The following is a 57671-nucleotide window of genomic DNA, read 5'->3' as shown; positions in this document are numbered from 1 at the left end:
AAACCAACCCAGATCTACGCAGTTCATTAGCTGAAAAAGATAAAGCTTACTCAGCAATTTCAGGTTCTCGTGCAAGCTTACTTCCGCAAGTTGGCCTTAGTGCTTCTTATGGTGTAGCACATGGACGTCGAGACGATAGCGGTGTTAAATCTAAAAGCGGTAGCTTATACCAAGTTGGTGTATCACAAAGTATCTTTAATTTTTCTAATTGGAAAGCGTTAGATATCACCAAAAAACAAGCCACTATTGCGGATATCTCTTATCAATACCAAGGCCAAACATTAATTTTAAACACCTCGGTAGCCTATTTTAACGTATTAAAAGCCCTTGATGCATTAAGCTTTATCGATGCACAGAAAAAAGCAATTGGTCGTCAATTAGAACAAACTCGCCAACAACATCAAGTTGGGCTAGTTGCTATTACCGACGTACAAAATGCTCAAGCAAATTACGACTTAACTGTTGCACAACAAGTTAATGCATTAAATGATTTAAATAATGCGCTTGAAGCATTACGCCAAGTAAGTGGACGCTTCTATTCTCAACTTGCCAGCGTTGACACTAAAACCTTTAGAACTGAGCAACCAACTCAAATCAACACATTGTTAAAACAATCTGAAACCACTAATCTCAATTTATTAACAATGAAGTTAAACCAAGAGATTGCTCGCGACCAAATCAAAATGGCTCAATCCGGTTTTATGCCTACTGCTAGCTTAGAAGCATCAACCAACCTAAATAAAAGCGAGAGTTATGGTGATACCAATTACAAGCGTCATACTGCCGGTAAAAAATATGCAGGTGATAACAGAATTGGGGTTAGCGTTAGCTTACCACTATTCTCTGGTGGCGCAACAGTATCACAAGTACAACAAGCACAACACAGCTTCGTAAGCTCAAGTGAAAAACTTGAAAGTACTAATCGTAGTGTGATTAACCAAATCCGCTCATCTTACAACAACATCTCATCATCGATCAGTGCGATTAAAGCTTATCAACAAGCGGTTGTTTCAGCACAAAGCTCATTAGAAGCAACCTCTTCTGGATACCAAGTGGGAACACGTACTATCGTTGACGTACTTAACGCAACAACACAACTGTATAGCTCAAAACGAAATCTTTCTGATGCTAAATACAACTATTTAACAAGTTTATTACAGTTAAAATATGCAGTTGGAACCTTAACGGCAAGTGATCTAGATTACCTAAACAATATGTTAGGTAAAGAAGTAAGCACACTTGCAACAATAAAATAATTCAATAAAAATTAATAAAAAAGCGATCATCAGATCGCTTTTTTTATTTATCCTGATTAAGTCATCGCATTAATAATAAAATCGATAAAAATATTGAGCTTAGGCAACCTTTGCTTATCGGCGGTATACAACAAATGGACTTCCCTCGCCGGCGGTAAAAAATTTTGTAAAACTGGGATTAATTTATTTTGTTTAATTGACTCTTTCAACGTCGACTCAGGTAACATCGTAATACCTAACCCTTCAAGGGCTGCCACAGCTAGTGCTGCCGTATTATTACTTTGAAATGATCCTGTAATTGGAACATTAATCAATTCACCATTTATCTTAAACGGCCACAAATTATCTTTTTTGTTTGAATTAACATATTGATAGATCAAACATTGATGCTTTTTCAAATCATCGGGTACTGCTGGCACACCATAACGAGCCAAATAACTTGGCGATGCAGCAAAAATAAGTTGCAAATCACTAAGCTTTCTCGCAATCAATCCCGAATCACTTAAAGAACCGATTCGAAACACCACATCAAAATCATCTTTAACTAAATCAACATAACGATCGTTTAACTGAATATCAATATTCACCTTCGGATAACATTTCATAAAATGGCTGATAACCGGAACCAAATTAAATTGACCATAACTCACCGGTGCACTAATTCTTAAACGACCTTTCGGCTCCTTACTATATGTTTGTGCTAATGTCTTAGTATTCTTAATCTCACTTAAAATAAATAGACATCGCTCATAATACTGCTTGCCAAACTCGGTCAAATTTTGCGATCGCGTCGTTCTATTTAACAACTTTAAGCCCAAATAATTTTCTAAAAACAAAATATACTTTGCGACCATTTGTGGAGAGGTATTTAAAGAGATTGAAGTTGCAGCAAACGATCCGGTCTTAACCGTTATCACAAAAGCTTCCATACACTTAACTAAATCCATATTATCAACCACCAGTTGTTAATAAATAAATTTTGACACTATTTATAGTCATTTTATATATAAATATAATACACATCCTTAATTAAAAAAAGAAAATACTCTAAACAAAAAATTGTTATCATATGTGCGAACTTTAATGTTCGCTAAACAATTTTAATGCGAGCGACTAAAATTGATTAATTAGAACATAGATACGGATATAAAAAGGATACGAAATGGAAATGGAAATTGAAATAGAAATTGATATCGAAACAGAAACAGAAACTATTAACGCTGAAAAAAGATATACAGTCATCACCGGAGCCAGCTCAGGCATAGGTTACGCAACAGCAATCGCTTTTGCAAAAAGAAACAAAGACCTTATTATAATAGCAAGAAGAATAGAAAATTTAGAATCATTAAAAAACCAAATAGAAACAATCAACCCCGACATAGAAGTCATTATTAAAGTTTGTGATCTCACCGATATACAATCCATCTACACATTATTTAATGAACTAAGAAATTACTTTATCGAAACGTGGATCAACAATGCTGGTTTTGGACATTATGGTAGTGTAAGTACACAAGAGTTAACTAAAATTGAGTCAATGCTCCACCTAAACATAGAAGCATTAACCATCCTATCAACCCTTTATGTACGTAAATACCATAATCACACCAACACACAGCTGATTAACATCTCATCACGAGGTGGTTATACCATTGTACCTAACGCGGTAACCTATTGCGCCACCAAATTTTACGTCAGTGCCTTTACAGAAGGGCTTGCTCAAGAATTAATACAGACTAACGCAAAACTAAGAGCCAAAGTACTCGCCCCAGCGGCAACGCAAACTGAATTTGGCAAAAAAGCCAACAATGTCAGTGAATATAATTATGACAAAAGTTTTGCCAAATATCATTCTGCCGACCAAATGGCTGAATTCTTACTAGCGCTCTATGACAGTGATAAAACCGTTGGGGAAGTTGATACTAAAGATTTCTCATTCCAACTAAAAGACAGCCATTTTCCATATTCAGGCAACCCAGCAGAAAATCAAAAATAAAAAGTTGAATATGGAAGGAACAATAAAAGGATTTTGGGGTTCAAAAACCCCGTTCCTCAACTTTTTTTTACCGTATCATTTTAATAAATCCGCCCCAATTGAGGCGGATAGCTTAAACTTCGACACCACAAAATCGCTTTTTAATTGCCTGTACATCAACGATTCCCTAACCGAAGAAAAACAACTAAAAGCTAATCTGTCACACACATGCCAAATGGTGGAAGATTAGGATCATTCCAAAATATATTGCCATAATGTGAATTCACTACAAACTGACCACTAGCATGGCGATCACTAGTCCAATACCAAGCGCCTCTAAAGCTACCTCCAGAGTGTTGGTACAAATAGCCCCACTCAGTAAAAAACCCGGCACCAATACTACGCTGATAAAAATTACTCGGTGACGCAGGTGTTGCACCAACTGAACCTTGACAGTGAGAACCGGAATTAGTCCCTCGACAAGAAGCATTAGTTAAATCTTTAACCGCAGGCAGACGATAACCTATATCATCACACCAAGCTATTTGATTACTTAGAATCTTATTCACGTGCCCACGGTTAACGAACCATTGCTTTAACACAAAACCATACTTAACAACATCATTACCTTCACTATCCCGCCCGACTAACTCAAAAGTCTGAGGTAAAGCTGGTCTAGGCACACTTCCCGGATTATCTGAACTCCATTGAGACGATGTTGCAACGGGACCAGATAATGTAACACGGACACTTGTAGGTGATGAATCTGTCATCGTAGCAGTGATACCGCTATGAGAAACAGGAGCCCAAAACAATGCTTGATTACTACCACCAATATCTAAATCAAAATACAAACCATCAGCCCCGGTTGTCGGAAAATTCAAATTATAAGATGATGGTGTAGCTGATTGAGTAAGAAACCCTTTATCAGGGTCCCAAATCAAAGCTGAACCACGGAAGTCGTGAGATTTACCATCTTCATTAAGATTACCAACGTGCAAGTTAGGCTTAGCAAAACAAATAACCGGCGATGCCTTAGGATTGACAAAGTAAGTCACATCACTTGCATTAAAATGACTACTGCGAGGAAGACCATAACGTGTCATTAATGTACCTTCAGTACTGGTTAATTTAATCTGATAAGGCGCATTACACATCGTTAACACAGTCTCACGTGATACCGACTGATTGTCCCTATCAACGATAGACAAACTTAAACTACCAGTCGCAGAAATATCACCATCGCCATCATCATCTCCCCAAAAATTATAAGGTGAACCGATAAGTGTACTCAGCAAGGCTGAATTAGTATCAACTGGCAGCATCATACCAATATCAGCAAAACTTTGACCAACTGCGGGTAACTCGATTGGCGTAATTGATGAAATGTTCGTTGAAGGCGTGTATTGAATACCATTAGATAACGTGATCCCAAGCAAACCATCAGTATTAACTGCACGGGTTTGCCCCCCGTCGAACGTCAAATACGGAACACTACCATAAATAACATTACTAGTTTTCGATGTTAATGCATGACTAAAAAAAGGGATAGACAGTAAAAGAACCAGAAAGATCTGCCGAAATAAATTGGATCGATAAAAAGATCCCACGAAGATCCGTAAAAGTCTAATGAACCTCGTGAAATAATGAATTTTAGAGAAAAATAAAAGTTGGAAGCTTAACTTTGACGAATTTAAATTATAGGTTGGCCAAGTTGCCTGTTGCCTGTTGCCTGTTGAAAATTATAATACATAGCCGACAATCCTGTCAAGTAAATTTATGATTTATTTAAGATTTTACGTTTTTTTAACGGAATTTCATTCATTTGTATAAAATGACACAAGAAGTATAATGACTAGAAAAATATGATGCAATCTTGTTTTAAATTTTAATTGCTAACTTTCGTAAAGACGATCACTAAAAGATCTAAAATGAATTGACTGACTATTGTTTTCATTAAAATTCTCATCTTTACAAAGCCTAAAAAAATCACAATTATTAACCATAAAAAAATTCAATATTAGAATTTAAAAATTAGCGTTTTTAATAATTTTATAGAACAAGACGTTACCCCAAAAACCCCGCTCCTCAACTTTTTTGCGATAAAACACCTCAAAAATAAACCCGCCGAGGCGGGTAATTGAAGCGTCGCTAAGCCACAAAATCGCTTTTTTTATAGCTAAACGTCGTTGACTCCTTGAGTCAGCTTACTTTTAATGACTCAACACTATTTTTTATCACCCCCACCCCGCCCTAAGGATTAAGGAGGAAGGAATAAGAACTAAGGATAGGTGCAAAGATCGTAGAAGGCGGTGTCGTACCTAACCACATAACCCTTGTATGTGCACACGCTAAAATGGGAACTACCGGTCGGGTCACTAGTCCAGTAACAATCGGTGGTGAAGCCAAGGTCAGTGTAATAATTATACATACGACCCCACTCAGTTAAAAATCCTGAACCTATATGACGCATATAAAACTTAGTAGGTGAGGAAGGGCTGGCGCCGACTGAACCCTGACACTCAGAATCGTTGTTTGGACAAGATGCGTTGGTTAAATCTCTTACGCGAGGCAGACGATAACCAATACTATTACACCAAGATAAGGCAGGAGAACGCCCCCCCTTATTACCACGGTTGACGAACCACTGCTTCAAAGTAAAACCATATTTGACGACAGGTGTACCATTAGTATCACGACCGACCAACTCGAATGTCTGAGGCAAAGATGGAGTGGAAACACGACCAGGATTGGATGAATTAATCTGGGATTTGGTAGCGTAAGGACCACTTAAAGTAACGCGTACGCTTGTAGCAGTAGGATTAGACATAGTAGCAGTGATACCTCCATGAGAAACAGGAGACCAAGACAATGGCTGACTACTACCACCAATATCTAAATCAAAGTACAATCCATTAGCACCAGTTGTAGGAAAGTTTCTACCGTAAAGTGACGGAGAAGTTGATTGAGGAATAAAACCATTAGCAGAGTCCCACATTGAAGACGGGCCAGCAAAATCACCTGTACCAGGAATCAAATTAGGTCTGGCAAAACAAACCACAGCCCCAGCCTTAGGATTGACGTAATAAGTCACATTACTAGCACTGAAAGTACTACGATTAGGAAAACCATAACGAGTAGATAATGTACCGTTAGTACTGGATAACTTAACCTTATAAGGTGCCTTACAAATTGTTGGAACGGTACTACGTGATACAGATTCATTGTTTTTATCGACGATAGATAAACTTAAATAACCTGTAGCGGTAACGCCAGAATCACCATCATCATCACCCCAATAATTATTAGGAGGACCGATAAGAGAACTCAAAGCGACTGAAGTAGTATCAGTAGGAACGAACATACGAATATCAGCAAAACTCTGACCCTCAACCGGCAAGACGATTGGGGTTGTAGATGATAAATTGGTAGAAGGCGTGTAATTAGTTCCGTTAGATAGCGTAATCCCAAGCAGACCGTCAGCATCAACCGCACGAGTACGACCACCGTCGAAAGTCAGATAAGGTGCACTACCCTGTATCGCATTCCTAGTTGTCTGTGATGTCAATGCGTGACCAGAAAAAGGAAGGAAAAAGACCACAAAAAAAACAATCTGCCGGGATAATTGGGAAAAAGATCGAAAACCGGATCTGAAACAGGATCCGGAAAACGATCGGAAAAAGGATCGGAAAAAAGATCGAGAAGAGGATCGCGGAAGCGATCGCGCGAAAATTCGCAGAATTTCACTTGATTGCGTGGAAAAATAAGTTTCAGTGAAAAATTTAAACTGGGTGCTGGACTTAGACGAATTTAAAAGATAGGTTGGCCAGGTTGCCTGTTGCCTGTTGCCTGTTGAAAATTATAATGCATATGTGACAATCCTGTCAAGTAATTTTTTGATTAATTTACAATTTTATACGTTTCTGTTAAATTTTAGCCTAGTAGCTAAAACCGTGTAAAAAGTATAGTGATTGGAAAAACACGATGCAACACTTTTTTTCGCTCATTTATATTAATTTTTGTAAAGAGGATCTAAAAAGGATCTAAATTATAATTTGTTAGCTATTATTTTAATTAAATATATTACAATTACAAATCTTTAAAATTAGAGCGATTGATCCTCAAAAATTTTATTTTAGGGCTTTGAAATAGAAATTTAGTGATTTGGATCATTTAATAATTTTTAAGTGAAATTTAAAACTTAAAAAACCCCACTCCTCAACTTTTTTTGGTGAAAAAAACGGCTACTAAAAAGCGCCACAGTTTAAAGCGGAATTATTTATTAGAGGCAATATTTCAAAGCAGAATTTTAAACCCCAAAAACCCCGCTCCTCAACTTTTTTTGAGATAAAATACCTAAAAAATAAACCCGCCTAGGCGGGTAATTCAAACGTCGCTTAGCCGCAAAATCGCTTTTTATGGCTAAACGACGTTGACTCCTTGAGTCAGCTTACTTTTAATCACCTAACACTATTTTTTATCACCCCCACCCCCGCCCTAAGGATTAAGGACGAAGAAATAAAAACTAAGGATGGGAGCAAAGGCCGTAGCCGTCGCGGTAGGTGTAGTGCCAAGTCACGCCACCGTTGTATGTGTTCACGATAAACCGGTTACTACCATTCGGGTCACTAGTCCAGTACCAATAGTTGCCGAAGCCAACGCCTGAATAATCATTCATATCACCCCACTCAGTGAAAAAACCTGAACCAATTCTACGTTGGTAATAATTACCAGATGAGGAAGGGGTGGCGCCGATGGATATAGGGTTACCATTCCAATCACGAGATGCATTAGTTAAATCCTTTACGCGAGGCACTTGATAACCAAGACTATTACACCAAGATAATGTATTAGAATAAGTGTCATTCTTAAAACCTCGGTTGACGAACCACTGCTTCAAAGTAAAACCATATTTGACGACTGGAGCACCATTACTATCACGACCGACCAACTCGAAGGTCTGAGGCAAAGTAGGTTTAGAAATAGGAATAGGACTGGATGAATTAATCTGGGATTCGGTAGCGTAAGGACCCGTTAAAGTAACACGAACGCTTGTAGCAGTAGAATTAGACATTGTAGCTGTGATACCACTCCGAGAAACTGGAGACCAAGACAATGGCTGACTACTACCGGTAATGAGTAAATCAAAGTACAGTTTGTTAGCACCAGTTGTAGGAAAGTTTTGACCGTAATAGCGAGGGTCTGTTTTTTGTGTGAGAAAACCTTTATTAGGGTCCCACATTGAAGATGGACCGCGGAAATCGTGAGAAATACCATTCTCATTAAGCTTACCATACTTTAAATTAGGCCGAGCAAAACAAACCACCGGCCCAGCCTTAGGATTGACGTAATAAGTCTCACTACGAGCACTGAAAGTACTACGATTAGGAACGCCATAACGAGTAGATAATGTACCGTTAGTACTGGATAACTTAATCCTATAAGGTGCGTTACAAATAGTTAGCACGGAATTACGTGATACTGACTGATTGTTTTTATCGACGATAGATAAACTTAAACGACCTGTAGCACTAACGTCAGCATCACCATCATCATCCCCCCAATAATTATTAGGAGGACCGATAAGTGTACTTAAATCGACCGAAGTAGAATTAGTAGGAACCAACATACGAATATCAGTAAAACTCTGACCCTCAACGGGCAAGACGATTGGAGCTGAAGAAGATGAAGTATTGGTTGAAGGTGTATACCTAGTTCCGTCAGATAGAGTAATCCCAAGCAGACCGTTAGCATCAACCGCACGTGTACGACCACCGTCGAAAGTCAGATAAGGTGCACTACCCTGTATCGCATTCCTAGTTGTCTGTGATGTCAATGCGTGACCCGAAAAAGGAAGAAAAAAAGCCACGAAAAAAACAATCTGCCGGGATAATTTGGAAAAGGATCGAAAACAGCATCCGAAAAAGGATCGCGGAAGCGATCGCGCGAAAATTCGCAGAATTTCACTTGATTGCGTGGAAAAACAAGTTTCAGTGAAAAATTTAAACTGGGTGCTGGACTTAGACGAATTTAAAAGATAGGTTGGCCAGGTTGCCTGTTGCCTGTTGCCTGTTGAAAATTATAATGCATTTTGGACTATCCTGTCAAGTAATTTTTTGATTTATTTGTAATTTTATACTTTTATATCAAATTTTAGCCTTGTAGCTAAAACCGTGTAAAAAGTATAGTGATTGGAAAAACACGATGCAACACTTTTTTTCACTCATTTACGTTAACTTTTGTAAATAGGATCTAAAAAGGATCTAAATTATAATTGGTTATCTATTGTTTTAATTGAATATATTGCAATTACGAATCTTTAAAATTAGAGCAATTGATCCTAGGAAATTTTATTTTAGGGCTTCGGATTACAAATTTAGTTATTTTGACCATTTAAAAGTTTTTAAGTGAAATTTAAAACCTCAAAAACCCCACTCCTCAACTTTTTTTTGATATAAAACACCACAAAAGCCTTTTAAGTTGAGAGTTGGGTTGTTTATGCTGGGAGCCAATTTTACAATGCCAATATTATCCTAAATACATCTTAACAAGCATTTAACTTGTTAAGATGTCAATAATTTAGAGGATTACGAAATTCGCATTCCCGGTTTTGCCCCGCTATCTGGTGATAATAGGTAAACACCTTCACTATCATCTTTACCGCTTGCACAAAGTACCATGCCTTCTGAGATACCAAAGCGCATTTTACGCGGCGCTAAGTTAGCGATCATTATGGTTAGTTTACCAACTAAAACCGCAGGATCAGGATAGAACTGTTTGATGCCGGAAAATACGTTGCGAGTTTCATCACCAATATCCAGTGTTAACTGCAATAATTTATCCGACCCTTCAACCACCGTGGCATTTTTAATTAACGCAACACGCATATCAACTTTGGCAAAGTCATCAAAATTGATAGTATCAGCAATAGGTTCTGCCACTTTTTCTTTGGCAGGTGTTGCTAAAGCAGTTTTGGTTTCTTCAATCATAGCAGTAATTTTATCCATATCTATACGGTTAAACAGGGCTTTAAATTGGTTAATCGTGTGCCCAGTTAATGGTTTATCAATCGTGTCCCAGATTAATTGGCTGTTTAAAAACGCCTCACTGCGCTCCGCTAATGACGGCACGACTGGTTTTAAATAGGTCATTAAAATGCGGAATAGATGAATACCCATAGAACAAATATCTTGTAATGCTTGATCTTGTCCCTCTTGTTTAGCCACCACCCATGGCGCTTTTTCATCAATATAACGATTTGCTTCATCAGCCAATGCCATAATTTCACGAATCGCTTTACCGGATTCACGTTGTTCAAAATAATCAGCGATGACTTTTGATTTTTCAACGAATAAAGCATAAAGTTCCGGCTCTGCAAGATTGTCGGATAATTTACCGCCAAAACGTTTACTGATAAAACCAGCCGAACGGGATGCAATATTCACCACTTTATTAACTAAATCACTATTCACCCGTTGCACAAAATCTTCTAAATTTAAATCGATATCATCGATATGTGGCGAGAGTTTGGCTGCATAATAGTAACGCAAACAATCCGGATCTAAATGTTTCAAATAGGTACTTGCTTGAATAAAGGTACCACGTGATTTCGACATCTTCGCCCCGTCGACAGTGACATAGCCATGCACAAAAATATTAGAAGGTTTTCGATGTTCGCTACCGTCTAACATTGCCGGCCAAAACAGGCTATGGAAGTAGACAATATCTTTACCAATAAAATGATAAAGTTCAGTGGTTGAATCTTTATTCCAAAACTGATCAAAAATCGGTTTATTGTGTTTATTACAGTAATTGAGGAAAGACCCCATATAACCGATTGGCGCATCTAACCAAACATAAAAATATTTGCCGGGTGCATCGGGAATTTCAAAACCAAAATATGGCGCATCACGACTGATATCCCATGGTTGTAGGCCTGCTTCAAACCACTCTTGCATTTTGTTAGCCACTTGATCTTGCAATGTTCCTGAGCGGATCCACGCTTGTAACATATCTGAAAACGCTGGCAAGTCAAAAAAGAAGTGCTCTGAATCTTTCATGATCGGCGTTGCACCCGATACCACTGATTGCGGATTAATTAAATCAATCGGATTATAAGTTGCACCACAAACTTCACAGTTATCGCCATATTGGTCTGGTGATTTACAGCGAGGGCAAGTCCCTTTAACAAAACGATCCGGTAAAAACATCTTTTTTTCGGGATCGAATAGTTGTGATATTACTTTGGTTTTAATATAGCCATTAGCCTTTAATCGTTTATAGATCTTTTCAGATATTTCCCGATTTTCAGGGCTATGGGTTGAGTGGTAATTATCGTAACTAATATTGAAACCGGCAAAATCACGTTGATGCTCAATTTTAACTTCATCTATCATTTGTTCTGGGGTGATGCCTAATTGCTGTGCTTTAAGCATAATTGGCGTACCATGAGCATCATCAGCGCAAATAAAATAGATCTCATTGCCACGCATACGTTGATAGCGTACCCATACATCTGCTTGAATATGTTCGAGCATATGACCTAAGTGAATTGCACCATTTGCATAAGGAAGCGCACAAGTTACCAATATTTTGCGTTGAGTTGTCATATTGAATTAATACCTTTTATTACATAATGGCGGAAATAGTACATCAATCGTGGGATTATCGCCAGATTTATGCCATAATTTGATAAAAATTCTTTATATACTTTGAGCGATATTGTGCAGGGAATGGTTATCATTCTATCAGAAAGAGTGATCACTCTTATCAAGTTAAAACAATATCGATAATCATATCTATTTGAAGCAATATGAGTATAAAACTTGTTGATAACAGTTAAGGCTAATAACCATGGAAGCAAAAAAAATTCTAGAGAATTTTACTCATCCCACTTTATCCAAAAATTTGATTGAGCTTGGCGCAATTACTCAATGTGAACAGGCTAACCAAGAACTGCTAATTAGCTTAGTGATGCCTTTTGCTTGGCAAACTGGCTTTGAAGACCTGAAAACAACCGTGACACCTCAGTTACTTAAGTTGGATGGGGTTGAAAATGTTAATTGGAAGATTAACTATAATATTGCGACGTTAAAGCGGGCGAATAATAATCATCCTATCAATAATGTTAAAAATATTATTGCGGTAAGTTCGGGCAAAGGTGGAGTTGGTAAATCATCAACCGCGGTTAATTTAGCTTTAGCATTACAAAAGCAAGGGGCTAAAGTGGGGATTTTAGATGCGGATATTTATGGTCCTTCTATTCCTACCATGCTCGGCACCGAAAAAGAGCAACCAGTAACACCGGATAATAAACATATGTCACCAATTATGGCCTATGGTCTTGCGAGTAATTCTATTGGTTATTTGGTTGAGCCTGATAATGCTATGGTGTGGCGTGGACCGATGGCAAGTAAAGCATTGTGTCAGATTTTGGAAGATACGCTTTGGCCTGAACTTGATTATTTGATTATGGATATGCCACCTGGGACAGGAGATATTCAATTAACTCTAGCCCAAAATATTCCGGTTACTGCTGCTGTGATTGTGACGACGCCACAAGATATTGCTTTAATTGATGCCCAAAAAGGGATTGTGATGTTTAATAAGGTTAACATCCCTACCCTTGGTATTATCGAAAATATGAGTTATCACATCTGTGAAAATTGTGGGCATCACGAAGCGATTTTTGGTGAGGAGGGGGCTAAGCATTTGGCTGAAAAATATCATACAAAATTACTGGGTCAGATTCCTCTTCACCGTTTATTACGTCAAGATTTAGATTCCGGCAAGCCGACGGTTATTAGTCATCCTGATAGTGAGTTTACCCAGCTATATTGTCATATTGCCGCACAAGTTGCTAGTCAACTTTATTGGCAAGGTGAAACCATTTTACCGGATATTTCATTTAAGGCGTTATAGTCGAAATGATATTGGTTGTTAGGCGTTAACAACCAATATCATCATGCGTGCTGTAGATTGGTTTTATGCTAAAATTTTATCTTTAAACATAAAAAAAACTGCACCAAGTAGACATAGCCCCGCCCAGATGTAATCAGTTTTGAATGGTTCTTTTAATATGTAAATTGAAAACGGAATAAATACAGATAGGCTAATCACTTCTTGAATAATTTTCAATTGCCCCGCACTGGCGACTTGAAAGCCGATACGGTTTGCAGGTACTTGTAGCAAATACTCAAATAATGCTATCCCCCAACTAACCAATACAGCCACAATCCAAGCTTGATTATGCAAAAAGCGTAAATGCCCATACCAAGCAAAAGTCATAAAAATATTACTACAGGTTAATAGACAAACTGTGATAAGAATTTGATTCATGATAGTTAATCGAAGAATGATTTAGGTGGTAATATTATAATCCATTAAAGCAGTACTGTGGTTAAATGATTTAATTTGATCTTATTATTTATTTGCTTTCTCTGTTTAATCGTAAAACATATTCAGCTATAATTACACTATTAAATATCAATCCCTTCTTAAAACTAATCATGAGAAAAGTTAACCACCGGTCTCGAATCTGGTCATCGATCTTTTGCCTTGCTTTTGCTGCATTTATATTTAATACAACAGAATTTGTACCGGTTGGGTTGCTACCCAATATTGCCGAAAGTTTTTCGATGGATGTTGCTCATGCTGGGTTGTTATTAACGATTTATGCTTGGGCTGTATCGTTGTTGTCTTTGCCGTTAACGGTTTTAACGTCAAGAATGGATCGCCGAAAACTTTTGATTTTTCTGTTTTGTTTGTTTATTGGTAGCCATATCCTTGCTGGCTTTGCTTGGAGTTTTTACAGTTTAATGGTTGCGAGGATTGGTATTGCCTGCGCTCATGCTGTGTTTTGGGCTATTACTACACCTTTAGCGGTTCGGTTAGCGCCAAATGGTAAAAAAGCTAAAGCCATGGGCTTTATTGTGGTTGGTACTTCAATGGCAACTGTTTTAGGTATTCCAATTGGAACCATGATTGGGCAACTGGTTGGCTGGCGTGTAACTTTTTTATGTATCGGTTTTATTGCTTTTTGTGTCATGTTATCGCTGCTCTACTTGTTACCTTCTGTACCAAGTTTGAACAAGATTTTAGTCAAAGATATTCCTAAAGTTCTTAAACGCCCTGTATTGCTAAATATTTATTTGTTAACGGCAATTATGATTACTGGTCATTTTACGGCTTATACTTATATTACGCCGTTTATGATTAATGTTGGCGGTTTTGATGAGCACGTGATAGTTAACTTGTTATTAGCCGTTGGTTTTTCAGGGATGATTGGTAGCGTTATTTTTGCTAGGTATGCTGATGCTCACCCTGTTGCGATATTTGTTGTTCCCGCACTACTATTAATAATCTGTCTATTATCGCTTTATGTTTGTTCGTTCAGCCTTATTACCGCAATATTACAAGGGATGGTCTGGGGGCTTTCGATTACCGTTATTAGTATGGTGATGCAAAGTAAAGTGATTGATGCAGCACCTGATGCTGCCGATATTGCAACTTCGGTTTATTCCGGTATTTATAATATCGGTATTGGTGGAGGCGCTTTTGTGGGTAGCCAAGTATTAGTCTATTTGTCTACCCATTACATTGGCTTTGTCGGTGCTATTTTTGTGATTTTGACACTTCTGCTTTTTTACTTTATTTCAAGAAAGACTTGGTAAATTAGCGCTCATAGTGAGCGCTTATTGTGTTAATGCTTCTAATTGTTCCCAACGTTCGAACACGGCTTCAAGTTCCGCTTCTTTATCGGCTAAAGATTGTAATATTGGGCTGGTGACTTCATGTGGTTGATTGAAGAAGTCACTATGGCCAATTTGTGCTTGTAAATCAGCAATCGCTGTTTCAAGTTCTTCAATTTTATTGGGTAACTGTGCCAATTCTCGTTGTTCGTTATAGCTTAATTTTACCTTCTTTTTTTCCGTTTTTGCTGGGTCATTTTTAACCGATTCATGACTTTTACTGTTAGTAACTTGTGCACTCATTGATTGTGCTTGCTGTTGTAATGCGTCAGTGTAACCACCAGCATATATTCCAATTCGCCCTTGTTCTTCAAAAAACCAACATTGAGTCACCACGTTATCAACAAATTGTCTGTCGTGGCTAACGAGTAAAACCGTTCCTTGATAATCATTAACCAGTTCTTCTAATAACTCTAACGTTTCAATATCGAGATCATTGGTTGGTTCGTCAAGTACTAATAAGTTACTTGGTTTCAAAAAGAGTTTTGCGAGTAATAGACGGTTGCGCTCTCCACCAGATAGTGCTCGTACTGGGGTTCTAGCGCGTTTTGGCGGAAAGAGGAAATCTTGTAAATAGCCAAGCACATGTCTTAAACGACCATTTACCATCACTTCTTGCTTACCTTCTGCAAGGTTATCCATCACAGTTTTTTCGGGATCAAGTTCTAGTCGATACTGGTCAAAGTAAGCAACTTCGAGTTTGGTTCCACAGTGCACACTTCCTGATGTTGGTGCTAGGCTGCCTAACATTAGTTTTAATAATGTCGTTTTACCAATACCGTTCGGTCCAATTAAAGCGATCTTATCGCCTCGTAATACTTGCACGGAAAAGTCATTAACCAGTCGTTTATCTTCAATTTGATAAGTGACATTTTCCAGCTCGAATACAATTTTTCCTGAACGTAATGCTTCTTCGATTTGCATTTTAGCGCTACCCATAACTTGGCGACGCTGTGAGTATTCTTGCCTCATGGCTTTTAGTGCTCGAACGCGTCCTTCATTACGTGTTCGACGGGCCTTGATTCCTTGGCGGATCCAGACTTCTTCTTGTGCTAATTTTTTATCAAATTCCGCATTTTGCAGCTCTTCGACGCGTAATGCCTCTTCTTTACCAAGTAAATAACTATCATAATTGCCACCCCAAGAGGCGACTTTACCGCGATCCAAATCGATAATCCGAGTCGCCATCTGCCGAATAAAAGATCGGTCATGCGATATAAACACAATGCTACCATTAAAGCTTTTTAAGAACTCTTCGAGCCATTTAATGGTTTCGATATCTAAATGGTTGGTTGGCTCGTCTAGTAATAGAACTGAAGGTTGGCAAACGAGTGCTTTTGCCAACGCCGCTTTACGTAGCCAACCACCTGATAATGATGATAATAAGGCGTCGCCATCTAACGATAGTGAAGAAATAACATTACGAATACGATTATCCAGTTGCCAACCGTTTTGGTGATCAAGCTGTTCTTGCATTTTAGCTAACTTAGATAGATTACTTTCACTTGGATCCGTTTCAACCAAATGTGATAATGCATAATAATCTTTCAATAATTGAGCTTGCTCTTTTAATCCTTCAGCTACAAAGTCAAAAACATTACCTTGAATATCTCGAGGCGGATCTTGTTGTAATCGAGAGACAACAACGTTACTTTCATAAACGATCTGCCCCTCATCCAATGGGATTTCTTTGTTAAGTACTTTTAGCAGTGTTGATTTACCTGCACCGTTACGACCAACAAGACAGACTCGTTCATTGATTTCAATCGACATATCAATATGGTCAAGTAGTGGTGCATCACTAAATGACAGATAAGCATTGGTAAGATTTATTAATGACATATTTTTTATTTGGATATTAAATAATAAGGCGTTATTCTATCATAAAGTTGCAATTGGCAATCAATTATCAAAGATATATTACAGCTCTTAAATATGAGCATTCCTTTTCTCTTCTAAAAATAAATACTGCTATACTTATTAATAAATTGAATAAATTAATAATATTTCAGTATGGAGGTGATTATGAGTCATACTTGGACATTTCAGCGTGTTGGTGGTTTAGATCAAGTCGTTTTAAAAAATGCCAATGACATTATCAATTTGCCCAATTTAGATCCAAAATTATGGGTCGCACTAAGTTGCCCGACTACTGGTTTAGATTTTGATCAAAGAACATTAGAGTTATTAGATTCTGATAAAGATGGACGCATCCGTATTCCTGATATTTTAGATGCGATTAGTTGGGTAAAAGATAAAATCGTCTCTTTCGATACTATTATTCAATCATCCGAAACTTTGTCGTTATCACAAATTGATGATTCAACCGAGCAAGGTAAAAAATTATTAGTTACAGCGCATAGTATTTTGGCCAATTTAAATAAAAGCCAAGCCGATTATTTGACTCAAGATGATGTCCAACAATCACTAAAAATTAATGCCAGCAAGCTCTACAATGGTGATTTGATTTTTCCACCTTCTGCTGAGTTATCGCCTGAAATGCAAAGCTTTATCCAAACAGCCATTAAGACTACTGGCGGGCAAAAAGATATGAGTGGGCAAGATGGGATAAATCTGGAAATAGCCCAAACCTTTGTTAAAAATCTAAAAAGTTGGCAAGCGTGGCAAACTAATATCAGCAATACCCAAACACCTTTTGGGGAAAATCGCTCAGAAATATGGAAATTAGTCCAAGAGCTCAAACCCAAAATTGATGATTATTTTCTTCGTGTTGAATTAGCTCAATATGCGCCTCAAGCACAAACGGCATTAAATGTTGATGAGAAATATATTGTCCCTTCTCAAAATGGATTACTTTCAGATGAAGCGCTTTCTGAACTGCCTTTATCTAAGATTGATACTAATAATTCATTGGATCTCGTTAATGGACTTAATCCACTTTGGAAAAGTAAAATCACTCGATTTAGGGCTTTAGTGGCTTCTCACTTATCCGATCCAAATCATTTAACACAACAAGAGTGGCAAAATATTCAAACTAGTCTTGATGCATACGCGACATTAATTAGTTCTAAACCCGATATAGAGCAGTTAAGTGTTGCAACTAAACCAACGGCGAGTATTGAGGATATTCCTGCCGATCAGATCACTCATTTTATCAATGATAATTTATTAGATGAATTTGAGAAAATGGTCGAACAAGATAATAAAACGCCTATTTCAGCTTCGGATGTTTTTGTGTTAGAAAAGTTAGTACTTTTTCAAAAACATCTTTATCGTTTATTGATTAACTTTGCTTCATTTGCCGAGTTCTTCTCACTTGACCATTATGCCGCTTTTCAATTAGGCAAGCTTTATATTGATGGTCGCTGTGCTACGCTTTGTGTTGCCGTTGAAAACATCGCTAAACATTCAACAATGGCAAATTATTCAGAGCTATGTTTGCTGTATTGTGAATGTACAAGGCTAGGTCAAAAACAGACGATTGTCGCTGCCATAACCGCCGGACAAGGTGATTTATTAATGGAAGGCCGTAATGGGGTGTTTATTGATAATGCTGGTAATGATTGGGATGCTAATGTGGTCAAAATGATTAGTAAGCCAATTAGTATTCAACAAGCAATTTGGGCACCTTATCAACGTATTGGTCGATTAATCACGGAACAGATTAATAAATGGGCAAGCAATAAAGACGCAGATATTGAAAAGACCAGTACCCAAGCTGTGCAAAATCCAGAAAATAAATTTGATATTGGTAAGAGTGTTGGCATATTTGCTGCGATTGGCTTAGCAATAGGCGCGATTGGTACTGCACTTGCTACTATTTTTCAGGCTATTTTTTCTCTTTCTTGGTGGCAATTTCCATTGGTGATTTTAGGTTTATTCTTAATTATATCTGGGCCATCAGTCATTTTAGCTTGGTTAAAATTAAGAAGAAGAACACTAGGTCCATTGCTCGAAGCTTCAGGTTGGGCAATCAATGGGCAAGTAAAAATCAATTTACTCCTTGGTGGGCTACTGACCAGTAAGGCCGAATTACCAGCCAATGCTAAACGAAACTTAAGTGATCCTTTAAGAAAACGTAATAAAAAAGCACGGATAATATTTTGGTCAGCTATCTTAGTTGGTGTATTACTTGTTGGCAGTGCAGTATGGTTTAAAGATGATATTGCCAATTATGTTAAGCAGCAGCAACAAATGACTCAAAAAACAACTCAAAACTAATATTTTATAATAATTTCGCCGACATAACGTCGGCGAGAATATTAATGTTGATAAACAGGTAATCGATGACAAATTGCCAAAACTTTTTGTTTAACTGCTTGAATCGCTTGTTCATCATCAATGTTATCTAATACATCACAAATCCAGTTGGCTAATTCACGAGATTCTTCTTCTTTAAAACCTCGACGAGTTATGGCTGGTGTACCAATTCGAACGCCAGATGTCACAAATGGACTTTGTGGATCATTAGGTACGCTATTTTTATTGACGGTGATATTAGCACTACCTAAAGCGGCATCAGCCTCTTTACCGGTTATCTTTTTATCAACCAAATCAATTAAGAATAAGTGATTTTTTGTTTCGCCAGACACGACTTTGTAGCCACGTTTGATAATTACATCAACCATCGCCTGAGCATTTTTAACAACTTGTTTTTGATATTCTTGATATGCTGGTTCCATCGCCTCTTTTAATGCAACTGCTTTGGCAGCAATGACATGCATTAATGGACCACCCTGTGCGCCAGGGAATACAGCTGAATTTAATTTTTTATAAAGTTCTTCACTGCCACCTTTGGCCAAAATAAGTCCACCACGAGGTCCGCCAAGCGTTTTGTGCGTTGTGGTTGTCACTACATGTGCAAATGGGACAGGATTTGGATAAACCCCTGCTGCTACTAAGCCGGCCACGTGTGCCATGTCTACAAATAAGAAAGCGCCTACACTATCAGCAATCTCACGCATACGCTTCCAATCAACCACGCCTGAGTAAGCTGAAAAACCACCGATGATCATTTTCGGTTTTGACTCTAAGGCCGTTTTCGCTAATTGGTCATAATCAATATGTCCAGTTTCGTCAACGCCATAAGCAACCACATTATAGAGTTTACCGGAAAAACTAACTGGTGAACCATGAGTTAAATGACCACCTTGCGACAAATTCATACCTAACACAGTATCGCCTGGTTTTAACAATGCCATATAAACGGCAAAATTCGCTTGCGATCCTGAATGTGGTTGTACATTGGCATAATCTGCACCAAATAACGCTTTGGCTCGTTCAATCGCTAATTGCTCAACAATATCAACATATTCACAACCGCCATAATAACGCTTACCTGGGTAGCCTTCCGCATATTTGTTAGTTAATTGAGTACCCTGTGCCTGCATCACTCTTGGACTGGTATAGTTTTCGGAGGCAATTAATTCGAGATGATCTTCTTGACGTTGCTCTTCACCCTTAATGGCGTCCCATAATTCCTTATCATAATCGGCAATAGTCATTTCTTTACTAAACATATTGACTCCTTGTTTTTGGATTACATTGACTTTTTGACTTAATTATTGTTTTCAAGTATGGAAAACAGCATAACGAATATCCTTACTTAATCAGCCAACGATTTCAATCCTTTTTTTGAATTATAAAAAATATTTATAGTAAAGCAGAAGATCGCAATTATTGTTTTTTAGCCAGTTAATAAAAAATCAAACGACTTGTAAAAGTATCAGGACTAGACAAAAAAACGCTTTTTTTTTAATTAAATTTTTTGAATAATATTGGAAATTTGTCTTACCGAGTCTATTAACGCTATGAAAACGATTTGCCGCATAATAAGTTTTATTATTTGTATTTTATTCAGTCAGATAGCTACTGCCTCTTTCCAAAATCTCTGTTTGCTAACCGGGACATTATTAGAAGATCCACAACACGGTATTTTTTCTATTGGCGAAGGCGAACAGGAACATGAAAAAAGTGTATTTGATATCAAGGTGTTAATTACCAAATCGGAAAAGAGGGGGCGCGCAGATCATGGTTGTTTTTTACCCAATGATAAACCTTACGAGTTAGAAGTAGGATTAGAAAAAGCCTTTCAATTACGCAATTATAAAAAAGGTGATCAGGTCGAATTAATACAATATGAAAGAGATATCCAAGATTGGAAAGATGATAGTAAGGTAGAAACTGAAACATCTTATTTTCTAGGTACAGAAAAATAAAAAGATTAGATTACTCGTATAATTTTCTCAGTATTAAGCTTTGAAAATATTGCGATTCTAAAAATCATCAATAAAACTTATTACGGCATAATATGTTACACCATAGTGTTCGTTTCAAAACATCTTAAAGAAAAGCCGACTAAAGTTACGTCAATTGTATATAAAAATTTATCATCGGTTGAATTTAACTCATTCGCTTCGTAAAATAGGCAAAATTTTATTTTTGGCTGATTATGCAACTTCATTTAGTGGTCAATACGTTTGGTGCTGACCTGCAACGCCGTTATGGCGAAAAAATCTATAAACTCACCTTACATGGCGGTTTTAGCTGTCCTAATCGGGACGGAACTATCGGTGTAGGCGGTTGCACCTTTTGTAATGTCGCATCGATTATCGATGAGTCGATTCAAGTCAAAACCATTTCACAGCAACTTGCCCAACAGGCGCATCAGATGAAAAAATCTAAGCGCTATCTTGCTTATTTTCAGGCTTATACCAGTACTTATGCCGAAGTCGAAATACTCAAAAATATGTATGAAGAAGCACTTAATAATGCCGATATTGTTGGACTTTGTGTTGGTACTCGCCCTGATTGTGTGCCGGATGAAGCGCTCGATTTACTTGCCAGTTATCATGCTAAAGGCTTTGAAGTTTGGCTGGAGCTTGGCTTACAAACCGCTCATGATAAAACCTTACACAGTATTAATCGTGGACATACGTTCAATGTTTATCACCAAACCGTTCAAAAGGCGCGTAGACTTGGTATAAAAGTTTGTACTCACTTAATTATTGGTCTACCTAAAGAAACTAAGCAAGATAATTTAATTACGCTAGATAGTGTTTTAAATAGCGGTGTTGATGGTTTAAAACTACATCCACTACATATTGTAGAAGGTAGTATTATGGCTAAAGCATGGCGTGCGGGTCGGCTTGATGTATTGTCCTTAGAGCAGTATGTCGATATTGCTGGTGATATTATTCGGCAAACCCCTGCCAATATTTTATACCACCGTATCTCCGCCAATGCCCGCAAACCCACCCTACTTGCCCCTGATTGGTGCGAAAACCATTGGCAATCGATGAATGCGGTTGATAATAATTTACGCCAATTTGGTGCGCAAGGTAGTGCAATTAATGAAACTTATCGCTTTGAGTTATAATATTGCTATAGCTTAACTTTGCTATCAATCATTTAGTTGCAACTTGCTATAATTTTAATTATCTAAAAAGTGTAGATAAAACAGGATTCAATCATAGTAGATAAGGATTGACTTTGATAAGTGTTAAAACCATTCAAAGTCAATCGATGTCTGAATCAAAAAATCAAGTTAACCTTTTGTTGAAGTAACGATTTATTGATTGCCTCTATTTTTGTCGCTCTTTATCCACTTTTTAAAAACATTGACAGGTAATTTTGTTATAGCAAACCCACACAACATAATGATTGTACAAATGATGAAGTTAGTTGAAATGATTTTATGCTCATAAATCGATGAAATAAAAATAGCAACGACCGGGAAAATAATAAAAATAAATGACAATACTACTGGGCTCATTCGTTTTAATAAAAAGAAATAAGCAATAAAGCCAAATACGGATGCAAAAATACCGAGATAAATTAATGCTAACCAGCTATTTAACGAGATAGTTTGAAAATTATTTTCTTCAAAAGTAAAACTCAACAAACAAAGTGCGATACCCGCAACGCCTATCGGTAGAGTATTGAAGGTAAATACATTTATACCTTCGCCAGCTTTTTTGGAGTAAACATATAAAAAACCATGCATCAATGCCGCTAACAGTATGGATATTACGCCCCAAAAATCGCTATAGGAAAGAATAAAACCTTCAGAGATTAAAATGTACATCAAACATAAAAATCCCACTGTAATACCTATTACCTGATTTATATATATTTTATCTTTTAAGATTATCTTAGCGAAAATAATTGAAAAAATCGGCATGGTGCTAAATAACAATGAGGTTAAACCTGACGATACATATTGTTCACCAAAACTAATTAAATAATAAGGAATGGTAAAATAAAATAACGTTAATAGTAGAAAAAAATGGAATGATTTTCGAGGAAACAGTATTGGTGATTTAGCAATAATTGTAATTAATACTAAAAAAGGAAATGCGATAACAAAGCGCAGACCTGCGGCTAACAAAGGGTTAACAGTTTCAACGGCAATTTTTATTCCAATCCATGTCGTTCCCCATGTGAAGCACACAACGAGAAAGAGAAATAAAATAACATATTTGTTATTAAAAAAAATGTCCTTATTCATACTAATCTTCTCTTATCCATTAATAAAAACTAAGTTTGCTAATATAATATAAAATATAGGTTTTTGTAAGCTTATAAAAAATATTGTTAGATTCTCTTCAGAAAAATAGTTTTAGCTATGAATTTACTTTGATATAAAGTGCTTTGAACATGTCTAAAACAATCATTTATTTTTTAGTTCTTTTAATATTGTTAATAAGAAATGAAAAGATAATTATTTGCGATTCTAACCGTTAAAATCGCTTTTAGATTCTATTTAGTTTTTACTATTTCACTCTTAAATACTGGAATTTATAAATAGTCTTAACAATCCTTGTAGGCAAAATCAAGCTTTGCGCATCAATCAAGAGTGAGTATATAATATTCCTTTCTGACTTGAGGCAATCTAGATGCAACTAGCTTTTTGTATTTATAAATATTACCCTTTTGGCGGGTTACAACGTGATTTCTTGCAAATTGCTACCGCTTGCCAAGCTCGTGGACATCAGATCCGTGTTTATGTATTGGACTGGCAAGGTGATAAGCCAGCTGGGATTGATATTATTATCGTGCCCCAAAAAGGATTCTCTAACCATAGCCGAAATCAAGCCTATTATCATTGGGTGAAGGCTCACATACAAGCTAATCCAGTAAACTGTGTGGTGGGTTTTAATAAAATGCCTGATTTGGATGTCTATTTTGCTGGAGATACTTGTTTTGCTGAAAAAGTCGCTCATAAAGGCTTTTTTTATAGATTATCGAAACGTTGCAAGCACTATTTAGCATTTGAAAATTCAGTATTTTCGCGAAGTTCACAAACTAAAATCATGGTGCTAACTAAGCAACAAATTCAAGATTTTAAGAATCACTATCATACCCAAGATGAGCGATTTTTTTTATTACCGCCAGGGATTGCTTTAGATCGAAAATATTGTGCTGATAGCCCCAAAAAACGTGAACAATTTCGACAAGCTAATCAAATTAGCTTAGATGATTTTGTAATTGTGCAAATTGGGTCAGATTTTAAACGTAAGGGGGTTGACCGTTCTTTGAGAGCTATTGCAGCTTTACCCGATGCGCTTAGGCAGAAAGTTAGCTATCTGGTCGTAGGACAGGATAATCCTGAACCTTATCAGAAGTTAGCCGATGACTTAGGCATTAGTAAACAAGTGCGTTTTTTCTCCGGTCGTAATGATATTCCTGATTTTCTATTTTCAGCTGATCTCTTGTTACATCCGGCAAGGCAAGAAGCCGCAGGCATGGTATTGATTGAAGCTTTAGCGGCTGGGGTACCGGTGATTGTGTCGGGTATTTCTGGGTATGCTTATCATATCAGCCAAGCTAATGCCGGCATTGTGCTGCCAGAACCTTATGATCAAAGCACATTGAATCAAGCGTTAGAACGGTCTATTAGTGATAAGGAGCAATGGGGTAATTGGCATAATCATGCGATTGCTTATGGTGATAGTGAAGATTTATATCATCTAGCACAACGCGCAGCAGACATTATTTTAGGATGTCGTTATGAATGAAATCAAACTAAAATCACCCTTTAAAGAGTTATGGTTAGGTAAAGATCCATTCACTGAAGTTGAATTAATTTCAGGTAAAGTTTATCGTGCGGTTAAACAAAGAAAAACCCTTAATTTTGAGTTGGATGGTGAATCTTATTTTATTAAAATTCATCGTGGCAGCACGGTTAAAGAGATTGTAAAAAACCTTATTTCTTTACGTTTGCCAGTTCTAGATGCTAAACAAGAGTGGGATGCAATTCATCGTTTAGAGCAAGTTGGTGTTAATACGATGGATGGGCGCGCTTTTGGGCGCAAGGGATTAAATCCGCTTACTCGGCATTCGTTTATTATTACTAAAGATCTTAATCCAACCATTAGTTTAGAGGATTTTACTCGACCATGGTTAAACAATCCACCTAGCTATCATTTAAAACGTTCGTTAACTATTTATTTAGCTAATATGACCGCTAAAATGCACGGCGCGGGTGTCAATCACCGTGATTGTTATTTGTGTCATTTTTTGTTGGATTTACCGTTATATGAAAATAGTGAAGAAATAAAACTTTCTGTAATTGATCTTCATCGAGCACAAACACGTGATAAAGTCCCGACGCGTTGGCGTGATAAAGATTTAATTGGACTTTATTTTTCATCAATTAATATTGGGCTAACTCAGCGAGATATTTGGCGTTTTTTAAGAACCTATTTTAATAAACCCATTAAAGCTATTGTACGTGATGAGCATAAGTTAATTGATAGTGCTAAGCGTAAAGCTGAGCGCATTGCGAAACGAACTGAAAAGTACCAACTTTAACCATAAGGATATGTCATGTTTATTGAACAAATTGATATCAAAGGGTTTAGAGGAATTAAGCAACTTTCGTTAAAACTTAACGCTAAATCAAGCGTTCTAATTGGTGAAAATCAATGGGGGAAATCAAGTTTACTTAGTGCGTTAAAGTTGCTAACTCTAGATAATAAGTTTTATCAGTTTGTCGATTCAGATTTCTATTATGATAATGATAATGATGGTAATCATATCTCAATAAATGTTGTCTATTGTGAATCCTATCCAAAGCAATTAAATGAACAAGCTTATCAACCTTTGCAAGCCGTTAGCTATAGCTCGCAGTTAGATAATTTATATCGAATTACTTACCAAATGAGTGCTCAAAAAAGTGGTGATAGTATTATCACTGAGCATCATTTGTTAAATGAGCACGGACAGTTGTTAAAATTAGATGATTCTAAGTTATTAATTGCTATTTTAATTAATTTGAATCCAGTGATGCCGCTTAAAAATTCGATTAATGCTAAAGATTTACCTGTTACTAATCAACCTTTATCACAACACTTTATTGACCAGCTTTCCGAACAGTTAAAAGCCCACTCAGAGCAATTGAGCCAAGCTGAACTTAATCGAGGGTTACAAGCTGCTCGTTCATTATTAGAATACTATTTTGTTGATTATCAACAACGTTCTAATTATAAAAAAATGGCGCAAAAAAATAGTCCAAAAATAGAAGATTGGAATTCTCTTGAGCGCATCAATAATATTTTGGATGATTTGGATAATGATTATTTACGTACTGCCCTTTTAGGTATATTTGGTTCTATTGTTAATGCTAAGGGTGATAATCCACTATCACACAGCTCAGTCCCTATTTTAATTTTGGAAGAGCCAGAAAGTCAGCTACATCCAATTATTTTATCGGTTGGCTTTCGATTATTGAAAAATTTACCCGCTCAAAAAATTATTACCTCTAATTCAAGTGATTTGGTGTCGTTATTTCCTTTGGAGAGTATTTATCGATTAATCCGACTTCCAGATCAAATTGTCACTAAGTACATTTCACCTCATTCATTGAGTGTTGCCGATAGTCGACGTATTTTGTTCCATGTCCTTTATCGACGCCCTACAGCCCTATTTGCCCGTTGTTGGTTACTGGTTGAGGGTGAAACTGAAGTGTGGTTATTAAGAGAGCTCGCAGAACAAAGTGGTTATCACTTAAGTTCGGAAGGAATTCAATTGTTAGAATTTGCGCAATGTGGTTTAAAACCATTAATCCATTATGCAAATAAAATGGGCATTCGTTGGTACGTGATTACTGATGGTGATATGGCAGGTAAAAAATATGCCGAAACCGTGCAATCACAATGTGCTCCAGGTGAAAATCTAAACGATTATATTACTGTATTACCCGCGCGTGATATTGAAAACTTTTTATTCAAACATGGCTTTAGTCATGTCTATAAATTAGCTGCTTATAATACCGTTGCTCATATTGATATGTCGGTACCCAAAATTATTCAAAAGGCGATCCACAAAAGTTCAAAACCGGATTTGGCTATTGCAGTGTGTGATGATGCTAAAGCTCGAGGTATTACAGCAATTCCAAGATTATTAACCGATACTTTTGCTAAGTTGGTTAAGACATCTAAATCCTTGCTTTAAATTTTTATTGATTAGAGATTGATAAATCCGCCGATAACTTTCGGCGGAATAATTTATGAAGTTATTTTGTAATTCGTTTATATTTGGCTCGTTTAGGTTCAAGTGCCTCCGCGCCTAAAGTCCGTTTTTTCCACTCTTCATATTCGGTAAAGTTACCTTCAAAGAACTCAACATGCCCTTCGTCTTGGTAATCGAGAATATGAGTTGCAATGCGGTCTAAGAACCAACGGTCATGCGAAATGACTAATGCACAGCCCGGAAACTCTAATAACGCATTTTCAAGCGCACGTAAGGTTTCGACATCAAGGTCATTGGTTGGCTCATCGAGCAATAGTACATTACCTCCAACTTGTAATAACTTAGCTAAATGCACCCGACCACGTTCACCACCAGACAATTCACCAACTCGTTTTTGCTGATCAACGCCTTTAAAATTAAAGCGACCAACATAAGCACGGCTTGGGATTTCGAAGTTACCAATACGCATGATGTCTTGTCCATTTGAAATTTCATCCCAAACAGTCTTATTATCATCCATACTGTCACGGAATTGATCGACAGAGGCAAGTTGTACGGTATCACCTAATGTGATAGTTCCTGAATCTGGTTGTTCTTTACCCGATAGCATTCTAAATAGCGTCGATTTACCCGCACCATTTGGACCAATGATCCCAACAATCGCCCCTTTAGGAATACTAAATGAGAGATTATCGATTAATACTCGATCGCCATATGATTTAGTTAAATTAGCGACTTCAATGACTTTATCACCTAAACGTTGCCCTGGCGGAATAAAGAGTTCATTGGTCTCATTACGTTTTTGGTAATCGTTGCTATTAAGCTCTTCAAAACGGGCTAAACGGGCTTTGCTTTTTGCTTGGCGCCCTTTCGGATTTTGACGCACCCATTCAAGCTCTTTTTCAATCGATTTACGGCGAGCGGATTCAGTTGCCGCTTCTTGCGCTAGTCGCTGATCTTTCTGTTCAAGCCAAGAAGAGTAATTACCTTCCCATGGAATACCTTCACCACGGTCTAGCTCTAAAATCCAACCAGCAACATTGTCTAAGAAATAACGGTCATGGGTTACGGCGACCACAGTGCCTTCATAGTCATGTAAAAAGCGTTCTAACCATGCGACAGATTCAGCATCTAAATGGTTGGTCGGTTCGTCAATTAATAACATGTCTGGTTTTTCCAGCAATAACTGACAAATCGCCACTCGACGGCGTTCACCACCCGATAAATTTTCGATTTTTGCATCCCAATCAGGCAAGCGTAGCGCATCGGCAGCTCGTTCTAATTGATTATCCAGATTATGCGCATCTTGCGATTGTATAATGGCTTCAAGTTCGGCTTGTTCTTTGGCTAATTTGTCAAAATCAGCATCTGGATCAGCATAAGCCGCATAAACTTCATCTAAACGAGCCAATGCTTTTTTGGCATCACCAACGGCTTGTTCAATTGCTTCACGTACAGTTTGTTTAGGATCAAGTTTAGGTTCTTGCGGTAAATAACCTATTTTTATGTCCGGCTGTGGACGAGCTTCACCTTCAATTTCGGTATCCACTCCTGCCATAATTCGTAGTAATGTCGATTTACCTGCCCCATTTAAGCCAAGAACACCAATTTTGGCACCGGGGAAAAAACTTAATGAGATATCTTTTAAAATATAACGTTTAGGAGGAACAATCTTCCCAACACGATTCATGGTATAAACATATTGCGCCATAAAACATCATCCGTTTGTTAAATTAATCATAGCCAAGTTAATTTTACTTGCTATAAAAGTCATGCCGTATATTGTAACGATTCTGTCAATGGGGTCTAGGGTTATTTGTCGAATTGATTAGATTTATTCACTGTCGGTTTTGTTTTTTACATACAATTTACTCAGTTTTATATATAATCAATTAAATTGACAGTATTAGTGATAAAGACCATTTTAGGAGCAAGGATGAGTAATATCACCGTTAATTGCCACATTGATCGACAATATTTAGTTGATACTTATTACGCACTGCTAGATTGTTTAGATAATGATTTTGCAGAACAATTAGATGATTCGATTGCTGATAATATGCGTAATTTTACCTTCACCTTCGATAATGAAAAAATAGTACAGCTAAATAGAGATAAAAACGAAGTCAGTACTTTCTATTACTCTGATTTGTATCAAATAAAAGAAACCACAACTGGATTATTTTTTTTTAGTAATAAGATTATTTTTGAATTTGTTCGTTATGATCTTTTTCAACCGGATGAGTTACTGCTGCTAAAAGATTATCTGGCTCCTTATTTAAACAAAAACCAACAACCCGAAATAGCAACGGTAAATTATCAATTTGACTATCAAAAAGTATATGCTTTTATTTGTTATCAATTTCGAAATTCAAGAAAAAGGATGTTTATTTTATCTACTATCCTTTTATTTTTGAGTTTGTTGCTATTTCCAAAAAATCCTACTTTATCAGTACTAATTTTCATACTGCCTATTTTATTACTTACCTTATTTTTGGCTAATTTTAAAAAACAATCAAAAAAGCAGGTTTTAACATTGAATGAACGCTTTGGCAGTATGACCTGTATTTTTTATGATGATCATCTAACATTCAATTACAAAAAAACAGTTGGATCTTTTAATATTAACTATGCTGAATTTCATAAAATAGATAAAACATCAAAAGGTTATGTGTTTTTCATACAAGAGAGTTCGGGGTATTACTTTTTTTATAACGAGTTTAGTTTAGAACAACAACAAGCGCTGGAAGAGAAACTGAAACACTATAAAAATTATTCAGTGAAATAAAAACATACCTTTTTTACTCATCCCACCTAATACGAGGTGGGATGTTAATCAGATTATAAAAAGGTGAAGATTTGATCTTTCGGCAGACGTGATTTTGGACGATGCGCATTACCATCATCTTGAGCACGATAACCTAACGTGGCAACCACAATGCTTTTCAATCCTTTGCTTTTAAGATCTAAAATTTCATCCATTTTAGCAGAATCGTAACCCTCTATTGCGGTAGAATCAACACCAATTGCTGCAGCAGCAAAAAGCAATTGCCCTAATGCAATATAGGCTTGTTTACCTTCCCAGCACTGTTGTGATTCAGGTGTTTTGCTATTTAAATTTACAAAATAACGTCGTCCCTGATCTTGAGACGCCTTTAATTCCGCCGAAGGCAAACGACCGTCTTTCTCTTCTTGATTAAGGAGATTAACTAAATGGGCTTCATCCAACGGAGTTTTAATACAAAAAACAATAGTATGTGATGAGCCGGTGACACGTGGTTGATTAAAATCAGCTATTGCCGGCAAAATTTTATTTTTGGCCGCTTCATTATCAATAACATAAAAATGCCACGGTTGAGAGTTGACCGATGACGGACTGTTTCTTAAAACAGTTAATAACTGCTCAATCTTATCTTGGGGAATCTTTTTCGTTTTGTCATAATGTTTGGTGGTATAACGTTTTTGTGAAATTTCGACAATATTCATAATGGCTCCAATAATTGATAATTAATTCTGAAATAGCGTTACTTGTGTAAAACTATTTTTTAGAGCAAAAAATGATACATAAATAATGAACATTCTTATTTTTGAAATGATTATTTTGGATCTATTGAAAAGTACTTATCAGGCACCTTATCGCTTATGCCCTTAAACTCCTACCATTTTGCATACTATTAAACTATTTTTCAATTTATTTCTTGGCGTTCATGTTTGATGAACCATTAATAATCAGTGATGGATATAGAAATTGATTTACTTTCAAAAAAATATAATCCGTTGGTTATGCCGAGTTAATCCTTAATTTGATAAATAGAAAATAATTTTTCCAAAAATGTGACCGGTATCAAATAATTTATTATTCGATTAATCTTATAATTGAAAAAAATTGATTCATTTTTTTTGAATCAATAAGTTACCAGTAACATTGGAGGATTTTATTGAATGGAAAATTTAAAAACAGCTATTGTTGGTTGTGGAAAAGTAGGACATTTTCACGCAAAAGCATTAATGAATTTAAAACAATCTAATTTTATTGCTGTTTGTGATCAGAACTTATCACGAGCTCAAGAATTTGCTAAACAGTATGGTGTTAAAGCCTATGATAATGTTGAGCAAATGATTTTAAATGAAGGGATTGAGATGTTGAGTATTTGTACTCCTCACCCTATCCATGCATCGGTCGCCATAACTGCAACAAGTTTAGGATGCCATATTCTTGTCGAAAAACCTTTAGCATCAAATTTGGCCGATTCTCATGCAATATTATCTGCTGCCAAAAACGGAAAAGCTAAAGTCGGAACCGTATGTCAACGTCGTTTTTATAGACCATGTTTAAGAATAAAAAAAGCAATTGATGAAGGAAAAATCGGAAAACCAATCATCGGAACAGTAACAATGTTAGGTTGGCGTGATAAAGCTTACTACGAAAGTGATCCTTGGAGAGGAACATGGAAAGGTGAAGGTGGAGGCGTTTTAGTCAATCAAGCTCCTCATCAACTGGATTTACTTTTATGGTACATGGGTGAAGTAGAAGAGGTTTATGGATTATGGAGTAACTTAAATCATCCTTATATCGAAGTCGAAGATACAGCCGTTGCAATTATTAAATTCAAGAATGGTGGTATAGGTAATGTGTTAGTAAGTAATTCTCAAAATCCTGCGCTATATGGAAAAGTACATATCCATGGTGAAAATGGGGCTTCTATTGGCGTACAAACTGATGGAGGTGCAATGTTTATTGCTGGTGTATCTTCAATTACTGAGCCCCCATATAATGATTTATGGACAATTCAAGGTGAGGAAGATCTGTTACAAACATGGAAAAAAGAAGATTGTGATTTTTTTAATAGTGTTGATTCCATGTACTATTATCATCAACTTCAAATTGAAGATTTTCTCAATTCAATAATAAACGATACACCTCCTTTAATTGATGGGCTTGCTGGTTTAAAAACTGTTGAGTTGATTGAAGCAATTTATCGAAGTACACAAAGCAATAAAGTTGTGAAGTTTCCTTTAGATTAGGAGTGCTATCGTGAAAATTGGATACAATCAATCAAATGCAATGAAATGCTCTAGTGTAGATAAAGATTTAGTCTTGTGTGAAAAAAATGGCTTTGATTTTATCGAACTAAGGTTAGATATGCTTCATGAATATCTAAAAGATCATGATATAAATGAATTAAAGCAATTTTTTGAAAAAAATAACTTAAAACCTCATGCATTAAATGCACTTTATACATTTTCAACATTATTTGATGGTTCTCAAAGCCAACAGGAGCAAGATTTAGTAGCAGAATTTATCTGGGGATGCGAAATAGCGCAAATAATTGGATCTGAATATTTTATTATTGTTCCCCCATTACAAAGAAATCCCGATGGCGGGCCATTTATTGGTTCATGGGAAGATAATTATAAAAATTCAGTACGAATCCTATCTCACTTATCAAATTTAGCTAAGCCCTATGGCATTAAACTTTGCTTTGAATTGGTTGGTTTTAATCGCAGCTCTGTTAGAACTGTTGAACAAGCCTGGCAAATAGTAAAAGCAGTAGATAAAGATAATGTTGGGTTAGTTATTGATTCTTTTAATCTTTATCTATACAACCGTTTGAACGACTTTTCAATAATAAAACAAATTCCTGTTAATAAAATTTTTGCTGTACATATAAATAATGGTGACGACGCACCTGATGAACAGTTATCTCAAGCATTACGTCGTTTTTGCGATAAAGGAGTACTCGATTTAAATAATTTTCTAATCACATTAAAAGATATGGGATACACAGGAATGGTTTCGATTGAAACATTTCGGCCTGAATATTGGGAAAAGACGCCTGAATGGATAATCTCCCAAGCATATCAAACAACTCATAAAATCATGAGTGATTGTAACTGTTTAACTAATGGACGTTATGTATAACTAATAAGGAAATAACATGAAAGCAACAAAATCTCGATATTTTGTATTGGTGTTACTTTTTATTGTAACAGCAATCAATTATATGGATAGAGCAAATTTATCTGTAGCCGGCACAAGTATTCAAGCTGATTTTTCATTAACTCCAACACAACTTGGTCTTCTTTTTTCAATGTTTACTTGGGCATATGTTTTAAGTCAAATACCAGTTGGCTATATACTTGATCGCATTGGAGTACGAAAATTATACGGATGTGCAATTGTTTTATGGAGTATATTCACTCTACTTATGGGAATTGCTTCAAATCATTTATTTACCACAGCAACAGCATCATTCATTTTTTTACTGTTATGCAGAGCGTTAATAGGTGTAGCTGAAGCGCCATCTTTTCCAGCTAATACTAAAATAATATCAACTTGGTTTCCTACCCAAGAAAGAGCTAGTGCTACTGCACTTTATGCTTGTGCGCAATACATTGGCCTTGCGGGATTGACACCAATTTTAGCTTTCGTTGTGGCTAATTATGGTTGGGAAATGTCATTTTACGTTTGTGGTATTGTAGGTATCATCTTCGGTATTTATTGGTTAATCCGTTATCGTGATCCTCTAGATAGTAAAAATACTAATCAACTTGAAATTGATTATATAAAACAAGGAGGTGGTCTAGGACAAGCCCAAAAACGCCAAGAAAAAGTTGAATGGAAAGAAATTAGTTATGTGTTAAAGCAACGTAATTTTTTAGGCTTATGTATCGCTCAATTTGCCTTAAATTCAACCCTTTATTTCTTTCTTACTTGGTTTATTGTTTACCTAGAAAAAGGGTTACATTTATCTATATCTAAAGCTGGTATTGGGGCAATGTTCCCTTATATTATGGCGATGGTTGGATTATTATGCAGTGGATTTGTAAGTGATGCATTAATGAAAAAAGGCAAAAGTAGAACTTTTTCACGAAAATTACCATCAATTTTAGGGTTAGGTTTTGCTGGGGTTATGTGTTTAGCTAACTTTTTTGAAGATTATCCAGCTATTGCCATTGGTTTATTATCATTTGCTTTTTTTGCAAATGCTTTTGCAAATATCGGTTGGGTTTTACTAAGTGATATTGTACCAGCAAAAGTAATGGGTACAGTTGGAGGATTTTTCAATATTGCTGGTAACTGTGCGGGTATAATTACTCCAATTATCATGGGGTTAATTCTCGAATACACTAATAGTTTTGCTTATGCAATGTGTTATATCTCTGCTGTTTCTTTAATTGGGGCTCTTGCACACATTTTCATTATTAAAAAATTAGAAACAATAGAAATTCCTGAAGGAATCTAACGATAATTTAATTTTATTATGGTGATATTTGTTGCTGATATTTATTGTAATGAGTAATTAATATTCAAATAATCATTGACACAACAATGATCATTTGATAAAAATATCACCAATATTTTATAAATAATATAACAATTGAGAAGTTAATGATTAAATTTACTAGCCTCCTACTCAGCCTCCTCCTCGCATCAGTTTGCGCGGATAGCTTGTGTGTGGAGTAAAAGTGATTTAATACTTAACTCGATAGATTAACAAGAACCCGCGCTAAAGTGCGGGTTTTTTGTTTTCTTAACTTGAAATACCGAGATAGCACCAAAATATAAAGGAAATAACAATGAGCGATCAGATTATTATTTTTGACACAACATTACGTGATGGTGAGCAAGCGTTACAAGCAAGTTTAAGTGTTAAAGAAAAATTACAAATAGCTTTAGCATTAGAAAGAATGCGGGTTGATGTGATGGAAGTTGGTTTTCCTATCTCATCGCCTGGTGATTTTGAATCAGTACAAACTATCGCTAAAACCATTAAGAATAGTCGTGTATGTGCGTTGTCTCGTTGTATTGACAAAGATATTGATGTTGCCGCTGAAGCGCTAAAAGTAGCCGATCAATTTCGTATTCATACCTTTATGGCGACATCAACCTTACATGTTAAAGATAAATTAAAAATGACATTTGAAGATGTCGTTGAACGAGCGGTGCACTGTGTTAAACGTGCACGTAATTATACAGATGATGTGGAGTTTTCTTGTGAAGATGCAGGCCGTACCCCAATTGATAACTTATGTCGGATTGTTGAAGCAGCAATTCAAGCAGGGGCAACAACGATCAATATTCCGGATACTGTCGGTTATACTGTCCCTTATCAATTTGGTGGCATTATTCGTACCTTATTTGAACGTGTCCCGAACATTGATAAAGCGATTATCTCTGTTCATTGTCATGATGACTTGGGCATGTCGGTGGCTAACTCGATTAGCGCGATTCAGGAAGGTGCTCGGCAGATTGAAGGCGCGATGAATGGTTTAGGTGAACGAGCTGGTAATACTGCTTTAGAAGAAGTGATTATGGCGATCAAAGTTCGTCAAAATATCTTAAACGTTCACACTAATATCAATCATCAAGAAATCTACCGTACCAGCCAAATTGTAAGCCAAATTACTAATACACCAATACCGTCTAACAAGGCGGTTATTGGTAGCAATGCTTTTGCCCACTCTTCAGGAATACATCAAGATGGTGTATTAAAAAACCGCGAAACTTATGAAATCATGACACCAGAGTCGATCGGTTTAAATCAAATCCAATTAAATTTAACTTCACGCTCTGGTCGAGCAGCTGTTAAACATCGCCTAGAAGAATTGGGTTACCACGATAACGATTATAATTTAGATCAAGTTTATGAAGCTTTTTTAGAGCTTGCTGATAAAAAAGGCCAAGTTTTTGATTATGATTTAGAAGCTTTGATATTTATTAATCAACTTAAAGATGATCAAGAGCATTATGTTTTAGATTATTTTAATGTTCAATCAGGCTCTACTGTCGTTTCAACTGCGTCAGTAAGTTTGATTATTGGCGATCAAAAATATTCAGATGCGGCAACGGGTAATGGTCCAGTTGATGCAGTTTATCAAGCAATAAATCGTATTACTGGTGAACCAATTACCATTGTAAAATATCAATTAGCTTCTAAAGGTCAAGGTGAGAATGCCTTAGGTCAAGTTGATATCGTTGCCGAATATAAAGGACGCAAATTCCACGGTGTTGGGCTTGCGACTGATATTGTTCATTCATCCGCATTAGCATTAATTAATGTTTTAAATAATGTTTATAGAGCTAATCAAGTTGCTGAGCAAAAACAAAAATTGCACCACGATTAAATAATAGATGCGATTTCGTTATTTATTGACGAAATGCTTAAATTAATTATAAGGAATAGATATGTCTCAAAATTACCATATTGCAGTATTACCTGGCGACGGTATTGGTCCAGAAGTGATGAAACAGGCTTATAAAGTGCTTGAAGTCATTCGTCAAAAATATAACCTTGCAATTACGACTAGTGAATATGATGTCGGTGGTGCAGCAATTGATATTCATGGTTGTCCATTACCTAAAGAAACACTAGAAGGTTGTGAAAAAGCCGATGCTATTTTGTTTGGCTCAGTTGGTGGTCCAAAATGGACAAACTTACCGCCAGATCAACAACCTGAACGCGGAGCTTTATTACCATTACGAAAACATTTTAAATTATTTGCGAATATGCGTCCTGCTAGTTTATATCAAGGTTTAGAAGAATTATGTCCTTTACGTGAAGATATTGCTAAGCGTGGTTTTGATATTTTATGTATGCGTGAGCTAACTGGTGGTATCTATTTTGGTTTACCCAAAGGGCGTGAAGGTTCTGGCCCTCAAGAACGTGCTTTTGATACTGAAGTTTATCACCGTTTTGAAATTGAGCGTATAGCTAAAATGGCATTTGAAGCTGCAAAAATTCGTCGTAAAAAAGTCACTTCTGTTGATAAAGCTAATGTATTACAAACATCAATATTGTGGCGTGAAGTTGTAAACGAAGTTGCTAAACAATATCCAGATGTCGCACTTGAACATATGTATATCGATAATGCAACCATGCAACTTGTTAAAGATCCTTCTCAATTTGATGTATTATTATGTTCTAATTTATTTGGTGATATTTTATCTGATGAGTGCGCTATGATTACCGGTTCAATGGGAATGCTACCGTCTGCTAGCTTGAATGAAGATGGATTCGGATTATATGAACCAGCTGGCGGTAGTGCACCAGATATTGCTGGTAAAAATATTGCTAATCCAGCGGCACAAATTTTATCTTTAGCATTATTAGTGCGTTATAGTTTAAAACGTGATGATATCGCCAAAGCTATTGAAAATGCAGTTAATAAAGCTTTAGAACAAGGGACCCGCACTATCGATCTTGCTCGTGGTGGTAGTTATGTTTCAACCGATGAAATGGGTGATACCATTTGTCGTTTAATTTAATTTTTAGACTAAGGGTTAAGCTATCATTTTAACCCTTTTAAAGAATATTAAAGGAATATAAGCAATGTCTACAAAACCAAAAACATTGTATCAAAAATTATATGATGCACATGTTGTCTATGAAGCACCGAATGAGACCCCTATTTTGTATATCGATCGCCATTTGGTTCATGAAGTAACCTCTCCTCAAGCCTTTGATGGCTTACGAGCGATGAATCGTAAAGTCCGCCAACCACATAAAACATTTGCTACGATGGATCACAATACTTCAACGAAAAGCAATGAGTTAAGTGCTTGTAGCGAGATGGCTAGAATCCAATTAACTGAATTAGCTAAGAATGCTGAAGAATTTGGCGTATCTTTATATGGTTTACAAAGTCCATTACGAGGTATCGTTCATGTTGTTGGACCTGAACAAGGCATGACATTGCCTGGTATGACCATTGTGTGTGGTGACTCACATACTGCAACGCATGGTGCTTTTGGTGCATTAGCTTTTGGTATTGGGACATCAGAAGTTGAACATGTTTTAGCTACCCAAACCTTAAAACAAGGTCGGGCTAAAACCATGAAAATTGAAGTAAAAGGCAAAGTAGCCAGTGGCATAACTGCTAAAGATATTATTTTAGCCATCATTGGCAAAACAACGAGCGCTGGTGGTACTGGCCATGTAGTTGAATTTTGCGGGGAAGCAATTACATCTTTGTCAATGGAAGGTCGAATGACATTATGTAACATGGCGATTGAAATGGGTGCCAAAGCTGGACTGGTTGCACCGGATGAAATCACATTTGAATATTTGAAAGGTCGACAATTTTCGCCTAAAGGGACAGATTTTGAGCAAGCAGTCGCTTATTGGAAAACCTTAAAAACAGATGAAGGTGCACATTTCGATACGATTGTAACTTTGGAAGCTAAAGATATTGCTCCACAAGTAACTTGGGGAACTAACCCTGGTCAAGTCACTGCTATTGATAAGCAAGTTCCAAATCCACAAGATTTTTCTGATCCGATTGAAAAACAGTCTGCTGAACGTGCGTTAGCTTATATGGGTTTAACTGCTGGTACTAAGATGTCTGATATTAAGATCAATAAAGTATTTATCGGCTCTTGCACGAATTCTCGTATCGAAGATCTTCGTGCTGCTGCAGAAGTCGCCAAAGGACGTAAAGTAGCTGATGGCGTTCAAGCTTTGGTTGTTCCAGGTTCTGGGCCTGTACGTGAACAAGCGGAAGCTGAAGGATTAGACAAAATTTTCATCGATGCAGGTTTTGAATGGCGTTTACCAGGATGTTCAATGTGTTTAGCGATGAATGATGATAAGTTAGCTCCTGGCGATCGCTGTGCATCAACCAGTAATCGTAATTTCGAAGGACGACAAGGACGTGATGCCAGAACACATTTAGTTAGCCCTGCAATGGCTGCTGCTGCTGCCATTACTGGTCATTTTACTGATATTCGCAAACCATTTTAAGGAGACTTGTCATGGCGAAATTTACAAAACATACTGGATTAGTCGTTCCTTTAGATGCTGCAAATGTGGATACTGATGCCATTATTCCTAAACAATTCTTACAGAAAGTTACTCGTACAGGATTTGGACAACATGCATTTCATGAATGGCGATTTTTAGATGATGCCGGTAAACAACCAAACCCTGAATTTGTGTTAAATAAACCTCGTTATAAGGGTGCGAGTATTTTATTAGCTCGTGAAAACTTTGGCTGTGGATCTTCTCGTGAACACGCTCCATGGGCATTAACAGATTATGGTTTTAAAACTATTATAGGATCGAGTTTTGCCGATATTTTTTATAATAACTCGTTCAATAATCAACTATTGTTAGTGAATCTACCTGAAGAAGATGTTGATGAGCTTTTCAAGATTGTAGAAGCCAACGAAGGAATTGAGTTTACTATTGATTTGGTTAACGAAGTTGTCATTGCTGGAGATAAACAATATCCTTTTAAAATTGATGCTTTTAAACGCCATTGTTTGTTAAATGGACTAGATAATATCGGTTTAACACTTCAACATGAAGATGCAATCAGTGCCTTTGAACATAAGATTCCAACATTTTTAGCTTAAAATCTTTATGAAAATATCATCGCTTATTGTTGTTTAAGCGATGATATCTCACTACTTCTTAAATAAACTTTCAACTACACTTTATATAAATAACTAACCAAAGCTATACTTGTAATCACTGAGTTTTATATTAATCAATTCAATTAGATAAATGGTTTATTGCTTATCGGTTAAGTTATCACTTAAGGTGTGATGACTACATATTAAGAATTAAGTTAAAGTTGTTTTCGATGGCTTGATGGAGGTATTGATAACGCTTCACGATATTTGGCCACTGTACGGCGAGCAATTATGATACCTTGATTTTCAAGGAGTGAGACTAATTTACTATCACTCAGAGGTTTTTTAGAATCTTCATCTGAAATATATTTTTTAATTAATGCCCGAATTGCTGTGGAAGAAGCTTCCCCACCGGATTGAGTGTTAACATGACTTGAGAAAAAGAATTTTAACTCAAAAATACCGGTTGGGCATTGTAAATATTTTTGCGTTGTCACTCGTGAAATAGTCGATTCATGCATATCTATAGCTTCAGCAACATCAGATAAAATCATTGGCTTCATATATTCAGCGCCATTTTCAAAAAAGTCTTGTTGATGCTCAACAATAAATTGACTAACTTTTAATAACGTCTCGTTACGATTCTCGACACTTTTTATAAACCAATTAGCGTCTTGTAAATGTGAGCGAATATATTGGCTGTCATGTTCATTGCTGACTTTTTCCATCGCAGCATAGTGTTGATTAATACGTAGCGTTGGAACAGTATCATTATTTAATTCTGCTATCCATTTACCATCAATTTTTTTCACTACAACGTCCGGAATAACATAATCAGGTGGCGTGGTATTAACAGAATCCCCCGGATAAGGCTGTAAATGTTGAATAAAGTTAATAGCTTCTTTTAGTTGCTCATCAGAAGCATTTAATCGTTTTTTCAGTGTCCGGTAATCATGACTTGCTAATAAATCTAAATTATCATTGATGATCTCTTTTACTAATGCCGGTGGTGTTACATGTTGGATTTGAATAGATAAACATTCTTGTAATGTTCTTGCTCCAACCCCGATGGGATCAAAATGCCAAATTCGCTTTAATACAGCTTCAACCTCGTCAAGCTCAATTTCATTATTACCTTGTTCCTCTAAAATTTCTTCAGTTGAAACAGTCAGGTAACCTCTTTCGTCTATTGCTTCAATAATGGATAGCGCAATTGCACGATCTACCTCACTAAAAGGCGTTAAATCTAATTGCCAATTTAAATAATCATGCAAGGTTTCGTGTGTTTCACCTTGATAGATAGGTAACTCATCATTACGATAATCTGAATAGGTTCCTGATGGTGTGCCTGCAGTATAGATATCATCTAAAGTTGCATCTAAAGGAATATCCTCTGGGATTTCTTGACTATCGAGTGCTTCACGAGTATCAATATTTTCGCTAGGCTCATGCTCTTCAACATTGATCTCATCGTATTGATCAGCAACCTCTAATAGTGGATTGTTTTCAAGTGCGGTTTGAATTTCTTGTCGTAATTCTAATGTAGACAATTGCAACATTCGAATCGCCAGTTGCAATTGTGGCGTCATTGACAACTGTTGCGATACCTTCAGTTGTAACCCTTGTTTCATCATAATCTATAATCTGAATTCATGTCCTAAGTAAACACGTTTTACATATTCATTATTTAATATGCTATCTGGCGTACCTTCAGCAATTAAATGTCCCTTATTTACTATATAGGCACGTTCACAAACATCAAGCGTTTCACGGACATTATGATCCGTAATTAGTACCCCTAACCCACGATCTCGCAGATGTTTGATGATATTTTTGATATCAATAACAGAAATCGGATCAACCCCAGCGAATGGTTCATCAAGTAAAATAAATTTTGGATTAGCAGCTAAAGCTCGAGCAATTTCAACTCTTCGTCTTTCACCGCCTGACAAAGATTGACCTATATTATCTCGAATATGTGTGATATGAAATTCTTCAAGTAACTCTTCTGCTCGATTTAATTTTTCATTTTTGTCAATATCTTGGCGTGTTTCTAAAATAGCCATAATATTGTCTATAACAGATAATTTTCTAAATATTGAGGCTTCTTGAGGTAGATAACCAATACCTTTTTGAGCACGCTCATGTAATGGTAAAATACTGATATCATGATCATCAAGATAGATTCTTCCTGCATTTAAAGTCACAATGCCAACTACCATATAAAAAGTAGTAGTTTTACCCGCACCGTTAGGACCAAGTAAACCAACAATTTCACCAGAATTGACGGTGAGACTTACATCTTCAACAACACGTCGTTTTTTATAAACTTTTGCGAGGTTTTCAGCTTTTAAAATTGACATTTTATTTATTCATCTCTTTAACTTGACTTGGGATGATAGTAGATTTCACCCGTCCTGAATTACCCGGCTGCGCAAGTATTCGTTGTTTTTTGACATCATAAGTAATGATCGGACTTTTTATACGGTTATCTTGCTGAATAAGCTCCGCATCACCTTGCAGTACAATATTACTTTCTTTCACATCATAAATAACTTGTGATGAATGACCTGTTACAACTTTATTATTTTTAGGCATAATTTGCTTATATCTTACAGGGTTACCATATCCAGTAATTTTTTGTTTGGTAGAGTCTTGCATATCGGTTATAACAACCTTATCAGCCCAAATGGTAAGACCTTCCTGAACAATCTGTACATTACCACTAAAGGTAATAATATTTTTTTCAATATCAATTTGTTGGTTATCTGCATCAATTGTAATAGGTTTATCATTAACAACCATCTTTTGATCTTTTTGAGGGGAAGACGCTTCAAAATTAGGCTCATTTGCAAAACAAGCAAATGATACATATAACATAAAAAATAATGGATAAATTGCTTGTTTTCTCAATCTCATTTTTTATTGTGCCTCAGTATTATAATAGGTTTTTATATTCTCAAGTATATTTGCCGTCTTTTCTCTTAAATCGCCGACTAACCCTGTCCCCGTCGATAAAAAGCCAATCCCTTTTATTTTTACAGGATCATTTGATGTGACAAGTTGTGTTTTTAAATCGACCACTGCGTTATCTGTCAATACTTGCTGTAATTGTGAATCAGGTGATAAATTTGTTAATTGAACATCTTGATAAAGGTAGATTAATTTATCATTAGTCAATGTTGCACGTTTTGCTTGAATATGCCAAGTCGCGGCATGTTCCTGATCGTAAAGCGTGACATTAGGTAAATCAAAATCTGTATTTTCATTGCTATCAAAATGTTTTACTTTGCTTGAAGCAATTTTATATACCATAGTGCCTGATAAATCATAGACATTGGTTATCATCTCATCACTTTGATAAATGGGTGTATCAGGCGAATTTGCGTTTGATGGTGCGACCGAAACACTATCTTCTGTTTGGTAAACAGAATAAATACCAATTATCAGAATAAGGAGTAGGATACAGATTAAATTTTTTTTATTCATAGTTTACGTTAATTATGTAAATAAAGTTAATCACTAATAAAAGTAGACCTTTATTACAAATCACCCAAAAATTGCCTTATTTTACTTTATTTTTTAGTAAATTAATATCTAACATTAAAAGAAGTTAAATCATTTTGGGGGGGCTGTTCTGAAACATCAATACCAGTTATTCGTGCGGATGTAGGACCACCTCTTTCAATCCACTGTATTAACTTAGATATTATTAAATCATCCCCTTTAGCAACTAACTCAACGTCACCATTATCTAAATTTCTAACATAACCCGCTAATCCTAACTTAACTGCTTGTTGATAGGTAAAAAAACGGAACCCTACCCCTTGAACACGACCAGATACTCTAATTTTAACTTGTTTTATCATACTAAAAAGTCTCACTCGATAAACTAAGCTTAATTTAAAAATTGAAATCGCGAATTAGTTTGTTTATTTAATAAAATGATCAATCAACAAACCATTCATTATGCTGTTGTGATACTATTTTTATCGTTTTTAATATAGTTGATAAATGCTCATGAAGTGCAAGTGCAGCCATTTCAGGATCATGATTTTTTAGCGCAATAACGATTTTTCCATGCTGTTTAACTAGGTCTTCTGGTGGGGATATATCTTCTAAAGTAAGGTATCTTACCCTGTCCATCATTGCTTTGATATTTTCGACGGTTTCCCATGCCATGGGGCAATCAATAACATTCATTATAATCTGATGAAATTCATCATCTTTTTCAAGAAAATAACCAATATCTTTATGTTTGTTAGCGTCAATTTGTTCTTTTAAATTTTTTTCGAGTAATAAAAGATCTGAATCATTAATTTCTTGTGCTGCACGTTTAATAATTGCACACTCAACCGCATCACGAATAAATTGACCATCAATTACTTTTTTAACTGATATTTTCGTTACAAAAGTTCCACGTTGTGGAAGAATTTGGACCAATCCAGCTTCTGCTAGTTTAATAAAAGCTTCACGAACGGGTTGGCGTGAAACATTAAATTGACCCGAAATGTCTTTTTCAGACAATAAAACACCTGGTAATACTCGGCAAGTGATAATGGCCTTTCTTAATTGGCGATATATTTGTTGATTAACAGGTTCTGAGGTAGTTAACGCTTCCGATTTGAACATATATTACTTTCAAAAAACAAATTACAATAAAAGAGAATATAGGGGATTTTTGAATATAAGAAAAGTTTTTTATTTAATAATAAAAGTGCAATCATCTAAAGATGATTGCACTTGGCTTATTAATTATTGTTAGTGGAATTAAAAATTTTGAGTTATTTGTTTAACGGTCTCTTTTGCTCCTATGTCTCTTAAAGAAAGATAAGCTTTAGTTACCTGTTCAATAAACAATGGATTTTGGGGTAGATCCTCTCCAAAAACATGTTTTAAAGATAACAGTGTATTAACTCGATCTTGATTATCAGAACTATTTAAAACCAACTCTTTTAATTTCTCGGCTGCCGGATCGCAAACTTCAATAACGTTACCACTATCATCCACACCACTAACATAACGCATCCAAGCTGCAACACCTAAAGCTAAACAATCAAATGGTGTACCATTAGCTAAATGATATCTAACAGAATCAAGCATACGTTGTGGAAGCTTTAATGTTCCGTCCATTGCGATTTGCCATGTACGATGTTTTAAACCGGTGTTGCGATAACGATCGAGTAATGAATCAGCATAAGCTGACAAATCAACATTTTTTACCCGTAATGTAGTTGCTTGCTCATTTAACATTAAATGCCTAGCTGCTTTAACATAATTAGGATCTTGCATACATTCATCAATATGCATATAACCAGCTAAATAACCTAAATAAGCGAAAAATGAATGACTACCATTTAACATGCGTAATTTCATCTCTTCATAAGGCAATACATCATTAACTAATTCTGCCCCTGCTTTTTGCCACTCTGGACGACCAGCCACAAAATTATCTTCAATCACCCATTGTCTAAATGGTTCACCAGCGATACCTGCCGGATCATCAATACCACCAAGTTGTTTTTTTATTTTAGCCATCGTTTCTGGCGTTGCCGCAGGTACAATTCGATCAACCATTGTTGATGGGAAAGTAACATTATCCTCAATCCATTGCGCTAAACTTTCATCGCGCTGCTTAGCCAAGGCTAAAACAACATTACGAGTAACATGTCCATTTTCAGGCATATTGTCACAAGACATAACTGTAAAAGGTTTTAATCCTTGCTCTTTACGTAAACGTAAAGCTTCCACAATGACACCTGGAACAGATTTAGGTGTATGTGGATTAGTTACATCATGAATAATTAATGGATTATTAGTATCAATTGATGATGTTGATGGTAGATAGCAATAACCTTTTTCGGTTACAGTGATTGACACAATTGCAATTTCTGGGCGAGTCATCACATCTAAGACTTTCTGAATTCCATCAACATCTGCATGTAATGCTTCTTTTGCAATACCTACAACACGAGTATTCCAATTATCATAAGACATTTCACACACACTAAATAAGCAATCTTGTTGTTTTAAATCTTGAATTTGTGCTTCACCACCAATCAAGTTAACTTCACAGTATCCCCAATCGCTATCATATTGCGCAGCCAATATATCTGCATAAATAGCTTGATGAGCACGATGAAATGCTCCAAAACCAAGATGAACAATTTTGGTTTTAATTTTGCTTCTATCATAAGTTGGAACAACTACCTCTTTAGGTAGTTGTGATAAAGTTTGATTCGATAATCTCATTATTTCTTCCGTCTAATTTTTACTATCTGCCGCATCATGTAAGTCAGCTAAATCACGATCTTTTACCTCCGGCATAAGAATAGCCGAGATAAGACCAATACATGAGTAAACAATAATCATAGCCACAATTGGCCACCAATCATTTACCATTTTACAGAAAATTCCAGCCAGAATTGGGCCAAATCCTACGGCAATTAAACCACCTGCTTCTTTAGATATTGCCATTTGGGTGAATCGATTGCGAGCACCGAACATTTCGGCCATGGTGATGTTTTCTAGGGCAAATAAGCCTAAAACTGCAATATTATGAATGAGAATCAAACATAATGTAATAGTATTTACAGAATGATTTATATCTACAATGATAGATAACATTGGATATGCTAGTATAATTGCAGACAATGTTAGTATTATATAAGGAATTTTTCGACCAATCTTATCTGATAACCAACCTAAGAAAGGAATAGTCAAGAAGCCGACAATTGAACTAAACATAATTGCATCAGTTGGAATACTTTTATTAAATAATAATGCTTGCACTAAATATCCCGCTAAGAAAGTTTGGATTAGACCAGAATTTCCTGCTTGACCAAAACGTAATCCTGTAGCTAACCAGAATGATTTACTTTTAAACATTCCAAGTAATGAGATATGTTTTGTAACATCACTATCATTTTTTAGCGTATTAGTATCATTAACCTCATCAAATACAGGGCTTTCTTTTAAATTCATTCTTAGCCAAATTGCAAAAATCATAACAACAACACTTGCTATAAATGGAATGCGCCAACCCCATGCAACTAATTGATCTTTATCTAATAAAAAAAACATAAATGCCCATATTGCTGTTGCACTTAATGTCCCACAGTTAGTTCCCATTGCAACTAATGAAGAAATTATTCCTCTTTTCCCTTTTGGTGCATATTCAGCGAGCATTGTTCCAGCGCCAGAAATTTCAGCACCTGCGCCTAATCCTTGAATTATACGTAAAACAACCAACATCAATGGCGCAAAAATACCTACTTGAGCATAAGTTGGTAGTACACCAATTAACGTAGTACATACCCCCATCATTGTAATAGTAATGAATAAAACTTTTTTACGGCCGATAGCATCACCCATGCGACCAAAAACGAAGGCACCAATGATTCGTGCAACATAACCAGCACCATAAGTGCCCATTGCTAAAATCAGCGCCATAATAGCAGATTGTTCCGGAAAGAAAATTTCATGGAAAACTAAAGCAGCACCTAAAGAATATAATTGAAAATCCATAAATTCTAGAGCTGTTCCTAACCAGCCTGATACTGCGGCTTTAACTAAATCCGAAGTATCCCTTTCACACTTATTTCCTATATTATTCATACTGTTCTCTCTTTTAATATTTTATCTAAAAACGTTCTTCATAAGGCTTTTTGAGTGTTAATTAAAGGTCAATAAAACTTTGCAGCAATGTTTCTGATCTTTCTCAAAAGTTTCAATAGCTTGAATTACTTGCGTATAATCAAATTGATGAGTGATTAGCTTCTGAGGGTCTATTAATTTTTTCTTTAACCAATCGATAACAACTGGAAACTTATTCGCATTTAATCGAGAAGAAAAAATAGATAGCTCTTTGCTGGTTATCCCTTGTTGAGTAATTACACAAGGATCACTTGAAAAGCCCATGATTAGGATCCTTGCAGCGGGAGAGGCAATAGTAATTGCTTCTTGTAAAATCGAAGGATGACACGCAGCATCAATTATAATCGTCGGTTTAATATTGAGTTTTTCTAGTTCATTCTTTAGTAATATATCTGTATTGTTTATTACTATATCTGCACCACTTGTTTGTGCCATAGCCAAACGTTCATCAATTCGATCGACAACGATAACTTGTTTAACTTTATAAACACCTTTTAGCGCCTGTACTGATGTTAGTCCCATTGGACCTGCACCATAAATTAAAGCAACATCATTTTCAGCTGGTTTCAAATGACTAGTAGCATTCGCTGCAATAGTAAACGGTTCAATCATTACAGCAAATTCATTACTAATATCATCTGGAATCGGGTAGGCATTTTTGCTTGGCACTGTTGTATATTGACTAAATCCACCATCACGATGAACGCCTAAAACAGTCAAAGATGTACAAACATTGGGACGCCCAACTGAACAAGGGTAACAACAACCACAGCTAATGACGGGATCGACAGAAACACGTTCACCAATTCTTGATCGATCTACTCCTTCACCTACCTCATCAATGACGCCAAAAAATTCATGTCCGATGACTCTTGGATATTTTGCAAATGGATTGTGTCCTCGATAAATATGACTATCTGAACCACAGATGCCAGCTAGTTTAACTTTGACTCTAACTTCACCTTTAGCTGGTTGAGGAACTTCACGTTCCTCGATTTCTAGTTCATTAGGTTTTTTTACAACGATACTTTTCATATAAGCTCCCTCAACTTACCAATTCCACAACGTGCCATCTTCTAAACGAGCAATTGGCAAATAAGCGGGGTTGTATGGATATTTTGCTGCTAGTTTTTCATCAAAATCGATACCTAAACCTGGTTTGTCACTTGGGTGCATATAACCATCAGTAAAGGTCCAGTTTGGTGAGAAGACTTCTAGCATTTGCTCTGAGTAACCCATAAATTCTTGAACACCAAAGTTAGGTACCCACATATCAAAATGAAGTGCAGCTGCATGACAGATTGGTGATAAATCTGATGGTCCATGAGAGCCTGTTCTAACTTGATAAAGCGACGCAAAATCAGCTATTCGACGCATATGAGTTATACCGCCTGCATGGGTTATTGTGGTTCGGATATAGTCAATAAGCTGTTCTTCAATTAACTGTTTACAGTCCCAAATACTGTTAAATACTTCACCTACGGCAATTGGTGTTACGGTGTGTTGGCGAATTAAACGGAAACATTCTTGATTTTCCGCTGGTGTTGGGTCTTCCATCCAAAATAGGCGATAGTCTTCAACACTTTTACCAAATCGAGCTGCTTCAATCGGTGTTAAACGATGGTGCATGTCATGCAATAAATGTTCGTTAAAACCAAATTTATTTCTTACTGCCTCAAATAATTTTGGTGTGAAATCAAGATATTTATCGGTAGCCCAAAACTGTTCTTCAGGATAGTTACCTCGTGTTGCTGGTTCGTAAGCTAAGTTTTTACCTTTACTTTGACCATAGGTGGTTTTCATTCCTGGTATGCCACACTGCACTCGAATGGCCTTAAAGCCCATTTCTTTATGTTTAGCATAATCATCTAACGCTTCTTCAATATCTTTACCTGTGGTATGGCAATACACCATTACACCGGTACGAGAAGCTCCACCTAATAATTGATAAAGTGGCATATTGGCAACTTTACCTTTGATATCCCATAACGCCATATCTATGGCTGATATTGCTGACATCGTCACAGGTCCACGACGCCAATAGGCACCTTTATAGAAATATTGAAAAATATCTTCTATTTGACTGGCATCTCGACCTATTAATTGTGGGCAAAGATGATCTTTAAGATATGATGCGACGGAAAGCTCACGTCCATTGAGCGTCGCATCACCTACTCCATATACGCCGCTATCTGTCGTTATTTTTAATGTGACAAAATTCCTTCCTGGACTACAAACAAAAACTTCTGCTTTTACAATTTTCATTAAATACCTCGAAAATAAATTGTGTAACTACAAATTAATCGATTAAATACTACCATACAAGTAGATTAGTATATTTTTGTGAGAGAGATCACATTACGAAGAAATATCTCAAAGAAAAAAGGAGCTTTTATAACGCGCTTCACAGAAGTTTAAATAAAAGATGGCATATGTAATGCATTGAAAGTTATTGAAAGAGGAACATCATTTATTTTATATATCATGCAATTTTATACATGATTTTGATCCCCTAAGTTAAATTTTTTTCTTAAATTACATTCAAAAACCCCGTTCCTCAAAATTTAAAAAAAAGTTGAGGAACGGGGTTTTTGAAAGCTTATATATAAACTGCTTTATGTGATATCCCTTTTTATAATAGAATCATCTGTCACATTTCAAACCTTCATTTTTTAAAGTAATAAGTATTGGATATAATTTTGATTCTTCTGATTGATAACTATGATTCATTTACATTTAATATATATGATTACCTGTGCCGTGCTGGCGCGAAGGTTATGGTCATCAAAAATGATGAAAAATCTATTGATGAATTAAAACAATTGTCGTTTTCTAAAATGGTAATTTCCCCAGGGCCAGGTACGCCAGATAATGCTGGGATATCGTTGTCAGCAATTCAGGCTTTTGAGAATAAATGTCCAATACTTGGTATCTGTTTAGGCCATCAAGCGATTGCTCAATATTTTGGATTCTCGATTATTAAAGCACCTGTACCCATGCATGGAAAAATTGATGAGATCATTCATGATGAAAAGGGATTATTTTCTGGAATTAAAAATCCTCTGTCTGTTGTAAGATATCATTCGTTAATTGTACAAAATTCGTCAAATGAGTCACCTTTAACAATCACTGCTACCAATAAACAAGGGTTGATTATGGGGTTACGACATAAAACATTACCTATCGAATCTGTACAATTCCACCCTGAAGCGATCAAGACTGAATTTGGTTTAAAAATGATAAGCAATTTTGTTAGTGAGCAATAAGCATGAAAATTTATATCGATTTTGAGGGGCAACGTAAATATTTTTGTGATCCAATAAAAATCATAAAGTCATCGGATTATCACTCAATAAAAAAACATATTGATGAGATAGAAGAGTTTATACAACAAGGTTATTTTGCTTGCGGTTATCTTGCTTATGAAAGCGCTATGGGCTTTAATGAGTCAAATAAGACCAAAATAGTCACAAAGTCAGACCAGGATTTACCTTTACTTTTTTTTGGTATTTTTGAGAGCTATACAACAATAGCTCATACTGAATGCGCTTTACCCGAATATTTTGAATTGTCTTGTGACACTAATATTGACGAATATCAGCAGAAAATTAGTTATATTCGATCACAAATTGAATTAGGCAATACTTATCAAACCAACTATACCATTCAATTTAACGCTTCATTCAATGGTGATCCTTTAGATTATTATCATTTTCTACAAAAAAATAATCGGGCAAATTATTGTGCCTATATTGAATTTGAAAATAATCATATTTTATCTATCTCCCCTGAGCTATTTTTTAAATTAGAAGATAGAACCATTACAACTAAACCGATGAAAGGAACAGCAGCACGAGGTTTAAATTCTGACCAAGATAAACAACAAGTGGCGCTGTTGAAGTCAGAAAAAAATCTTGCTGAAAATATGATGATTGTTGATTTACTTCGTAATGATTTAAGCAAAATATCAGTGCCAGGTTCAGTAACCGTTCCACATTTATTTACAGCAGAAAAGTATCCGACTGTCTGGCAACTCACTTCAACTATTCAAGCAACCGTAAAAGAAAATATAAGTTTGTATCAGCTATTTCAAGCGCTGTTCCCGTGTGGTTCAATTACTGGTGCGCCCAAATCAAGTACCATGCAAATCATTAGTGATATTGAAAACTCGGCCCGTGGGGTTTACTGTGGCACAATTGGTTATGTAGAACCTTTAATGAAAAAGGCAGTATTTAATATTCCAATACGAACTTTAACCATACATAATCAACAGTTGAATTATGGTGTTGGTGGTGGCATTACATGGGATTCAACTGCTGATGATGAATATCATGAGATTTTAGCTAAAACAGCCATCTTAAATCGAACGCTAACTATTCCTGAATATATTATTGAAACATTATTGCTTAAAGATGGCGAGTTGGTTTTGTTTGATATGCATTTAGATAGGTTGATAAATTCAACGAGTTATTTTGATTTTGAATGTGATATTCAAACAATTAAACAGACATTAACTAATTTAGCAAAAACTCATTCATCAGGAAGATATAAAATTAGGCTTCTGCAACCTAAATATGGCCAAGCAAAAATAAGTCTCGATAAACTTACTCATTCAATGGTAATTGATAAGCTTGATTTTGCACCCAAATGTGTCGATAAGGAAAACACTTTTCTCTATCATAAAACGACTAATCGACAACACTTTCCCGAATTAGCAGTTGGGCAAGAATATATCAATTATAATCAATATGATGAAATCACTGAGTTTGTTAATGGTAATATTGCGTTGTTGATTAATGAAAAGTGGGTAACACCAACTATTACTTCGGGTTTACTTGCTGGTACTATGCGACAGTATTATTTGGATAATCATCAATTAACCGAGCAAAAGATTGTCAAACAAGATATTTTACAAGCCGATAAAATAGCATTTATTAATAGTGTGCGAGGATGGGTTGAAATTAAAGACCAGATATTAGATAAATTAAAAGCACTGTTTTGATGATCTGAAATTAAGAGCAGAGAACATTCCGTCATCATATTGACGGAATGTTTAGTAAGTATTAATGTTTAATTGAATTTGCAAAGTCTAATTCTTCATTTTGCCAGCCTTCGGATAAGGCTTTTACCAAAGCATCATAACCATTTGTTGCAAGTGGAACATGACGTTCAATAGCTTTAGTTACAATTTTACCTTTCTTATCTGTCACTACCCAGCGTCCTTTTATGATTGCATCGCCATTATAACCGCCATGGAAACCATCAATAAAAAGTTTAACTGTAAGAGTTGGCGTGGTAATTGATTTAGTTGACACCAAATAATTAGGCAAAATTTGAGTTAAGTCTTGTGACAATCGATCGGCAAGTTGTTGAGACAGCGTCGATGCCCATAAATGATTAGTTGCTGTGACATATTTTATGTCCTGTGTTTGCAGGACAATACCGGGTTTATTTAAGAAACTAGCTACCTCAATGGACTCAATCCAAATAAAATGATCTGTAGTTTGTGTCATTCTTGAGCCAGTCAAATTACTAGTTAATTGAAAATAACTTTTACTCGGTGCATTTGATGAACAACCAATTATAGTTCCTAATAATGTCACCAATATCGTAACTTTTAGCGTTCGAATTAATTTAACCATTATTTCTTACCTCTGGCTTTGGGTTCTTGGTCTTTTTTATTTGGCGCTGAGAAAATCAATGCATTACTTTTATTATTTAATGTGTTAAGTAAAGGAGTCAGCTCGTCCATCATTAGTTGAATTTTCTGTAAACTTTCGATCATTTGCGTGTTAAGTTCAGATCCCGGTTGCAACCCTTTCATGGTCTCGTGTAATGAACGAATTGCCTTTTGTAAATCCTTCGGCATAGCTTGCATCTCTTTACTCGCCATAATTTGATTTAATGAATTCATTAGTTTTTCACTTGATTCTAATGATTTATTAAATTGTGTCATCGTGTTATTCAACGGTAAACTGTTAAAGTTGTCGAGTAATTGCAATATTTTTGCTTGAATTTGAGCAAATCCTGTTGATGTTGTTTCGATAGTATCGTAACCATATTGGTTAGCTAATTTTATATTGTATTTATTTTTTAAATCAGGATAAAAATCTAGATCAATATAAAGCGCACCAGTAAACATATTGGACGTTTTTAATGATGCTCTTAGTCCATTTTTTTGTTCATCTTTTATCAAAGCTGCTATATCGATCTTATCATCAACTAATTCTGATAGACGATCAGGCTCTATTCTGATTAATACTGGTACTTTTTGGTTGAGAATTGATCTTTCTTTTAACATTTCTGTGGTATAAAACGGTACTTTACTCACTGTACCCAATCTTATACCATGATATTCCACTGGCGCACCTTCGGTTAATCCCGATATGGAATCAGTAATCATAATTAGAAATTCTTTATATTCAGTGTACTGTGAATCTTGAATCGATTTTCTATCTTCATATAATTTATAGACATCATGTTGCTTCGCCGGTTCACCTAGTTTTGCGCCATCTGGTAAATCAAAGCTGATTCCACCAGACATTAGAACATCTAACGAAGGAACTTCAAGACTTGCTCCACGTGATGATAAAGATAAATTGATACCACCCTCTTTCCAAAAGCGTACATTTTCGGTAACTAATGCATCATAAGGTTTGGTTATAAAAACTTGATATTTCATTTTACGAGCATCGACATCAAATAAGGACGTTTCAACATTACCGACTTGATAACCACGGAACATCACTTTTGCACCACGAGGTACTACACCACTTTGGTCACTTTCTAAATTTAAGCGAATTCCTTTTATACTTGGATCAGATAACGGTGGTGTATCAGATAAAATAAATGGGTTATTTTTGAAACTATGCGTATCGTTGCCTGAGACCAGTTCAATATATACACCAGATAAAATAGTGCCAAGCCCTGTCACACCATCACGGCCAATTTCAGGTTTAACTACCCAAAAAATTGAGTCATTTTTTAACAATGGTTCCATATCATTATAAATTCGACCTTTTATGACGACTTTCTTGTAGTCATCAGATAATGTCACTTCATCAACTATACCAACGTCAACACTACGATTTTTGATTACTGTCTTACCTGCAACAATGCCATTTGCATCATTGGCTAATAAGGTAAAAGATGTGCCTCTATCAGCAAAGTGGGCATAGATAATCCATAATCCAACAACGGCGGTTACTATGGGAATAATCCATATTGCAGAAATTGCTCGGATTTTAATTATTTTTGCTATTTTTCTTGAGGTTGCCATATTATTCCTATTATTCTATTTTCGATTTCGATCCCAAAGTAAGCGTGGATCAAATTTTTGGGATGCAATCATAGTAATGATGACGACGGTTGCGAAAAAAGTAACACCAATATCAGGATAAACTCCCATCATTTGTTGGTTTCTAACTAAAGAACAAACTACAGAAACAACAAAGATATCTATCATTGACCATTTACCAATAAATTCTACCGCATTATATAATTTCTTCATTTTTAAGCAATTATGTTTATTTTTATCTTTCACGGCTAAAGCAAAATAACATAACCAGCTGAGTGAAATAATCTTTAAAATTGGAATAACCACACTTGCGGAAAAGATAACTAATGCCACTGGTACATCCCCTGACTGCCACATATAGATAACACCATCCATAATAGTTGAGGTCGACGCTGAGCCAAATACAACTGTGATCATAATTCCGAATAAATTAGCGGGAATATAAATTATTAATGAAGTTACCAATAATGCAATTGTCCATTGTATTTTATCTCGCCCTCTTACTTGGCTTTTTTGTTTACATCTTGGGCATTTGGCATACTCAACAGGGACGATTGCATGGCAACATTGACACAATTTTATATTTTGAGAAATTCCCGTTTCACCAACTTCTAATGCTTTTATTGAAAAATCACTTCGATGAATTTCATTCCAGATTTTACCCGGAGTGAAGATAACTAAAGCTTTAATATAAAAGAATACGAATAAACAAAATGCCCAAAATGTGCTAGTTACACCAATATTGCCATAACTCATTAATTTAACGAAACTAACTAATATGCCAGTTAAAAATATTTCAGGCATACACCAATGTTGGAATTTTTCATAAACAATAAGTAAATCTCTTTTCCGATATTTGGTTAAATTAATATTTGAACAAAGTAAGGCAATAATTGATAAATTGAGTAATGGAAAGACTAATACGAAAAAAATAAATAATGCTGAAATATAACTATATTTATCAATAAAAAGTATTCTTGGAATGTCCAGCACACTTACGCCATTGACATTACCAACTAAATTGATATCAATAAAAACAAAACCACAAGCAACAATGAGCATAATTAGAGAGCAAATTGCATACATTGCCGCTCTAAACTTCATATTGACATTGTTTTTAAATAATATTGTATTACATCGTGGACAAACAGCTTTGTGGCCAACTGCAACATCAGCTAATTCGATGACCAAATCACAATGAGAACACAATACATAGTCTTGACTATCAGTGGTCATTATTTTCCTTTATTTATATTTTAAGCTATAAAGATGTTTTTGATTAGCATAACATTTAGGTATAAAAATCTTCAATGATTATAATATGTTGAGACAATTAATTTAATACATCAATAACGACTAAAATTTATTTCTATCATCATACCAAATGGTCTTTTTTTATGAAAGTATTACCTAATTAAATTACCTTAATTTGATTATTCTCATTTTTTAAAAGCTCTATTTTTTAGTCGCCTTTTTAAATAATTCAATATCTTTTTCAGCACTAGATCATAAACAAATTCTGCAAAAAATTAATAAATTTTGTGACCAATTTCACAGAGTTAACTAATTTATGAATGTTTATAAAAAAAACTTGATACTGTATAACAATACAGTATAATGTACCCCAATATCCTTACTTATTGGAATTTTATTATATGAATGAAAACAAACAACGTGCACTTTCTGCAGCATTAAGCCAAATCGAGAAACAATTTGGTAAAGGTTCAATAATGCGTTTAGGTGATACTCAGACACTAGACGTAGATGCGGTTTCAACAGGTTCTTTAGGGTTAGATATTGCATTAGGTATCGGCGGCTTGCCAATGGGAAGAATTGTTGAAATTTTTGGGCCGGAGTCATCAGGGAAAACAACATTAACATTATCTGTTATTGCTCAAGCACAAAAAGAAGGTAAAACCTGTGCATTTATCGATGCTGAACATGCTTTAGATCCTATCTATGCAGCTAAGTTAGGTGTTCAAGTCGATGATTTATTAGTTTCTCAACCTGATACAGGAGAGCAAGCTCTTGAAATTTGTGATGCATTAGTTCGTTCTGGTGCAGTTGATGTGATTATTGTGGACTCGGTTGCAGCATTAACACCAAAAGCAGAAATTGAAGGTGAAATGGGCGATTCTCACATGGGGTTACAAGCACGCTTAATGTCTCAAGCATTACGTAAATTAACCGCTAATATCAAAAATGCAAATTGTCTTGTCGTTTTCATTAACCAAATTCGTATGAAAATTGGTGTAATGTTTGGAAATCCAGAAACCACTACCGGTGGTAATGCCTTAAAATTCTATGCATCTGTTCGTTTAGATATCCGTCGTACTGGTGCGGTAAAAGAAGGCGAAGATGTTATTGGTAGTGATACGCGTGTAAAAGTAGTTAAAAATAAAGTAGCTGCACCGTTTAGACAAGCTGAATTCCAAATCCTTTATGGATGTGGTATCTCTAAAGAAGGTGAATTGATTGATTTAGGTGTTAAACATAAATTAGTCGATAAGGCTGGAGCTTGGTATAGCTACAACGGTGAGAAAGTAGGTCAAGGTAAAGCAAATTCAATTAAGTTTTTACAAGAACATCCTGAAATTGCCAAAGAACTTGAAACTAAATTACGCGATTTATTGTTAAACAGTCCTGCTGTTTTCTCTGCTGATGATGAAGACGTTTCGGCAGATGATGAAAGCTTTGAGTAATGGAAAAAAAACTCAATAAATTAATCTTAAATAAAGCTGTGCAATTACTTGCACAGCGTGATCACTCATCATGCGAACTTAGCCGAAAATTAACATTATTTTTTAGCAAAAAAATTACTTGCTCAAAAGATGATTATCCAGAACAACTAAATAAGTTAAAAACAGAAATAGAACATGTAATTGCACACTGTACTAATCAACATTGGATGGATGATAAGCAGTATATTGAAAAGTATATCTTT

General features: G+C 35.8%; 46 protein-coding genes (2 of these 46 only partly in view). 22 read left to right on the top strand and 24 right to left on the bottom strand.

Annotation, left to right across the window (positions count from 1 at the left end):
• On the top strand, window positions 1-1256 hold the 3' portion of the coding sequence (tolC, locus tag J3U23_RS01220) for an outer membrane channel protein TolC (protein ID WP_267338238.1). The gene continues 91 nt to the left of window position 1, outside the view; only the last 1256 of its 1347 coding nucleotides appear in the window; the start codon falls outside the window, past its left edge; its stop codon occupies window positions 1254-1256.
• A gap of 56 nt (window positions 1257-1312) precedes the next feature.
• Here tolC and J3U23_RS01215 read toward each other — a convergent pair whose 3' ends face one another.
• Window positions 1313-2203, bottom strand: coding sequence for a LysR family transcriptional regulator (locus tag J3U23_RS01215; protein ID WP_267338236.1), 891 nt, complete (start codon window positions 2201-2203; stop codon window positions 1313-1315).
• A 221-nt stretch (window positions 2204-2424) separates the two neighbouring features.
• Between J3U23_RS01215 and J3U23_RS01210 the strand changes: the two genes are divergently transcribed.
• Complete coding sequence (locus J3U23_RS01210; RefSeq protein WP_416380116.1) at window positions 2425-3252, top strand: SDR family NAD(P)-dependent oxidoreductase; 828 nt, start codon at window positions 2425-2427, stop codon at window positions 3250-3252.
• A 191-nt stretch (window positions 3253-3443) separates the two neighbouring features.
• Here the strand turns inward: J3U23_RS01210 and J3U23_RS01205 are convergent, their stop codons facing one another.
• The 4 genes from J3U23_RS01205 to metG form a co-directional block, all read right to left on the bottom strand.
• A complete protein-coding gene (locus J3U23_RS01205) occupies window positions 3444-4841 on the bottom strand; it encodes a hypothetical protein (protein WP_267338234.1) in 1398 nt (465 codons plus the stop codon).
• Between the two features lie 671 nt (window positions 4842-5512).
• Window positions 5513-6832, bottom strand: coding sequence for a hypothetical protein (locus J3U23_RS01200; RefSeq protein WP_267338233.1), 1320 nt, complete (start codon window positions 6830-6832; stop codon window positions 5513-5515).
• A 924-nt stretch (window positions 6833-7756) separates the two neighbouring features.
• On the bottom strand, window positions 7757-9100 hold the full coding sequence (locus tag J3U23_RS01195; protein ID WP_267338232.1) for a hypothetical protein: 1344 nt from the start codon (window positions 9098-9100) through the stop codon (window positions 7757-7759).
• 718 nt (window positions 9101-9818) lie between these two features.
• Window positions 9819-11840 carry a methionine--tRNA ligase gene (gene metG / locus J3U23_RS01190; protein WP_267338231.1) on the bottom strand — a complete coding sequence of 674 codons (2022 nt, stop codon included), beginning with the start codon at window positions 11838-11840 and terminating at the stop codon, window positions 9819-9821.
• 244 nt (window positions 11841-12084) lie between these two features.
• Between metG and apbC the strand changes: the two genes are divergently transcribed.
• The gene (gene apbC, locus J3U23_RS01185) at window positions 12085-13152 is read left to right on the top strand and encodes an iron-sulfur cluster carrier protein ApbC (RefSeq protein ID WP_267338230.1); all 1068 of its coding nucleotides are present in this window, start codon (window positions 12085-12087) and stop codon (window positions 13150-13152) included.
• A gap of 63 nt (window positions 13153-13215) precedes the next feature.
• Here apbC and J3U23_RS01180 read toward each other — a convergent pair whose 3' ends face one another.
• Window positions 13216-13569, bottom strand: coding sequence for a DMT family protein (locus tag J3U23_RS01180; RefSeq protein ID WP_065734248.1), 354 nt, complete (start codon window positions 13567-13569; stop codon window positions 13216-13218).
• Window positions 13570-13739: 170 nt separating this feature from the next.
• Here J3U23_RS01180 and J3U23_RS01175 point away from each other — a divergent pair, with 170 nt between their 5' ends.
• Complete coding sequence (locus J3U23_RS01175; RefSeq protein WP_065734247.1) at window positions 13740-14903, top strand: sugar transporter; 1164 nt, start codon at window positions 13740-13742, stop codon at window positions 14901-14903.
• 21 nt (window positions 14904-14924) lie between these two features.
• On the opposite strand, the gene J3U23_RS01170 is transcribed toward J3U23_RS01175, so the two are convergent.
• Window positions 14925-16823 carry an ABC transporter ATP-binding protein gene (locus tag J3U23_RS01170; RefSeq protein ID WP_267338229.1) on the bottom strand — a complete coding sequence of 633 codons (1899 nt, stop codon included), beginning with the start codon at window positions 16821-16823 and terminating at the stop codon, window positions 14925-14927.
• Between the two features lie 183 nt (window positions 16824-17006).
• Here J3U23_RS01170 and J3U23_RS01165 point away from each other — a divergent pair, with 183 nt between their 5' ends.
• Window positions 17007-19163, top strand: coding sequence for a hypothetical protein (locus J3U23_RS01165; RefSeq protein ID WP_267338228.1), 2157 nt, complete (start codon window positions 17007-17009; stop codon window positions 19161-19163).
• Between the two features lie 41 nt (window positions 19164-19204).
• Here J3U23_RS01165 and glyA read toward each other — a convergent pair whose 3' ends face one another.
• Entirely contained in the window at window positions 19205-20461 is a 1257-nt protein-coding gene (gene glyA, locus J3U23_RS01160) for a serine hydroxymethyltransferase (RefSeq protein WP_065562266.1), read from the bottom strand.
• Between the two features lie 291 nt (window positions 20462-20752).
• Here glyA and J3U23_RS01155 point away from each other — a divergent pair, with 291 nt between their 5' ends.
• Both J3U23_RS01155 and J3U23_RS01150 read left to right on the top strand, forming a co-directional pair.
• Window positions 20753-21160 carry a DUF1218 domain-containing protein gene (locus J3U23_RS01155; RefSeq protein WP_065734244.1) on the top strand — a complete coding sequence of 136 codons (408 nt, stop codon included), beginning with the start codon at window positions 20753-20755 and terminating at the stop codon, window positions 21158-21160.
• Window positions 21161-21393: 233 nt separating this feature from the next.
• Window positions 21394-22320: a TIGR01212 family radical SAM protein gene (locus J3U23_RS01150; RefSeq protein ID WP_267338227.1), complete on the top strand. Its 927-nt coding sequence runs from the start codon at window positions 21394-21396 to the stop codon at window positions 22318-22320.
• Window positions 22321-22512: 192 nt separating this feature from the next.
• Here the strand turns inward: J3U23_RS01150 and J3U23_RS01145 are convergent, their stop codons facing one another.
• On the bottom strand, window positions 22513-23451 hold the full coding sequence (locus J3U23_RS01145) for a DMT family transporter (RefSeq protein ID WP_267338226.1): 939 nt from the start codon (window positions 23449-23451) through the stop codon (window positions 22513-22515).
• Window positions 23452-23839: 388 nt separating this feature from the next.
• On the opposite strand from J3U23_RS01145, the gene J3U23_RS01140 reads away from it, so the two are divergent.
• The 3 genes from J3U23_RS01140 to J3U23_RS01130 are packed head-to-tail and all read left to right on the top strand — an operon-like array spanning window position 23840 to window position 27398.
• Window positions 23840-24961, top strand: coding sequence for a glycosyltransferase family 4 protein (locus tag J3U23_RS01140; RefSeq protein WP_267338225.1), 1122 nt, complete (start codon window positions 23840-23842; stop codon window positions 24959-24961).
• Window positions 24954-25757 carry a lipopolysaccharide core heptose(I) kinase RfaP gene (gene rfaP, locus J3U23_RS01135; RefSeq protein WP_267338224.1) on the top strand — a complete coding sequence of 268 codons (804 nt, stop codon included), beginning with the start codon at window positions 24954-24956 and terminating at the stop codon, window positions 25755-25757. The genes J3U23_RS01140 and rfaP overlap by 8 nt, the downstream gene beginning before the upstream one ends.
• 15 nt (window positions 25758-25772) lie before the next feature.
• A complete protein-coding gene (locus tag J3U23_RS01130) occupies window positions 25773-27398 on the top strand; it encodes a DUF2813 domain-containing protein (protein WP_267338223.1) in 1626 nt (541 codons plus the stop codon).
• Between the two features lie 61 nt (window positions 27399-27459).
• Here J3U23_RS01130 and ettA read toward each other — a convergent pair whose 3' ends face one another.
• A complete protein-coding gene (gene ettA, locus J3U23_RS01125) occupies window positions 27460-29127 on the bottom strand; it encodes an energy-dependent translational throttle protein EttA (RefSeq protein WP_065562273.1) in 1668 nt (555 codons plus the stop codon).
• Window positions 29128-29352: 225 nt separating this feature from the next.
• On the opposite strand from ettA, the gene J3U23_RS01120 reads away from it, so the two are divergent.
• The gene (locus J3U23_RS01120; protein ID WP_065734239.1) at window positions 29353-30204 is read left to right on the top strand and encodes a YcxB family protein; all 852 of its coding nucleotides are present in this window, start codon (window positions 29353-29355) and stop codon (window positions 30202-30204) included.
• A 53-nt stretch (window positions 30205-30257) separates the two neighbouring features.
• On the opposite strand, the gene nfsB is transcribed toward J3U23_RS01120, so the two are convergent.
• Entirely contained in the window at window positions 30258-30902 is a 645-nt protein-coding gene (nfsB, locus tag J3U23_RS01115; protein WP_065562275.1) for an oxygen-insensitive NAD(P)H nitroreductase, read from the bottom strand.
• Between the two features lie 456 nt (window positions 30903-31358).
• On the opposite strand from nfsB, the gene J3U23_RS01110 reads away from it, so the two are divergent.
• The 7 genes from J3U23_RS01110 to leuD all read left to right on the top strand — a co-directional run bounded on the left by J3U23_RS01110 (window position 31359) and on the right by leuD (window position 39774).
• Entirely contained in the window at window positions 31359-32441 is a 1083-nt protein-coding gene (locus tag J3U23_RS01110) for a Gfo/Idh/MocA family protein (RefSeq protein ID WP_065734238.1), read from the top strand.
• Between the two features lie 10 nt (window positions 32442-32451).
• Window positions 32452-33339: a sugar phosphate isomerase/epimerase family protein gene (locus tag J3U23_RS01105; protein ID WP_267338222.1), complete on the top strand. Its 888-nt coding sequence runs from the start codon at window positions 32452-32454 to the stop codon at window positions 33337-33339.
• Window positions 33340-33355: 16 nt separating this feature from the next.
• Window positions 33356-34663 carry an MFS transporter gene (locus J3U23_RS01100; RefSeq protein WP_065734236.1) on the top strand — a complete coding sequence of 436 codons (1308 nt, stop codon included), beginning with the start codon at window positions 33356-33358 and terminating at the stop codon, window positions 34661-34663.
• A gap of 334 nt (window positions 34664-34997) precedes the next feature.
• Window positions 34998-36545, top strand: coding sequence for a 2-isopropylmalate synthase (leuA, locus tag J3U23_RS01095; protein WP_065734235.1), 1548 nt, complete (start codon window positions 34998-35000; stop codon window positions 36543-36545).
• Window positions 36546-36606: 61 nt separating this feature from the next.
• Window positions 36607-37686, top strand: coding sequence for a 3-isopropylmalate dehydrogenase (gene leuB, locus J3U23_RS01090; RefSeq protein ID WP_065734234.1), 1080 nt, complete (start codon window positions 36607-36609; stop codon window positions 37684-37686).
• A 64-nt stretch (window positions 37687-37750) separates the two neighbouring features.
• The gene (gene leuC / locus J3U23_RS01085) at window positions 37751-39160 is read left to right on the top strand and encodes a 3-isopropylmalate dehydratase large subunit (RefSeq protein WP_267336738.1); all 1410 of its coding nucleotides are present in this window, start codon (window positions 37751-37753) and stop codon (window positions 39158-39160) included.
• Between the two features lie 11 nt (window positions 39161-39171).
• Window positions 39172-39774, top strand: a complete 603-nt coding sequence (leuD, locus tag J3U23_RS01080) for a 3-isopropylmalate dehydratase small subunit (protein WP_065562279.1) — start codon at window positions 39172-39174, stop codon at window positions 39772-39774.
• A gap of 215 nt (window positions 39775-39989) precedes the next feature.
• Here the strand turns inward: leuD and J3U23_RS01075 are convergent, their stop codons facing one another.
• From J3U23_RS01075 to manD, 10 genes are all read right to left on the bottom strand, one after another.
• Window positions 39990-41405: an RNA polymerase factor sigma-54 gene (locus tag J3U23_RS01075; RefSeq protein WP_416379925.1), complete on the bottom strand. Its 1416-nt coding sequence runs from the start codon at window positions 41403-41405 to the stop codon at window positions 39990-39992.
• A 6-nt stretch (window positions 41406-41411) separates the two neighbouring features.
• Window positions 41412-42137 (bottom strand): LPS export ABC transporter ATP-binding protein, encoded by a 726-nt coding sequence (lptB, locus tag J3U23_RS01070; protein ID WP_065562280.1) that lies wholly within the window; start codon window positions 42135-42137, stop codon window positions 41412-41414.
• 1 nt (window position 42138) lies between these two features.
• Complete coding sequence (lptA, locus tag J3U23_RS01065; protein WP_267330076.1) at window positions 42139-42693, bottom strand: lipopolysaccharide transport periplasmic protein LptA; 555 nt, start codon at window positions 42691-42693, stop codon at window positions 42139-42141.
• Between the two features lie 3 nt (window positions 42694-42696).
• Window positions 42697-43263 (bottom strand): LPS export ABC transporter periplasmic protein LptC, encoded by a 567-nt coding sequence (gene lptC / locus J3U23_RS01060; RefSeq protein WP_065562282.1) that lies wholly within the window; start codon window positions 43261-43263, stop codon window positions 42697-42699.
• 101 nt (window positions 43264-43364) lie between these two features.
• Complete coding sequence (yccX, locus tag J3U23_RS01055; protein WP_267338221.1) at window positions 43365-43643, bottom strand: acylphosphatase; 279 nt, start codon at window positions 43641-43643, stop codon at window positions 43365-43367.
• Window positions 43644-43722: 79 nt separating this feature from the next.
• On the bottom strand, window positions 43723-44406 hold the full coding sequence (locus tag J3U23_RS01050; protein ID WP_065734229.1) for a GntR family transcriptional regulator: 684 nt from the start codon (window positions 44404-44406) through the stop codon (window positions 43723-43725).
• 138 nt (window positions 44407-44544) lie between these two features.
• Complete coding sequence (locus J3U23_RS01045; RefSeq protein WP_267338219.1) at window positions 44545-46026, bottom strand: mannitol dehydrogenase family protein; 1482 nt, start codon at window positions 46024-46026, stop codon at window positions 44545-44547.
• A gap of 12 nt (window positions 46027-46038) precedes the next feature.
• Window positions 46039-47391 (bottom strand): MFS transporter, encoded by a 1353-nt coding sequence (locus J3U23_RS01040; RefSeq protein WP_065734227.1) that lies wholly within the window; start codon window positions 47389-47391, stop codon window positions 46039-46041.
• A 57-nt stretch (window positions 47392-47448) separates the two neighbouring features.
• Window positions 47449-48465, bottom strand: coding sequence for a Zn-dependent oxidoreductase (locus J3U23_RS01035; protein ID WP_267338218.1), 1017 nt, complete (start codon window positions 48463-48465; stop codon window positions 47449-47451).
• Window positions 48466-48480: 15 nt separating this feature from the next.
• Complete coding sequence (manD, locus tag J3U23_RS01030) at window positions 48481-49695, bottom strand: D-mannonate dehydratase ManD (protein WP_065734225.1); 1215 nt, start codon at window positions 49693-49695, stop codon at window positions 48481-48483.
• 434 nt (window positions 49696-50129) lie between these two features.
• Between manD and J3U23_RS01025 the strand changes: the two genes are divergently transcribed.
• A complete protein-coding gene (locus J3U23_RS01025) occupies window positions 50130-50696 on the top strand; it encodes an anthranilate synthase component II (protein WP_267338217.1) in 567 nt (188 codons plus the stop codon).
• A 2-nt stretch (window positions 50697-50698) separates the two neighbouring features.
• Window positions 50699-52432: an aminodeoxychorismate synthase component I gene (gene pabB / locus J3U23_RS01020; RefSeq protein WP_267338216.1), complete on the top strand. Its 1734-nt coding sequence runs from the start codon at window positions 50699-50701 to the stop codon at window positions 52430-52432.
• A gap of 61 nt (window positions 52433-52493) precedes the next feature.
• Here pabB and J3U23_RS01015 read toward each other — a convergent pair whose 3' ends face one another.
• The 3 genes from J3U23_RS01015 to J3U23_RS01005 are packed head-to-tail and all read right to left on the bottom strand — an operon-like array spanning window position 52494 to window position 55963.
• Window positions 52494-53072, bottom strand: a complete 579-nt coding sequence (locus J3U23_RS01015; RefSeq protein ID WP_267330069.1) for a PqiC family protein — start codon at window positions 53070-53072, stop codon at window positions 52494-52496.
• Window positions 53072-54709 (bottom strand): intermembrane transport protein PqiB, encoded by a 1638-nt coding sequence (gene pqiB, locus J3U23_RS01010; protein WP_267338215.1) that lies wholly within the window; start codon window positions 54707-54709, stop codon window positions 53072-53074. The genes J3U23_RS01015 and pqiB overlap by 1 nt, the downstream gene beginning before the upstream one ends.
• 15 nt (window positions 54710-54724) lie before the next feature.
• The gene (locus tag J3U23_RS01005; protein WP_065734220.1) at window positions 54725-55963 is read right to left on the bottom strand and encodes a PqiA/YebS family transporter subunit; all 1239 of its coding nucleotides are present in this window, start codon (window positions 55961-55963) and stop codon (window positions 54725-54727) included.
• Between the two features lie 419 nt (window positions 55964-56382).
• Between J3U23_RS01005 and recA the strand changes: the two genes are divergently transcribed.
• A complete protein-coding gene (recA, locus tag J3U23_RS01000) occupies window positions 56383-57429 on the top strand; it encodes a recombinase RecA (RefSeq protein WP_065562294.1) in 1047 nt (348 codons plus the stop codon).
• Window positions 57429-57671: the start of a regulatory protein RecX gene (locus J3U23_RS00995; RefSeq protein ID WP_267330067.1), read on the top strand. It continues 258 nt past the right edge of the window; the window shows 243 of its 501 coding nt (coding positions 1-243); its start codon is at window positions 57429-57431; its stop codon lies off the right edge, out of view. The genes recA and J3U23_RS00995 overlap by 1 nt, the downstream gene beginning before the upstream one ends.

It is taken from the genome of Gilliamella sp. B3367, from assembly GCF_026536825.1.
In the GTDB taxonomy this organism is placed as follows: Bacteria; Pseudomonadota; Gammaproteobacteria; order Enterobacterales; family Orbaceae; genus Gilliamella; species Gilliamella apicola_E.
Note: the sequence above shows the minus strand (reverse complement) of the source record. Positions and strands in the feature narration are given on the sequence as shown.

What these genes read in the sequence shown, in the direction of transcription:
- J3U23_RS01215 (WP_267338236.1), bottom strand. Translation starts at nt 2,203, where the DNA reads ATGGATTTAGTTAAGTGTATGGAAGCTTTTGTGATAACGGTTAAGACC.
- J3U23_RS01210 (WP_416380116.1), top strand. Translation starts at nt 2,425, where the DNA reads ATGGAAATTGAAATAGAAATTGATATCGAAACAGAAACAGAAACTATT.
- metG (WP_267338231.1), bottom strand. Translation starts at nt 11,840, where the DNA reads ATGACAACTCAACGCAAAATATTGGTAACTTGTGCGCTTCCTTATGCA.
- apbC (WP_267338230.1), top strand. Translation starts at nt 12,085, where the DNA reads ATGGAAGCAAAAAAAATTCTAGAGAATTTTACTCATCCCACTTTATCC.
- J3U23_RS01180 (WP_065734248.1), bottom strand. Translation starts at nt 13,569, where the DNA reads ATGAATCAAATTCTTATCACAGTTTGTCTATTAACCTGTAGTAATATT.
- J3U23_RS01175 (WP_065734247.1), top strand. Translation starts at nt 13,740, where the DNA reads ATGAGAAAAGTTAACCACCGGTCTCGAATCTGGTCATCGATCTTTTGC.
- J3U23_RS01170 (WP_267338229.1), bottom strand. Translation starts at nt 16,823, where the DNA reads ATGTCATTAATAAATCTTACCAATGCTTATCTGTCATTTAGTGATGCA.
- J3U23_RS01165 (WP_267338228.1), top strand. Translation starts at nt 17,007, where the DNA reads ATGAGTCATACTTGGACATTTCAGCGTGTTGGTGGTTTAGATCAAGTC.
- glyA (WP_065562266.1), bottom strand. Translation starts at nt 20,461, where the DNA reads ATGTTTAGTAAAGAAATGACTATTGCCGATTATGATAAGGAATTATGG.
- J3U23_RS01155 (WP_065734244.1), top strand. Translation starts at nt 20,753, where the DNA reads ATGAAAACGATTTGCCGCATAATAAGTTTTATTATTTGTATTTTATTC.
- J3U23_RS01150 (WP_267338227.1), top strand. Translation starts at nt 21,394, where the DNA reads ATGCAACTTCATTTAGTGGTCAATACGTTTGGTGCTGACCTGCAACGC.
- J3U23_RS01145 (WP_267338226.1), bottom strand. Translation starts at nt 23,451, where the DNA reads ATGAATAAGGACATTTTTTTTAATAACAAATATGTTATTTTATTTCTC.
- J3U23_RS01140 (WP_267338225.1), top strand. Translation starts at nt 23,840, where the DNA reads ATGCAACTAGCTTTTTGTATTTATAAATATTACCCTTTTGGCGGGTTA.
- rfaP (WP_267338224.1), top strand. Translation starts at nt 24,954, where the DNA reads ATGAATGAAATCAAACTAAAATCACCCTTTAAAGAGTTATGGTTAGGT.
- J3U23_RS01130 (WP_267338223.1), top strand. Translation starts at nt 25,773, where the DNA reads ATGTTTATTGAACAAATTGATATCAAAGGGTTTAGAGGAATTAAGCAA.
- ettA (WP_065562273.1), bottom strand. Translation starts at nt 29,127, where the DNA reads ATGGCGCAATATGTTTATACCATGAATCGTGTTGGGAAGATTGTTCCT.
- J3U23_RS01120 (WP_065734239.1), top strand. Translation starts at nt 29,353, where the DNA reads ATGAGTAATATCACCGTTAATTGCCACATTGATCGACAATATTTAGTT.
- nfsB (WP_065562275.1), bottom strand. Translation starts at nt 30,902, where the DNA reads ATGAATATTGTCGAAATTTCACAAAAACGTTATACCACCAAACATTAT.
- J3U23_RS01110 (WP_065734238.1), top strand. Translation starts at nt 31,359, where the DNA reads ATGGAAAATTTAAAAACAGCTATTGTTGGTTGTGGAAAAGTAGGACAT.
- J3U23_RS01100 (WP_065734236.1), top strand. Translation starts at nt 33,356, where the DNA reads ATGAAAGCAACAAAATCTCGATATTTTGTATTGGTGTTACTTTTTATT.
- leuA (WP_065734235.1), top strand. Translation starts at nt 34,998, where the DNA reads ATGAGCGATCAGATTATTATTTTTGACACAACATTACGTGATGGTGAG.
- leuB (WP_065734234.1), top strand. Translation starts at nt 36,607, where the DNA reads ATGTCTCAAAATTACCATATTGCAGTATTACCTGGCGACGGTATTGGT.
- leuC (WP_267336738.1), top strand. Translation starts at nt 37,751, where the DNA reads ATGTCTACAAAACCAAAAACATTGTATCAAAAATTATATGATGCACAT.
- leuD (WP_065562279.1), top strand. Translation starts at nt 39,172, where the DNA reads ATGGCGAAATTTACAAAACATACTGGATTAGTCGTTCCTTTAGATGCT.
- J3U23_RS01075 (WP_416379925.1), bottom strand. Translation starts at nt 41,405, where the DNA reads ATGAAACAAGGGTTACAACTGAAGGTATCGCAACAGTTGTCAATGACG.
- lptB (WP_065562280.1), bottom strand. Translation starts at nt 42,137, where the DNA reads ATGTCAATTTTAAAAGCTGAAAACCTCGCAAAAGTTTATAAAAAACGA.
- lptA (WP_267330076.1), bottom strand. Translation starts at nt 42,693, where the DNA reads ATGAGATTGAGAAAACAAGCAATTTATCCATTATTTTTTATGTTATAT.
- lptC (WP_065562282.1), bottom strand. Translation starts at nt 43,263, where the DNA reads ATGAATAAAAAAAATTTAATCTGTATCCTACTCCTTATTCTGATAATT.
- yccX (WP_267338221.1), bottom strand. Translation starts at nt 43,643, where the DNA reads ATGATAAAACAAGTTAAAATTAGAGTATCTGGTCGTGTTCAAGGGGTA.
- J3U23_RS01050 (WP_065734229.1), bottom strand. Translation starts at nt 44,406, where the DNA reads ATGTTCAAATCGGAAGCGTTAACTACCTCAGAACCTGTTAATCAACAA.
- J3U23_RS01045 (WP_267338219.1), bottom strand. Translation starts at nt 46,026, where the DNA reads ATGAGATTATCGAATCAAACTTTATCACAACTACCTAAAGAGGTAGTT.
- J3U23_RS01040 (WP_065734227.1), bottom strand. Translation starts at nt 47,391, where the DNA reads ATGAATAATATAGGAAATAAGTGTGAAAGGGATACTTCGGATTTAGTT.
- J3U23_RS01035 (WP_267338218.1), bottom strand. Translation starts at nt 48,465, where the DNA reads ATGAAAAGTATCGTTGTAAAAAAACCTAATGAACTAGAAATCGAGGAA.
- manD (WP_065734225.1), bottom strand. Translation starts at nt 49,695, where the DNA reads ATGAAAATTGTAAAAGCAGAAGTTTTTGTTTGTAGTCCAGGAAGGAAT.
- pabB (WP_267338216.1), top strand. Translation starts at nt 50,699, where the DNA reads ATGAAAATTTATATCGATTTTGAGGGGCAACGTAAATATTTTTGTGAT.
- J3U23_RS01015 (WP_267330069.1), bottom strand. Translation starts at nt 53,072, where the DNA reads ATGGTTAAATTAATTCGAACGCTAAAAGTTACGATATTGGTGACATTA.
- pqiB (WP_267338215.1), bottom strand. Translation starts at nt 54,709, where the DNA reads ATGGCAACCTCAAGAAAAATAGCAAAAATAATTAAAATCCGAGCAATT.
- J3U23_RS01005 (WP_065734220.1), bottom strand. Translation starts at nt 55,963, where the DNA reads ATGACCACTGATAGTCAAGACTATGTATTGTGTTCTCATTGTGATTTG.
- recA (WP_065562294.1), top strand. Translation starts at nt 56,383, where the DNA reads ATGAATGAAAACAAACAACGTGCACTTTCTGCAGCATTAAGCCAAATC.